The sequence below is a fragment of the Paraburkholderia nodosa genome (genome assembly GCF_001718195.1).
GTDB classification, from domain to species: Bacteria; Pseudomonadota; Gammaproteobacteria; order Burkholderiales; family Burkholderiaceae; genus Paraburkholderia; species Paraburkholderia nodosa_A.
The window spans coordinates 56,300-113,203 of record NZ_MCNV01000009.1 but is presented as its reverse complement, the minus strand read 5'-3'; the positions used below and the strand labels follow the sequence as shown (position 1 = coordinate 113,203).

Annotated in this window: 47 protein-coding genes and 8 tRNA genes (1 of these 55 running past the window's edge); 17 read left to right on the top strand and 38 right to left on the bottom strand. The window is 64.9% G+C overall.

What is annotated here, in order from left to right:
• Positions 1–192 precede the first annotated feature (192 nt).
• Positions 193–1,500, top strand: a complete 1,308-nt coding sequence (aceA, locus tag BFD71_RS17630; protein ID WP_069265594.1) for an isocitrate lyase — start codon at positions 193–195, stop codon at positions 1,498–1,500.
• 244 nt (positions 1,501–1,744) lie between these two features.
• Here aceA and BFD71_RS17625 read toward each other — a convergent pair whose 3' ends face one another.
• Together BFD71_RS17625 and BFD71_RS17620 are read right to left on the bottom strand one after the other, a co-directional pair.
• Complete coding sequence (locus BFD71_RS17625) at positions 1,745–2,179, bottom strand: universal stress protein (RefSeq protein WP_069265593.1); 435 nt, start codon at positions 2,177–2,179, stop codon at positions 1,745–1,747.
• 192 nt (positions 2,180–2,371) lie between these two features.
• Positions 2,372–3,274, bottom strand: a complete 903-nt coding sequence (locus BFD71_RS17620; RefSeq protein WP_069265592.1) for a LysR family transcriptional regulator — start codon at positions 3,272–3,274, stop codon at positions 2,372–2,374.
• A 165-nt stretch (positions 3,275–3,439) separates the two neighbouring features.
• Here BFD71_RS17620 and BFD71_RS17615 point away from each other — a divergent pair, with 165 nt between their 5' ends.
• Together BFD71_RS17615 and aceB are read left to right on the top strand one after the other, a co-directional pair.
• The gene (locus tag BFD71_RS17615; RefSeq protein WP_069265591.1) at positions 3,440–4,213 is read left to right on the top strand and encodes a haloacid dehalogenase type II; all 774 of its coding nucleotides are present in this window, start codon (positions 3,440–3,442) and stop codon (positions 4,211–4,213) included.
• 68 nt (positions 4,214–4,281) lie between these two features.
• Complete coding sequence (aceB, locus tag BFD71_RS17610; protein WP_069265590.1) at positions 4,282–5,874, top strand: malate synthase A; 1,593 nt, start codon at positions 4,282–4,284, stop codon at positions 5,872–5,874.
• 94 nt (positions 5,875–5,968) lie between these two features.
• On the opposite strand, the gene BFD71_RS17605 is transcribed toward aceB, so the two are convergent.
• Positions 5,969–6,376 (bottom strand): gamma-glutamylcyclotransferase family protein, encoded by a 408-nt coding sequence (locus BFD71_RS17605; RefSeq protein WP_069265589.1) that lies wholly within the window; start codon positions 6,374–6,376, stop codon positions 5,969–5,971.
• A gap of 153 nt (positions 6,377–6,529) precedes the next feature.
• Between BFD71_RS17605 and BFD71_RS17600 the strand changes: the two genes are divergently transcribed.
• Positions 6,530–7,423 (top strand): AraC family transcriptional regulator, encoded by an 894-nt coding sequence (locus tag BFD71_RS17600; RefSeq protein WP_069265588.1) that lies wholly within the window; start codon positions 6,530–6,532, stop codon positions 7,421–7,423.
• A gap of 18 nt (positions 7,424–7,441) precedes the next feature.
• On the opposite strand, the gene BFD71_RS17595 is transcribed toward BFD71_RS17600, so the two are convergent.
• The 9 genes from BFD71_RS17595 to gltX form a co-directional block, all read right to left on the bottom strand.
• Entirely contained in the window at positions 7,442–7,906 is a 465-nt protein-coding gene (locus tag BFD71_RS17595) for a GNAT family N-acetyltransferase (RefSeq protein WP_028204095.1), read from the bottom strand.
• A 166-nt stretch (positions 7,907–8,072) separates the two neighbouring features.
• Positions 8,073–8,149 (bottom strand) — tRNA-Asp (locus tag BFD71_RS17590).
• 80 nt (positions 8,150–8,229) lie between these two features.
• A tRNA-Glu gene (locus tag BFD71_RS17585) sits at positions 8,230–8,305 on the bottom strand.
• A gap of 82 nt (positions 8,306–8,387) precedes the next feature.
• Positions 8,388–8,464: transfer RNA gene (locus tag BFD71_RS17580), tRNA-Asp, on the bottom strand.
• Positions 8,465–8,563: 99 nt separating this feature from the next.
• Positions 8,564–8,639: transfer RNA gene (locus BFD71_RS17575), tRNA-Glu, on the bottom strand.
• A 71-nt stretch (positions 8,640–8,710) separates the two neighbouring features.
• Positions 8,711–8,787, bottom strand: a tRNA-Asp gene (locus tag BFD71_RS17570).
• A 75-nt stretch (positions 8,788–8,862) separates the two neighbouring features.
• A tRNA-Glu gene (locus BFD71_RS17565) sits at positions 8,863–8,938 on the bottom strand.
• A gap of 55 nt (positions 8,939–8,993) precedes the next feature.
• Positions 8,994–9,069 (bottom strand) — tRNA-Ala (locus tag BFD71_RS17560).
• A gap of 245 nt (positions 9,070–9,314) precedes the next feature.
• The gene (gene gltX / locus BFD71_RS17555) at positions 9,315–10,736 is read right to left on the bottom strand and encodes a glutamate--tRNA ligase (RefSeq protein ID WP_069265587.1); all 1,422 of its coding nucleotides are present in this window, start codon (positions 10,734–10,736) and stop codon (positions 9,315–9,317) included.
• 477 nt (positions 10,737–11,213) lie between these two features.
• Between gltX and BFD71_RS17550 the strand changes: the two genes are divergently transcribed.
• Complete coding sequence (locus tag BFD71_RS17550; RefSeq protein ID WP_069265586.1) at positions 11,214–12,158, top strand: patatin-like phospholipase family protein; 945 nt, start codon at positions 11,214–11,216, stop codon at positions 12,156–12,158.
• A gap of 100 nt (positions 12,159–12,258) precedes the next feature.
• On the opposite strand, the gene BFD71_RS17545 is transcribed toward BFD71_RS17550, so the two are convergent.
• From BFD71_RS17545 to BFD71_RS17525, 5 genes are all read right to left on the bottom strand, one after another.
• The gene (locus BFD71_RS17545; RefSeq protein ID WP_069265585.1) at positions 12,259–12,969 is read right to left on the bottom strand and encodes a C40 family peptidase; all 711 of its coding nucleotides are present in this window, start codon (positions 12,967–12,969) and stop codon (positions 12,259–12,261) included.
• A 160-nt stretch (positions 12,970–13,129) separates the two neighbouring features.
• Positions 13,130–14,749, bottom strand: a complete 1,620-nt coding sequence (locus BFD71_RS17540; protein ID WP_069265584.1) for an ABC transporter ATP-binding protein — start codon at positions 14,747–14,749, stop codon at positions 13,130–13,132.
• Positions 14,746–15,852 carry an ABC transporter permease gene (locus tag BFD71_RS17535; protein ID WP_069265583.1) on the bottom strand — a complete coding sequence of 369 codons (1,107 nt, stop codon included), beginning with the start codon at positions 15,850–15,852 and terminating at the stop codon, positions 14,746–14,748. Before BFD71_RS17535 ends, BFD71_RS17540 begins: the two co-directional genes overlap by 4 nt.
• 1 nt (position 15,853) lies before the next feature.
• Positions 15,854–16,891: a microcin C ABC transporter permease YejB gene (locus BFD71_RS17530; RefSeq protein ID WP_028204101.1), complete on the bottom strand. Its 1,038-nt coding sequence runs from the start codon at positions 16,889–16,891 to the stop codon at positions 15,854–15,856.
• A 29-nt stretch (positions 16,892–16,920) separates the two neighbouring features.
• The gene (locus BFD71_RS17525) at positions 16,921–18,843 is read right to left on the bottom strand and encodes an extracellular solute-binding protein (protein ID WP_069265582.1); all 1,923 of its coding nucleotides are present in this window, start codon (positions 18,841–18,843) and stop codon (positions 16,921–16,923) included.
• 107 nt (positions 18,844–18,950) lie between these two features.
• Between BFD71_RS17525 and fabI the strand changes: the two genes are divergently transcribed.
• Positions 18,951–19,739, top strand: a complete 789-nt coding sequence (fabI, locus tag BFD71_RS17520) for an enoyl-ACP reductase FabI (protein ID WP_069265581.1) — start codon at positions 18,951–18,953, stop codon at positions 19,737–19,739.
• 147 nt (positions 19,740–19,886) lie between these two features.
• Here fabI and BFD71_RS17515 read toward each other — a convergent pair whose 3' ends face one another.
• The 7 genes from BFD71_RS17515 to cysS form a co-directional block, all read right to left on the bottom strand.
• Entirely contained in the window at positions 19,887–20,249 is a 363-nt protein-coding gene (locus tag BFD71_RS17515; protein ID WP_069265580.1) for a hypothetical protein, read from the bottom strand.
• A 414-nt stretch (positions 20,250–20,663) separates the two neighbouring features.
• Positions 20,664–20,757, bottom strand: a tRNA-Ser gene (locus BFD71_RS17510).
• Between the two features lie 224 nt (positions 20,758–20,981).
• Positions 20,982–22,232 carry an aspartate kinase gene (locus tag BFD71_RS17505; RefSeq protein ID WP_069265579.1) on the bottom strand — a complete coding sequence of 417 codons (1,251 nt, stop codon included), beginning with the start codon at positions 22,230–22,232 and terminating at the stop codon, positions 20,982–20,984.
• Positions 22,233–22,668: 436 nt separating this feature from the next.
• Positions 22,669–24,099: a tRNA lysidine(34) synthetase TilS gene (gene tilS / locus BFD71_RS17500; RefSeq protein ID WP_069265578.1), complete on the bottom strand. Its 1,431-nt coding sequence runs from the start codon at positions 24,097–24,099 to the stop codon at positions 22,669–22,671.
• A gap of 41 nt (positions 24,100–24,140) precedes the next feature.
• A complete protein-coding gene (locus BFD71_RS17495) occupies positions 24,141–25,112 on the bottom strand; it encodes an acetyl-CoA carboxylase carboxyltransferase subunit alpha (RefSeq protein WP_028204107.1) in 972 nt (323 codons plus the stop codon).
• 128 nt (positions 25,113–25,240) lie between these two features.
• A complete protein-coding gene (locus BFD71_RS17490) occupies positions 25,241–26,125 on the bottom strand; it encodes a DNA-3-methyladenine glycosylase family protein (protein ID WP_069265577.1) in 885 nt (294 codons plus the stop codon).
• Positions 26,126–26,172: 47 nt separating this feature from the next.
• Complete coding sequence (gene cysS / locus BFD71_RS17485; RefSeq protein ID WP_069265576.1) at positions 26,173–27,570, bottom strand: cysteine--tRNA ligase; 1,398 nt, start codon at positions 27,568–27,570, stop codon at positions 26,173–26,175.
• Positions 27,571–27,844: 274 nt separating this feature from the next.
• Between cysS and BFD71_RS17480 the strand changes: the two genes are divergently transcribed.
• From BFD71_RS17480 to BFD71_RS17465, 4 genes are all read left to right on the top strand, one after another.
• On the top strand, positions 27,845–28,555 hold the full coding sequence (locus BFD71_RS17480) for a tetratricopeptide repeat protein (RefSeq protein ID WP_069265575.1): 711 nt from the start codon (positions 27,845–27,847) through the stop codon (positions 28,553–28,555).
• 58 nt (positions 28,556–28,613) lie between these two features.
• The gene (locus BFD71_RS17475) at positions 28,614–29,198 is read left to right on the top strand and encodes a peptidylprolyl isomerase (protein ID WP_069265574.1); all 585 of its coding nucleotides are present in this window, start codon (positions 28,614–28,616) and stop codon (positions 29,196–29,198) included.
• Between the two features lie 160 nt (positions 29,199–29,358).
• On the top strand, positions 29,359–29,853 hold the full coding sequence (locus BFD71_RS17470) for a peptidylprolyl isomerase (RefSeq protein ID WP_069265573.1): 495 nt from the start codon (positions 29,359–29,361) through the stop codon (positions 29,851–29,853).
• Positions 29,854–29,886: 33 nt separating this feature from the next.
• Entirely contained in the window at positions 29,887–30,684 is a 798-nt protein-coding gene (locus tag BFD71_RS17465) for a UDP-2,3-diacylglucosamine diphosphatase (protein WP_069265572.1), read from the top strand.
• Between the two features lie 55 nt (positions 30,685–30,739).
• Here BFD71_RS17465 and cysE read toward each other — a convergent pair whose 3' ends face one another.
• Both cysE and BFD71_RS17455 read right to left on the bottom strand, forming a co-directional pair.
• Positions 30,740–31,564: a serine O-acetyltransferase gene (gene cysE / locus BFD71_RS17460; RefSeq protein ID WP_069265571.1), complete on the bottom strand. Its 825-nt coding sequence runs from the start codon at positions 31,562–31,564 to the stop codon at positions 30,740–30,742.
• A 218-nt stretch (positions 31,565–31,782) separates the two neighbouring features.
• Positions 31,783–32,667, bottom strand: coding sequence for an RNA methyltransferase (locus BFD71_RS17455; protein WP_069265570.1), 885 nt, complete (start codon positions 32,665–32,667; stop codon positions 31,783–31,785).
• Between the two features lie 404 nt (positions 32,668–33,071).
• Here BFD71_RS17455 and BFD71_RS17450 point away from each other — a divergent pair, with 404 nt between their 5' ends.
• The 4 genes from BFD71_RS17450 to BFD71_RS17435 all read left to right on the top strand — a co-directional run bounded on the left by BFD71_RS17450 (position 33,072) and on the right by BFD71_RS17435 (position 39,557).
• Complete coding sequence (locus tag BFD71_RS17450; protein WP_069265569.1) at positions 33,072–33,872, top strand: inositol monophosphatase family protein; 801 nt, start codon at positions 33,072–33,074, stop codon at positions 33,870–33,872.
• Between the two features lie 155 nt (positions 33,873–34,027).
• Positions 34,028–35,326, top strand: coding sequence for a lysophospholipid transporter LplT (gene lplT / locus BFD71_RS17445; RefSeq protein WP_069265568.1), 1,299 nt, complete (start codon positions 34,028–34,030; stop codon positions 35,324–35,326).
• A 96-nt stretch (positions 35,327–35,422) separates the two neighbouring features.
• Positions 35,423–38,107: a DNA mismatch repair protein MutS gene (gene mutS / locus BFD71_RS17440; protein ID WP_069265567.1), complete on the top strand. Its 2,685-nt coding sequence runs from the start codon at positions 35,423–35,425 to the stop codon at positions 38,105–38,107.
• Between the two features lie 76 nt (positions 38,108–38,183).
• Positions 38,184–39,557, top strand: coding sequence for a hypothetical protein (locus BFD71_RS17435; protein ID WP_141710707.1), 1,374 nt, complete (start codon positions 38,184–38,186; stop codon positions 39,555–39,557).
• A gap of 7 nt (positions 39,558–39,564) precedes the next feature.
• On the opposite strand, the gene BFD71_RS17430 is transcribed toward BFD71_RS17435, so the two are convergent.
• A complete protein-coding gene (locus BFD71_RS17430) occupies positions 39,565–40,110 on the bottom strand; it encodes an FKBP-type peptidyl-prolyl cis-trans isomerase (RefSeq protein WP_069265565.1) in 546 nt (181 codons plus the stop codon).
• A gap of 32 nt (positions 40,111–40,142) precedes the next feature.
• On the opposite strand from BFD71_RS17430, the gene BFD71_RS17425 reads away from it, so the two are divergent.
• Positions 40,143–41,375, top strand: a complete 1,233-nt coding sequence (locus tag BFD71_RS17425; RefSeq protein WP_069265564.1) for a ribosomal protein uL16 3-hydroxylase — start codon at positions 40,143–40,145, stop codon at positions 41,373–41,375.
• A gap of 232 nt (positions 41,376–41,607) precedes the next feature.
• Positions 41,608–41,883 carry a hypothetical protein gene (locus tag BFD71_RS39175; RefSeq protein ID WP_081771656.1) on the top strand — a complete coding sequence of 92 codons (276 nt, stop codon included), beginning with the start codon at positions 41,608–41,610 and terminating at the stop codon, positions 41,881–41,883.
• A 166-nt stretch (positions 41,884–42,049) separates the two neighbouring features.
• Here the strand turns inward: BFD71_RS39175 and BFD71_RS17420 are convergent, their stop codons facing one another.
• The 3 genes from BFD71_RS17420 to BFD71_RS17410 form a co-directional block, all read right to left on the bottom strand.
• Entirely contained in the window at positions 42,050–44,320 is a 2,271-nt protein-coding gene (locus BFD71_RS17420; RefSeq protein ID WP_069265563.1) for an ATP-dependent DNA helicase, read from the bottom strand.
• A 76-nt stretch (positions 44,321–44,396) separates the two neighbouring features.
• Complete coding sequence (locus tag BFD71_RS17415) at positions 44,397–44,630, bottom strand: DUF465 domain-containing protein (protein WP_028204122.1); 234 nt, start codon at positions 44,628–44,630, stop codon at positions 44,397–44,399.
• An 87-nt stretch (positions 44,631–44,717) separates the two neighbouring features.
• On the bottom strand, positions 44,718–45,641 hold the full coding sequence (locus tag BFD71_RS17410; protein WP_069265562.1) for a colicin transporter: 924 nt from the start codon (positions 45,639–45,641) through the stop codon (positions 44,718–44,720).
• Between the two features lie 279 nt (positions 45,642–45,920).
• Between BFD71_RS17410 and BFD71_RS17405 the strand changes: the two genes are divergently transcribed.
• Positions 45,921–48,272, top strand: coding sequence for a Tex family protein (locus tag BFD71_RS17405; RefSeq protein ID WP_069265561.1), 2,352 nt, complete (start codon positions 45,921–45,923; stop codon positions 48,270–48,272).
• Positions 48,273–48,369: 97 nt separating this feature from the next.
• Here the strand turns inward: BFD71_RS17405 and BFD71_RS17400 are convergent, their stop codons facing one another.
• The 8 genes from BFD71_RS17400 to hflX form a co-directional block, all read right to left on the bottom strand.
• Entirely contained in the window at positions 48,370–50,256 is a 1,887-nt protein-coding gene (locus BFD71_RS17400) for a potassium transporter Kup (RefSeq protein ID WP_069265560.1), read from the bottom strand.
• 261 nt (positions 50,257–50,517) lie between these two features.
• Positions 50,518–51,087: a phosphoribosyltransferase gene (locus BFD71_RS17395; protein ID WP_028204126.1), complete on the bottom strand. Its 570-nt coding sequence runs from the start codon at positions 51,085–51,087 to the stop codon at positions 50,518–50,520.
• A gap of 23 nt (positions 51,088–51,110) precedes the next feature.
• Complete coding sequence (locus BFD71_RS17390) at positions 51,111–52,457, bottom strand: adenylosuccinate synthase (protein ID WP_069265559.1); 1,347 nt, start codon at positions 52,455–52,457, stop codon at positions 51,111–51,113.
• Between the two features lie 180 nt (positions 52,458–52,637).
• Complete coding sequence (locus BFD71_RS17385) at positions 52,638–53,789, bottom strand: ATP phosphoribosyltransferase regulatory subunit (RefSeq protein WP_069265558.1); 1,152 nt, start codon at positions 53,787–53,789, stop codon at positions 52,638–52,640.
• Between the two features lie 121 nt (positions 53,790–53,910).
• Positions 53,911–54,102: a DUF2065 domain-containing protein gene (locus BFD71_RS17380; protein ID WP_028210024.1), complete on the bottom strand. Its 192-nt coding sequence runs from the start codon at positions 54,100–54,102 to the stop codon at positions 53,911–53,913.
• 47 nt (positions 54,103–54,149) lie between these two features.
• Positions 54,150–55,064 carry a protease modulator HflC gene (gene hflC, locus BFD71_RS17375; protein WP_069265735.1) on the bottom strand — a complete coding sequence of 305 codons (915 nt, stop codon included), beginning with the start codon at positions 55,062–55,064 and terminating at the stop codon, positions 54,150–54,152.
• A 13-nt stretch (positions 55,065–55,077) separates the two neighbouring features.
• Positions 55,078–56,553, bottom strand: coding sequence for an FtsH protease activity modulator HflK (gene hflK, locus BFD71_RS17370; protein ID WP_069265557.1), 1,476 nt, complete (start codon positions 56,551–56,553; stop codon positions 55,078–55,080).
• A 98-nt stretch (positions 56,554–56,651) separates the two neighbouring features.
• Positions 56,652–56,904, bottom strand: partial view of a GTPase HflX gene (hflX, locus tag BFD71_RS17365; protein WP_083245311.1) — the 3' portion only. The gene runs 932 nt beyond the window's last position; only the last 253 of its 1,185 coding nucleotides appear in the window; its start codon lies beyond the right edge, outside the window; its stop codon occupies positions 56,652–56,654.

Genomic DNA, 56,904 nt, shown 5'->3' with positions numbered 1-56,904 from the left:
TGATTTTGTTTAAATAAAAAACCTTCAAAAAGCCCATTTGCCCGCCTGTTGCCCGTCGAACGATTTGCCTAGACTCTTATATAAGAGTTCGCGAGACGAAACACCAGAACACCGGCGCTTGCGTTCCGCGATTCAGCGGTTCAGCAGTTTCGTTTCAGCGATCCCCTTATCAGGCAAACGAAGGAGCCCACCATGTCGACTCGTCAACAGCAAGCTCAGCAACTCCAACAGCAATGGGAAACCGATCCGCGCTGGAAGGGCATCAAGCGCAACTACACGGCGGAAGACGTGGTGCGCCTGCGCGGCTCGCTCCAGCCGGAGCACACGCTCGCGAAGCACGGCGCCGAAAAGCTCTGGAAAGGCGTGAACACCGAGCCGTTCATCAACGCACTGGGCGCGCTCACGGGCAACCAGGCCATGCAGCAAGTGAAGGCCGGTCTCAAGGCGATCTATCTCTCGGGCTGGCAGGTCGCGGGCGACGCCAACCTCGCCGGCGAAATGTACCCGGACCAGTCGCTCTACCCGGCCAACTCGGTGCCGCAGGTGGTCGAGCGCATCAACAACACGCTCACGCGCGCCGACCAGATCCAGTGGTCCGAAGGCAAGAACCCCGGCGACGAAGGCTACGTGGATTACTTCCAGCCGATCGTGGCCGACGCAGAAGCCGGCTTCGGCGGCGTGCTCAACGCGTTCGAACTGATGAAGGCGATGATCGAAGCGGGCGCCGCGGGCGTGCACTTCGAAGACCAGCTCGCCTCGGTGAAGAAGTGCGGCCACATGGGCGGCAAGGTGCTCGTGCCGACGCGCGAGAACGTCGCGAAGCTCACGGCCGCGCGTCTGGCCGCCGACGTCTGCGGCGTGCCGACCGTGCTGCTCGCCCGCACCGACGCGGAAGCCGCCGACCTCGTGACCTCGGACATCGACGATAACGACCGCCCGTTCCTCACCGGCGAGCGCACCGTCGAAGGCTTCTTCCGCACGAAGAACGGCCTCGAGCAGGCCATCTCGCGCGGTCTCGCCTACGCGCCGTACGCCGACATGATCTGGTGCGAAACGGGCAAGCCGGATCTGGAGTTCGCGAAGAAGTTCGCGGAAGCGATCCACAAGCAGTTCCCGGGCAAGCTGCTCTCGTACAACTGCTCGCCGTCGTTCAACTGGAAGAAGAACCTCGACGACGCGACGATCGCCCGCTTCCAGCGCGAGCTGGGCGCCATGGGCTACAAATTCCAGTTCATCACGCTCGCGGGCTTCCACTCGCTCAACTACTCGATGTTCAACCTCGCGCACGGCTACGCACGCCAGAACATGAGCGCGTTCGTGGAACTCCAGCAGGCGGAGTTCGCCGCCGCCGAGAAGGGCTTCACCGCCGTGAAGCATCAGCGCGAAGTGGGCACCGGCTACTTCGACGCCGTGACGCAGACGGTCGAGCGCGAAGCGTCGACCACGGCGCTGCACGGCTCGACGGAAGACGAACAGTTCTTCGACAAGAAGGTGGCGTAAGACCACCGGCAGCAACGGCGGCGCCAGCCGCCGCGCTCGAACAGGCGGCCGGCACGCGTACCTTGGCGGGGCGCGCCGGCCGCCTGGCGACGCGGCACGAGCGCATGCCGCAGGGCGTTCAGGGAGGAAGCGGTAGAGGACACCGGCCGCGCGTGCTGGACAGAATCCGGCCCGTGGCTCGCTCAGCCAACGCAGCGGGCGAGCATGGCCTCGTGCTTCATCGCGAAACCTGGAAAAGCGCCAGCTAGCGATAAACGATCACCGGAATCTTCGTATGCGTAAGCACGCGCTGCGTCTCGCTGCCGATCAGCAGGCTGCCCAGCCCGCGACGCCCGTGCGAGGCCATGAAGATGACATCGCAGCCGCCCGCTTCGGCGGCTTCGATGATGCCGAGATACGGCGAGGGATGCACGCTCGTGCGGCTGTCGCAGACCACGCCCGCGCTACGCGCCGCCGCCTCGATTTCGTCCAGATGCACGCGCGCCTCTCGCTCACTGCGCGTCTGGAAGTCCCCGGGCGGTTCGATCACCACGTCGGCGTAAGGCGAGTACGGATATTGCGGCAGGCATGCGTAGGCCGTGACGCGCGCGCCCACTGTGCGCGCGAGATCGATCGCGCCGTTGATCGCTTTCTTCGACAGTTCCGAGCCGTCCGTCGGAACGAGGATGTGCTTGAACATGGCGCCCTCCGTGGTCTATCGGATTACGGGCAAGACTAGAATCAAAGTCAAGGTTCGAAACGGGGGGCAAAGACTCAGCAGGCGTCTCGCGCGGGCGAGCGCCAGGGCCCTCAGGGTCGATTGTAGTGCGCGATAAATCGCTGCGAGCCATGCGTGCGGGTCATCCCGGATATCGGAAACGCGCACTGCGCCCTATCCCCAGTAACCGGGTTGACCGTAGGTATGCTTGAGATAGTCGAGAAAGAGGCGCACGCGCAGCGGCAGATGGCGGCGCTGCGGAAACACGGCGTGAATGCCGATGGGCGGCGCGGCGAATGCGTCGAGCACGCTCACGAGCCGGCCCGCCGCGATGTCCTCGCCGACTTCCCACCACGAGCGCCACGCCAGACCGTGGCCCGCGAGACACCACTCATGCAGCACGGCACCGTCCGAGCATTCCATCGTGCCCGCCACGCGGATCGACACCACTTTGCCGTCCTGCTGGAACGCCCAGCCGCGCTGCTGGTTCAGGCTCGCGCCGAAAGCGAGACAGTTATGGCGCGCGAGGTCGGCGGGCGTTTCGGGCTCGCCGCGGCGCGACAGATACGCGGGCGCCGCCACGCACACGCGGCGGTTCTCGCCGAGCTTGAGCGACACGAGAGACGAATCGGGCAATTCGCCCAGGCGCACGGCGCAGTCGAAGCCTTCGTTGACGAGATCGACGAGCCGGTCCGAAAGATCGAGCGCGATGCTCACGTCCGGATGCGCAACCGTGAAATCGGGCACGAGCGGCGCGACATGGCGACGCCCAAAACCAGCCGGCGCGGACACGCGCAGGTGCCCGCTCGCCTTCACGCCGCCCTCGGACACACTCGCCTCGGCGTTCTGCATGTCGTGAATGATGCGCTGGCAGTCCTCGAGAAACGCCGATCCTTCGAACGTGAGCGTAATGCGCCGCGTGGTGCGCACGAGCAGTTTCACGCCGAGGCGCTCTTCCAGCGCATCGATGCGCCGGCCGATGATGGCGGGCGCCACGCCCTCGGCCTGGGCGGCGGCGGACAGGCTACCCTTGGCGGCCACGGTGACGAAAGTCTCGATCTGTTTGAAGCGGTCCATCGGTGGATGCTGCGCGCACTGGGCGACAGAAACAGTGGAAAAGAGAACGCAGGTCGACAGATTAGGTGGGTAAAAGTAAAAGATCAAGTGATCAATCCCGCCTTTTTCAGTGATACGACTCATGAATACAATAGACCTCGACCTCTGAAGATGGAGTGCAAGGCTATGTCGGCCACAACGACACCCTCAACGACACGATTTCCCAAGGCAGTTGTTTTCGACGCGTACGGCACGCTTTTCGACGTGCATTCGGTCGTCGCTGCCGCCGAGCAGATGTTCCCCGGCCAAGGCGAGGCGCTCTCGCAGCTGTGGCGCCTGAAGCAGATCGAGTACACGCAGTTGCGCACGCTCTCCGACCCGGCCGGCGCGCGCTATCGCCCGTTCTGGGACATCACGCTCGACGCCCTGCGCTACGCCGCGCGCCGCCTGAACCTGTCGCTCACGGGCGCGGGCGAAAAGCGCCTCATGGACGAATACGCCTGCCTGTCGGCTTTCCCCGACGTGCTGCCCGTGCTGCGCCGCCTGCGTGAGCCACGCGAAGACGGCACGCGCATGGGCCTGGCGATCCTCTCGAATGGCAACCCGCAGATGCTCGACATCGCGGTGAAGAGCGCCGGCATGAGCGGCCTCTTCGACCACGTGCTGTCGGTCGATGCCGTGCGCGCCTACAAGCCGGCCGCCGCCGCGTATTCGCTCGGCTCGGCCGCCTTCGACGCCGCGCCACGCGACCTCGTGTTCGTGTCGTCGAACGGCTGGGACGCCGCGGGCGCCGGCTGGTTCGGCTACACCACGTTCTGGATCAATCGCCAGCGCTTGCCCGCCGAAGAGCTCGGCGTGGCGCCGCATGGCACCGGCAGCGGCATGACAGAACTCGCCGCCTTTCTCGAAACCGCTGCGCCCGAGCGGCAAAGCCGCCCTCGCCCCAGCCCGGGCGCGTGACAGACACGCCGCTCGCCGCAGCCACAACAACCACACATTCACAATCTGACCGACCAAGGAGCAAGCAAATGGCGAACACGTTGCAACTGCCGCAAGGCATGCAGATCACGGCTGACATCCGGCCCGGCTTCGAAACGATCCTCACGCCCGAAGCGCTCGAACTCGTCGCGAAGCTGCACCGCGCATTCGAGCCGCGCCGCCAGGAACTGCTGAAGGCACGCGTCGAGCGCACCAAGCGCCTCGACGCCGGCGAGCGCCCCGACTTTCTTGCCGACACGAAATCGATCCGCGAAGGCGACTGGAAGATCGCGGCGCTGCCGAAGGATCTCGAATGCCGCCGCGTGGAAATCACGGGCCCGGTCGAACGCAAGATGATCATCAACGCGCTGAACTCGGGCGCGGACTCGTACATGACTGACTTCGAGGACTCGAACGCGCCGAACTGGGAAAACCAGATCGTCGGCCAGCTCAACCTGAAGGACGCAGTGCGCCGCACGATTTCGCTCGAACAGAACGGCAAGACCTACCAGCTCAACGACAAGACCGCCACGCTGATCGTGCGTCCGCGCGGCTGGCACCTCGACGAGAAGCACGTGACGGTGGACGGTCAGCGTGTGTCGGGCGGCATCTTCGACTTCGCGCTCTATCTCTTCCACAACGCGAAGGAACTGATTTCGCGCGGCAGCGGCCCGTACTTCTATCTGCCGAAGATGGAAAGCCACCTCGAAGCGCGCCTGTGGAACGACGTCTTCGTCGCGGCGCAGGAAGGTGTGGGCATCCCGCGCGGCACGATCCGCGCGACGGTGCTGGTCGAGACGATCCTCGCCGCGTTCGAGATGGACGAAATCCTCTATGAACTGCGCGAGCACAGCTCGGGCCTGAACGCCGGCCGCTGGGACTACATCTTCTCGGCGATCAAGAAGTTCAAGAACGACAAGGACTTCTGTCTTGCCGACCGCGCGCAGATCACGATGACCGTGCCGTTCATGCGCGCCTACGCGCTCGAACTGCTCAAGACCTGCCATAAGCGCAACGCACCGGCGATCGGCGGCATGAGCGCACTCATCCCGATCAAGAACGACGCAGCCGCCAACGACAAGGCCATGGGCGGCGTGCGTTCGGACAAGGCGCGTGACGCGACCGATGGCTACGACGGCGGCTGGGTTGCGCACCCGGGCCTCGTGCCCATCGCGATGGAAGAGTTCGTGAAGGTGCTCGGCGACAAGCCGAACCAGATCGGCAAGCAGCGCGCGGACGTGAACGTCACGGGCAAGGATCTGCTCGACTTCCGTCCGGAAGCGCCGATCACCGAGACGGGCCTGCGCAACAACATCAACGTGGGCATCCACTACCTCGGCTCGTGGCTCGCGGGCAATGGCTGCGTGCCGATCCACAACCTGATGGAAGACGCCGCGACCGCCGAAATCTCGCGCTCGCAGGTGTGGCAGTGGATCCGCTCGCCCAAGGGCAAGCTCGAAGACGGCCGCAAGGTCACGGCCGAACTCGTGCGCGAACTGATCCCGCAGGAGCTGGACAAGGTGAAGGCGTCGGTCGGCGGCGACACGAAGCCGTACGAGCGCGCAGCGCAGATCTTCGAACAGATGTCGACGTCGGAAAACTTCGTCGAGTTCCTGACGCTGCCGCTGTACGAAGAGATCTAATCGTTCGGTACGTCTAACGAATCGCCGACGAATAAGGCCCGGCGGGTGTGAGCCCGCCGGGCCTTGGTGTTTTCACGCGCCGCGTCTTGAGTTGTCAGCGCCCGCGCCGATGCGCGACCCAGTCGCCGCCTGCGATCTCGGGGCGTCCGGCAATGGCGGCCGACGCGACCGGATAGTAGAGGCAAGCGATGCGTTCGCCCTGCACCTCGATATCCACTTCCTGCGAAACGAACAGGTTGTCGACGCCCGGATACACCTGCTCGATTTCGTCGAGCACGGCGAGGAGCGCGTCGTCGATCTCGTAGACGTCGCCGACGACCGTCGATTGCGCATTCGCCGATCCGGCCACCATCCCGGGATAACTGCCGAAGTCGAAGAGCCGGCCGGCGAGCGTGGCGAGACCGAGGTGACGCGGGCGCGCGATCGCGTTGCGATCGGCCGCGAGGTTGATGTCGTTGATCTCGCCCGCGCGCAGCGTGCCGTAGACGAACACGTATTTCATGGCTTTTCTCTCCTTCAGGGCGGCTCGCGCCACACGAGCACGCTGTCGATTCGCCCACATTATGCCCGGCCATAGATGGCGTGCGGTCAAGGCCCTCGAGCGCGAGACGTCTACAATGGGCGCACAGTTGCCAAACCCGTCGCCCTGCCCGTCATGCCCGAGGATCTGCCCCGCTTCGCATCCAGCGATGCACGCAACGATGCGCTGCCGCGCGCCGAACTCGTCGATATCCCGCCCGAGTTCGCGCCGACGCCCACGCATCCGATCCGCGTACGCTCGCGTCCCATGCCGTCGGGTGTGTGCATCGCGCAGCACACGCATGCGTGGGCGCAGCTTGCCTACTCCTCGCGCGGCGTGCTGCGTATGGCGACGCCCGGCACGACGTGGATGGTGCCGCCCTCGCGCGCGATCTGGGTGCCGCCTCACATCACACACGAAGTGGCGATCGTCGAGGACGCGTTCCTGCGCACGCTCTACGTAGACGAATCGGTGATTCCGCCCGGCCTCGACGCGTGTCGCGTGGTCGAAGTCTCAGGCCTGCTGCGCGAGACGATCGCAGCACTCGACGAGCGCGGCATTCCCACCGCGCGTGAGCGCCTGCTCGGCGCGCTGGCGCTCGACGAGATCACGCGCTCGGCGCCGCTGCCGCTCGCCGTGCCGATGCCCGAGGAAAAGCGCCTGCGCGCGTTATGCGAAGCGCTGATCGCCGATCCGGCGGGACCCGGCTCGCTCGAATACTGGGCCGCACACGTGGGCGCGAGCACGCGCACGATCGCGCGGCTCTTCCGGCAGGAACTGGGGGTGAGCTTTTCGCAGTGGCGCCAGCAGGCGATTCTCGCGCGCGCGATCCCGCTGCTCAATCAGGGACGCCCGATGGCCGTCGTGGCGCAGGAACTCGGCTACCGGAGCCAGAGTGCGTTTTCGGCGATGTTTCGCCGTGCCTTCGGCGAGAGCCCGCGCGCCTTCATCGCGCGCGGCACGGGTGACCGCGATGCGGACGAACCGGAAGATTCCGTGGCCGCCGGGCGCGACGACGACACGCGTTAAGTGGGAAAGCGGCCAGGCTCAGACGAGCCGCGTCATATGGCGAATCGAGCCCAGGCGCGCAAGCCTCGGACCCGCCACGCGATAACCCATGCGCAAGTAAAGTCGCGCGGCCGGATTGTCGACGAACACGCGCAGTTGCAGCTCGCGCAGGCCGCGCTCGCGGGCCCACTGGTGCGAGATATCGAGCAGGAACGTGCCGGCGCCATTGCCGCGATACCCCTGGGCGATCTGCACATCGCGAATGTGCAGCGAGTCGCCCTCCTGCGTCACGCGCAGCACGCCAATCGCCTCGCCATCGAGTTCGAGAATGAAGTTCTCCGACTCGCGATAGCTCGCCAGAAAGAGATCGCCGCGCCAGACGAGGTGATGCCGCAGATAGTAGCCACCCATGTTATTGCGCGTGAGCGTCTCCGCGAACTCGAAATCGTCCATGGTGGCGCGGCGCAGCTGAAACGGCGACGGGATGTCGTTCGGTGCGAACATGTCGGCAAGCGAGGAAACCAGGTTTCGACAACGCTACGATAACGCGCGGCCGCCGGCAATCGCAGATTGTCCGTACGGCAAACGAAATGAAGGATGGGGATGGAAGCGTGAGAAACGTCTGTGGAAAAAGAAAAAGCCCGTTGGACGTATCCAACGGGCTTCGTTCTGGCGGAGCGGACGGGACTCGAACCCGCGACCCCCGGCGTGACAGGCCGGTATTCTAACCGACTGAACTACCGCTCCAGCTTGCTGCTCACCGGCGGGCGTCGGTCGATTCCCGCTGGCGGCGTCGCCGCATGACTCTTTGGCGCCGCATTTTGATTTGGCGTCCCCTAGGGGATTCGAACCCCTGTACTCACCGTGAAAGGGTGATGTCCTAGGCCTCTAGACGAAGGGGACAACACGGGTATAAGCGCAGGCTTACACCTTTGAACTGCAGCGGTTCGCCATTGCCGAAGCAACGACGGAACAGCTTTGAAACTGGCGGAGCGGACGGGACTCGAACCCGCGACCCCCGGCGTGACAGGCCGGTATTCTAACCGACTGAACTACCGCTCCAGCTTACTGCTCACACCGGCGGGCGTCGGTCGATTCCCGCTGGCGGCGTCGCCACACTGCTCGCTCGCAGTGCTACTTCTTTGGCGCCGCATTTTGATTTGGCGTCCCCTAGGGGATTCGAACCCCTGTACTCACCGTGAAAGGGTGATGTCCTAGGCCTCTAGACGAAGGGGACAACACGGGCTTTCGCCTGTAATCGTCACTTTAACTAAAAAGCCCGCTCACAGTTTCTGAACGGGCTCGATCTGGCGGAGCGGACGGGACTCGAACCCGCGACCCCCGGCGTGACAGGCCGGTATTCTAACCGACTGAACTACCGCTCCAGTTCGACACAGTCAGATGGATGTCGGTTGATTTCCACCTGATGCTACGCCAATCTCATTGACGACGCCCATGTCTGGCGTCCCCTAGGGGATTCGAACCCCTGTACTCACCGTGAAAGGGTGATGTCCTAGGCCTCTAGACGAAGGGGACATGATCTTTTCAGATAATGCCTTTACCGCACTCTACTGCTTACTGCATGTTCTGTTGGTGGAGGTAAGCGGGATCGAACCGCTGACCTCTTGCATGCCATGCAAGCGCTCTCCCAGCTGAGCTATACCCCCTTGCAGAACAGAAGCGAGATTTTAAACATCAATTTCGCTTTCGTCAAGAGCTTTTGAATCGTTTTTTGAAGCGCTTCGAGGTTTCCTTGAAACATCGTTGCCCGATTCTGCGGCTCTTTGCGTGAGATTTGCTGCTTATTTGCCGCTTGTTTGCGACTCCCTCGCGCTCCGTATTCAACGGAGCCCGAATACTACAAGAACTGCCGCCCGGGCGCTAGGGTCCGGGCGAATATTCTTCAAAGTTTTTACTTTGCAGCCGAAATGCCCTTCTCGAGGCGGCTCACCACCGCATCGCGGCCGAACAGCACGAGCACCGCATCGACCGAAGGCGTATGCGTCGTCCCTGCCACGAGCAGGCGGGCCGGCATCGCGAGCTGGGGCATCTTGAGCTTGTGTGTGGCGAGCGTCGCCTTCAGCGCTGCCGAGACGCCCTCCTTCGTCCACTCCGCGCCCTTGAGCGCGACGACGAGATCGGCGAGCGCGGGGCGTACGGCTTCCGTGATGTGCTGTGCGAGCGCTTCGGCTTCCGGCTGCGGCTCGCGGTAGAACATCATCGCGCTCTCGGCGATCTCCTTGATCGTGTTCGCACGGTCCTTGAAAAGCGCGACCACGCCTTCGAGCGACGGCCCCTTGGTGAGCGCCGCCTCGTCCACGCCGAGGGCAGCGAAGAACGGCTTCGAGAGCTCGGCGAGGCGCGCGTTGTCCACTTCCTTCAGGTAGTGGTTGTTGAGCCAGTTGAGCTTGTTGTGGTCGTATTGCGCGGGCGACTTGCCGAGATGCTCGAGATCGAACCACTCCACGAACTGCTCGCACGTGAACACTTCGGCGTCGCCGTGCGACCAACCCAGACGTGCGAGATAGTTGAGGACCGCTTCCGGCAGATAGCCCGCATCGCGATAACCCATCACGCTCATCGCGCCGTGGCGCTTGCTCATCTTTTCGCCCTGCTCGTTAAGCACGGTAGGCAGGTGCGCGTAGACCGGCGGCTCGCCGCCGAGCGCGCGCAGGATGTTGATCTGGCGCGGCGTGTTATTCACGTGATCGTCGCCGCGAATCACGTGCGTGATCTTCATGTCGAGATCGTCCACGACCACGCAGAAGTTGTAGGTCGGCGTGCCGTCCGGGCGCGCGATCACGAGGTCGTCGAGCTCTTCGTTCGAGATCTCCACGCGGCCCTTGACGGCGTCGTCCCATGCCACCACGCCCGTGAGCGGGTTGCGAAAGCGCAGCACCGGCTGCACCCCCGCCGGCGGCGTGGGCAGCACCTTGCCCGGCTCCGGGCGCCACGTGCCGTCGTAGCGCGGCTTCTCGCCGGCCGCGCGCTGACGCTCGCGCAGCGCGTCGAGCTCTTCGGTCGACATGTAGCACGGATACACGAGGCCCTGCTCCTGCATCTGCCTGAGCACTTCGCGATAACGGTCCATGCGCTGCATCTGGTAGAACGGACCTTCGTCGAAATTCAGGCCGAGCCATTCCATGCCTTCGAGGATCGCGTCGACCGATTCCGACGTCGAACGCTCGAGGTCGGTATCTTCGATCCGCAGCACGAAGACGCCCTTGTTGTGGCGCGCGAACGCCCACGGGTAGAGCGCGGAACGGATATTGCCGAGATGGATGAAGCCGGTCGGGCTCGGCGCGAAGCGGGTACGGACGACAGAGGTAGTCATGGGCGATTACTCGAAGACGATGCCATCCGGAGCGCGGCGCTGGCAACAAAAGCAGCGACGGCGGCGGACGGCCGGGGTTCGCGGCGCGTTCGGCCCGCGCGGCTAGCGCGGGAGCGCCGGGGGCGCGCGCAGCCTCGCGCACACGAACGGGAATCCGGAAAATTAGAGACGGGATTATACCCGCCATGCACCGCTTCGGCCTGGGGGGCGAGGCCCGGGGTGCGCGTGCGGGCGCCCGTTTCTCTCATGCAAACGTGTATGCGCTCGCAAACCGTCGAGCGCGTTGTCATCTGGCGTCACATCGCGTTACATGCACGCCTGCTAAACCGGCCGCGCTTTGCCTTATGATGTCGGCGCGCCGCCACCACGATGCGGCGTCGCGCGAGCAAACACAGATACTCGGCCGCCCGCGCGAGCAGACCGGGGTACCGCGTCGTTCCTTGCCGGACACGCACGCGGACCGCATGGAGAACCTTCTTGAAGCAGTCATCGCCCTCATTGAGCCGCCGGCACTTTTCGCTTGCGGCCGCCTCCTCCGTCCTGGCCGCCTGCACGACCGCGGGCACGCAAACCGCCAGTGTCCCGCCGCCCGTCACCACCGCGCCCCCGCCGCCCGTCGCCAGGCCGCAGCGCCCGGTTCGCGTGGGCCTCGCGCTCGGCGGCGGCGCGGCGCGTGGCTTTGCGCATATCGGCGTGATCAAGGCGCTCGAGGCGCGCAACGTGCAAGTCGACTTCGTGGTCGGCACGAGCGCGGGCTCAGTCGTCGCGGCGCTCTACGCCTCGGGCATGAACGGTTTCGCGCTCAACAAGCTCGCCCTGACGATGGACGAAGCCTCGATCAGCGACTGGGCGATGCCGTTTCGCACGCGCGGTCTCCTGCAGGGCGTGGCGCTCCAGAACTATCTGAACACCACGCTGCACGACCGGCCCATCGAGAAGATGGCGAAGCCGCTCGGCGTCGTCTCGACCGACCTGCGCACGGGCCAGCCTATCCTGTTCCAGCGCGGCAACACGGGCATTGCCGTGCGCGCATCGTGCAGCATTCCGTCGATTTTCGAGCCGGTGAAGATTGCGGGCCACGAATACGTGGACGGCGGCCTCGTGAGCCCGGTGCCGGCCTCGTTCGCACGCAAGATGGGCGCCGACTTCGTGATCGCCGTGGACATCTCGGCGCGCCCTGAAACGGCCTCGACGCTGAGCCAGTTCGACGTGCTGATGCAGACCTTCACGATCATGGGCCAGACGATCAAGTCCTACGAACTCGACAAGTACGCCGACGTCGTGATCCGCCCGAATCTCAACGCGATGTCGTCCAGCGACTTCACTCAGCGCAACGCGGCGATTCTCGCGGGCGAGGAAGCCGCGGCGCGCATCATGCCGGAACTCGAGCGCAAGCTCGCTGCAGCGCGCCTGACGGCCTGATCGCTTGATCTGAGCGCCCCTTCAGCGGGCGCACGGGTGCAAAAAACGCAAAAAGCCTGCTTCGCAAGAAGCAGGCTTATTGTTCGCTACAAAACCCCGATCAGTTGCCGCCGTTGCCCTCGAACTGTGCGCTCACGCGCTTGAGGTTTTGCTGCTGATCCGCCGTGAACGACGTTTCGATGCGGCGTGCACCGGTGAAGCGCTTTTCCCAGTATCCGTCGTCGAGGTCGTCAACGCGGATCGTGCTGCCGGTAGACGGCGAATGCACGAACTTGTTGTCGCCGATGTAGATGCCGACGTGGGAGAACGTGCGGCGCATCGTGTTGAAGAACACGAGGTCGCCCGGCTTCAGGTTGCTCATGCTGACCTTCTCGCCCACGCGGCTCATTTCCTCGGCGCGGCGCGGCAGCGACATGCCGAGCGTGTCCTGGAACACGTAGCGCACGAAGCCGCTGCAGTCGAGGCCGGAGTCGGGCGTGTTGCCGCCCCAGCGGTAACGCACACCAATCATGTTGAGTGCGCCGACAACGACGTCGCCGGCTTTGCCGGCCATGCCGGACAGGAACGCCTTGGCGCCGCCTTCGGTCGGGGCCGGAGCCGCCGCCGGGGTCGCCTGGTTGGCATTCTGGAGGGCGTTCTGAAGTGCTGGGATGGACTGCGGATTCGCCGAATTGCTCGGCGAAAATGAGGCATTCTGGCTAAAGCTGCTTACTTCGTCGGCGAACGCGCCGGGAGCTGCGGCCATCAGTACGCCGATGAACATCCCGGCGACGACGCGCGTGCAAGCCTGGGTCAAGTATCGGTGCTGCATTGGTCGGTAGAAATTGCCCGTAAATCAGGGAGTTAGTGGAAAAGTTTGGACGATACTAGCCAGTAAGTATTTGTGTGTCAAAACAAATAGAAAAATTCAATCGCGACATTCACCTCATTGGTGAATTTCACCGAAATTCGCTCTAAAGTTCCGCCAAAGCCTAGCGATCGAATGCAGCTTTCAACAATTTTCGGGTGTAAGGATGGGCGGGTCTGTCGAAGATATTCGCGACCTCTCCCGACTCGACGATCGCCCCGTCCTGCATCACCACTACCCGGTGCGCCATTGCGCCGATCACCGCCAGGTCGTGGCTGATGAACACGTAGCCCAGGTTGTACTTGCGTTGCAAATCCGTCAACAATCTCAACACCTGTTGCTGGATTGACACGTCGAGCGCGCTGGTCGGTTCGTCGAGCACGATCACGCGAGGCTCCAGCACCAGCGTGCGCGCAATGGCGATACGCTGGCGCTGGCCACCCGAAAACTCGTGCGGGTATCGGTGCAAAGCGGTGCGATCGAGGCCCACTTCGCGCAGCACGCCGACAACGCGCTTGCGCCGCTCCTCGATAGAAAGATCGGGCCGATGCAGCGCGAGCCCCTCCCCCACGATGCGCTCGATGGTTTGACGCGGAGAAAGCGAACTGAACGGGTCCTGAAAGACAACCTGCAGATGCAAGCGCAACGACAGCCTGTCGCGGCCCGTGTAGCTCGCGATGGGCCGCCCCTGGAACTCGACGATACCGCCCGCCGTTCGCTGCAGCCCCAACATCGCCATCGCAAGCGTCGTTTTTCCCGATCCGGACTCGCCGACGATGCCAAGCGTCTCACCCTGGCGCACCGCAAGGTTCGCGTCGTTCACGGCGCGATAACGCCCCTTTTGCCACCAGCCGCGAAAACCCGGCAACTTCGTTGCGAAGTCGACGATCACGTCCTTCGCCTGCAGGAGAACCGGCGCGATCGGCAGGACGGGCAGCACGTGGCGCTCGGGACGGCTCGCGATGAGCCGTTGCGTGTACGGATGTTGCGGCGCCTCGAAAATCTGCTCGACGCTGCCCGACTCCACGACCCTGCCCTTCTCCATCACGGCCACGCGCTGCGCGAAGCGGCGCACGAGGTTCAGGTCGTGCGTGATGAGCAAGACCGACATGCCGCGCCGTGCCGCCTCCTCGCGCTGCAGCTCGAGCAGCAGATCGACGATCTGGCCGCGGATCGTCACGTCGAGCGCCGTGGTCGGCTCGTCGGCGAGCAACAGACGCGGACGGCACGCGAGCGCCATCGCGATCATCACGCGCTGGCGCTGGCCGCCCGAGAGCTGATGCGGATAACTCGACACGCGCCGCCGCGCCTCGGTAATGCCCGTGCGCTCGAGCAGCCCCACCGCCTGCTCGTAGGCCGCTTTCTTCGAGACGCCGTCGTGCAGCACGATGGTCTCCGCGATCTGTTCGCCGATCGTGTAGAGCGGATTGAGCGCCGTCATCGGTTCCTGGAAGATCATCGCGACGTCGTTGCCGCGCAGACCGCGCATCGCGCGTTCGCTCTTCGCGAGCAGATCGTCGCCGTCGAGGCGGATGCTTCCACTGATCTGCGCGTCCTGCAGCAGGCGCAGTACCGCGAGCGCGGTGACGGTCTTGCCCGAGCCCGACTCGCCGACGAGCGCCACGCGCTCGCCGCGCCCGATCGCGAGCGTGACATCATCGACGGCGAGCGTCTCGTCGAAGCGCACGCTCAGGTGCTCGATCGAGAGGAGCGGCGCGGCGGCGTCCTGTGGCACGGCGCTCACTGGTTGCCTCCGGCCTTCATGGCGTCGGAAATACGCGTATCGAGCGCGTTGCGTAGCGCGTCGCCGATGAACGTGAGCAGCAGCAGCGTCGCCACGAGCACACCGAAAGTCGAGAGCGCGATCCACCATGCGTCGAGATTGCGCTTGCCCTGTGCGAGCAACTCGCCGAGGCTCGGCGTGGGTGCGGGCACGCCAAGGCCCAGGAAGTCGAGACTCGTGAGTGCGAGAATCGCGCCGCTCATGCGAAACGGCAGGAACGTGATGACCGGCGTGAGGCTGTTGGGCAGCACGTGATGCCAGATGATCTGCCAGTTCGACAGGCCCATTGCGCGCGCGGCGAGCACATAGTCCTGGTTGCGATTGCGCAGGAATTCCGCGCGCACATAGTCGGACAAACCGATCCAGCCGAACAGCGAAAGCAGCACGATCAGCAGCACGAAGCCCGGCTCGAAGATCGCCGCGAAAATGATCAGCAGATAAAGCTCGGGTAGCGAACTCCAGATCTCGATGAGACGCTGTCCGAAGATATCGACCTTGCCGCCGAAGTACCCTTGCACCGCGCCCGCCAGCACGCCGAGCAGCGTGCCGATGGCAGTCAGCACGAGCGCGAACTCAACCGACACGCGAAAGCCGTACAGCAAGCGGGCGAACAGGTCGCGGCCGCTCTCGTCGGTGCCGAGCCAGTTCTGGCGCGACGGCGGCGCGGGGTTCGGCACTTTCGCGAAGTAGTTGAGTGTGTCGTAGTAGTACGGATTCGGCGGATAGATCGCGAAGTTGCCCGGCGCGTCGAAGCGGTGGCGAATGTACGGATCGAGGTAGTCGGCAGGCGTCGGGAAATCGCCGCCGAACGCGGTTTCCGGATAGTCCTTGAACAGCGGGAAATACAGGTGCCCGTCGTAGCGCACGACAAGCGGCTTGTCGTTGCACCAGAGCGGACCCGCGAGACTCGCCGCAAACGCGACAAGAAACACGATCAGGCTCCAGTAGCCCAGGCGCTGCTGCTTGAAGCGCAGCCACACGCGACGGGCGGGCGTGGGCGACTTGAGGGCGCGCACGCTCTCGGTACGCAGTTCGGGTTCAGCGCCAGCGCGGACTCGGTTCAACTCAGCGCTCCAGTTGTTCGAATTGGATGCGGGGATCGACCCACACGTAGCACAGATCGGAAATCAGTTTGGTTAGCAGTCCGATCAACGTGAAGAGGTACAGCGTGCCGAGCACGACCGGATAGTCGCGCCGCACGACGGATTCGTACGAAAGCAGGCCGAGCCCGTCGAGCGAGAAAAGCGTTTCGATCAGCAGGCTGCCGGTGAAGAACGCGCCGATGAACGCCGCCGGGAACCCCACCACGAGCGGCAGAAGCGCGTTGCGAAAGACGTGCTTCCAGAGCACGGTGCGCTCCGAGAGCCCTTTCGCGCGCGCGGTCAGCACGTATTGGCGGCGAATCTCTTCGAGAAAGGCGTTCTTGGTCAGCATGGTCGTGACGGCGAAACTGCCCACGACCGACGCCGTCACGGGCAGCGTGATGTGCCAGAGATAGTCGAGAATCTTGCCACCGAGTGAGAGAGTGTCCCAGTTGTCAGACGTGAGATTGCGCAGCGGGAAAAGCTGCAGGAACGAGCCGCCGCCGAACAGCACGAGCAGCAGCACGCCCAGCACGAAGCCCGGAATGGCGTAACCGACGAGCACGACGAGACTCGTCACGAGGTCGAACCGCGAGCCGTTGCGCACCGCCTTCGCGATGCCCAACGGCACCGATATCAGATAAGTGAGAAAGAAGGTCCAGAGGCCGATGCTGATCGACACCGGCAGCTTGGAAATGATCAGCGACCACACGCTCTGGTGATGGAAATAGCTCTGTCCGAGATCGAAGCGCGCAAAGCGCCCGAGCATCAGGAAATAGCGTTGCAGCGGCGGCTTGTCGAAGCCGTAAAGCTGCTTGAGCTGCGCGATCTGCTGCGCGTCCACGCCCGAATGCGCGCGCATGCCGAACGGCATGCCCTGCTCCGCGCCCCGCCGCAATTCGCGCACCGCCTGTTCGACGGGACCGCCCGGCACGAACTGGATCACGCCGAAGGTCAGCGTAAGCACGCCGAGCAGCGTCGGGATCATCAGCAGCAGGCGTTTGACGATGTAGCTCCACATGATTTCGATGCTTTCCGTCGTGTCCGTCGTTAATGACCCGTCGCCTGTGGCGCGGACTGCGGCTTGAACCACCACGTCGAGATGATCCAGTCGTTCGCGCCATAGTACAGCGGCAACTTCGCCGGATAGGCCAGCGTGTTCTTGAACGCCACCCGGTGCGTCGCGCTGTACCACTGCGGCACCACATAGTAGCCGTGCATCAGCACCCGGTCGAGCGCATGCGTGGCGTCGAGCAGTTGCTGGAGCGTCTGCGCCCGCGTGAGCGCCTTGAGGATCGCGTCGACGGCCGGCGACTTCAGGCCCAGCAGATTGCCCGAGCCCGGCTCGTCGGCGGCCTTGCTGCCGAAGCGATCGACCTGCTCCGCGCCCGGCACCTGGACGTCGGGGAACTTGATGGTCGTCATGTCGAAGTCGAAGGCGTCGAGCCGCTTCTGGTAGAGCGCGAAATCGACCGAGCGATAGTTCACCTGGATGCCAAGGCGCCTGAGCGCCTGCGTGTACTGCGCCATGATCGGCGCCCACTGCGCCGAAGCGCTCGTGTCGTCGAGCACCTCGAACGTGAACGGCTCGCCCTTCGCGTTGCGCAGCGCGCCGTCGCGATAGGTCCAGCCGGCTTCGGCGAGCAGCGCACGCGCCTTGAGCAGATTTGCTCGCAGCGAGCCCGGCGGGGTCGTATCGGGCTGCGAGGGCGGCGGCCCGAACACGGCGGGATCGAGCGACTTGCGCCACGGCTCGAGCAAGGCAAGTTCGCCAGGCGATGGCAGCCCCTTTGCCTGCAGCTGCGTGTTCGCGAACCAACTGTCGATGCGACGGTACTGGCTATAGAACAGCATGCGGTTGAGCCACGGGAAGTCGAGCGCGAGATCGAGGGCGCGGCGCACGCGCACGTCCTGGAACACGGGCCTGCGCAGATTCATGACGAAGCCCTGCATGCCGGTGCCGTTGTGCTGCGGGAACTCGCGCTTGATGAGCTCGCCGCTGTCGAAGCGCTTGCCGACATCGCGCCGCACCCAGTTGCGCGCGACGTATTCGACGAGCGCGTCGTACTCGCCCGCCTTGAAGGCCTCGAGGCGTGCCACGTCATCCGAATAGAGCTTGTAGGTAACACGCTCGAAGTTGTTGGTGCCCACGCGCACCGGCAGGTCCTTGCCCCAGTAGTTGGGGTCGAGCTTGTAGGTGATCGTGCGACCGTTCGAGTAGCGGTCGATCACATACGGGCCGCTGCCGATCGGCTGCTCGAACGCGAGCTGATCGAAGGCGACGCGGCTGCCGTCCGGGCGCAAGCCCCACTTGTGCGAGAACACCGGCATGCCGCCCGCGATGAGCGGCAGCTCGCGGTTGTTACTGCGGAACTCGAAGCGGATCGTCGCGGGATCGACCACCACCGCGCGCGTGATCTCGCTGAAATACGCCTGCATGGAGGGCGCGGCCTGGCGGCTCTTGAGCGTGTCGAGCGAGAACTTCACGTCTTCGGCAGTCACCGGGTCGCCGTTCGAGAAGCGCGCCTTCGGGTTGATGTGGAAGGTCACCGAAAGCGCGTCGGGCGCGATGCGGATGTCGTCGGCGAGCAAACCATAGGCCGAGGCCACTTCGTCGAGGCTCCCCGTCGTGAGGCTCTCCAACAGCATGCCGAGCCCCGGGGCCGCGTTGCCGCGTAGCGTGAACGGGTTGAACTTGTCGAAGCTCGTGAGGCGGTCGGGATTGGCGAGGACGAGCGTGCCGCCCTTGGGCGCATCCGGATTCACGTAGTCGAAGTGCGCGAATCCTTGCGGATATTTGGGCTCGCCATACTGCGCAATGGCGTAGACCGCGTGCGCGCTCGGCATGGCCAGCAGCCCGAATCCGAGCGCAAGACACATCGCCGCCAGCCTTTTGGCAAGTGCGAACCGAACCGCAGGAACGGTTGCCCCAAGCGCGCCGAGCGCCGTCCTGCCTCGCGTTCCTGTCGTCATAGATCGGTAATTGTCCGGGCTGCCTTGTCAGTTGTGAGAGAATTCTACCCAAACCACGCGGCGCCGCCCCACAGGCGCTGGCGCATTGACCTGATTTAGGAGAATTCATGGGCTTCCTCGCTGGCAAACGTATCCTGTTGACCGGCCTGCTGTCGAACCGTTCGATCGCGTACGGCATCGCGCAGGCATGCAAGCGCGAAGGCGCGGAACTGGCGTTCACGTACGTCGGCGACCGCTTCAAGGACCGTATCACCGAGTTCGCACAGGAATTTGGCAGCAACCTGGTGTTCCCTTGCGATGTGGCCGACGACGCGCAAATCGAAGCGCTCTTCACGGACCTCAAGCAACACTGGGATACGCTCGACGGCCTCGTCCACTCGATCGGCTTCGCGCCGCGCGAGGCGATCGCGGGTGACTTCCTCGACGGCATGACGCGCGAGAACTTCCGCATTGCGCACGACATTTCGGCATACAGCTTCCCCGCGCTTGCCAAGGCCGCCAAGCCGATGCTCGCCCAGAACGCTTCGCTGCTGACGCTGACCTATCTCGGCGCAGAGCGCGCGATCCCGAACTACAACACCATGGGCGTCGCGAAAGCCGCACTCGAAGCGAGCGTGCGTTATCTCGCGGTGGCGCTCGGTGCGCAAGGCGTGCGCGTGAACGGCATCTCCGCCGGCCCGATCAAGACGCTCGCGGCAAGCGGTATCAAGGGCTTCGGCAAGATCCTCGACTTCGTCGCACAGAACGCCCCGCTGCAGCGTAACGTGACCATCGAGCAGGTCGGCAATTCCGCCGCGTTCCTGCTCTCCGATCTGGCAGCCGGCGTGACCGCCGAGATCATGCACGTCGACTCCGGCTTCAACGCGGTGGTTGGCGGCATGGCCGGCCTCGAGTAAGCCTCTCTTCGCGTTGCGCGCGCATCGTTGCGCGCGCAACGGCAAGAATGCAAAAGCCGCCCAGTGGGCGGCTTTTCTTTTGGCGTGGCGTTCGATGTGCCATGCGCGCCGTGTCACGCGCACCACGCCGGCAACGAGCCTCGCGGCTTAGTGCCAGTGTCCCGGAGGACCGCCGTGGTCGCGGTCGTAGTGGTCGCGGTCGTAGTGGCCGCGGCCCGGGCCGTCATAGCCGCCGTGGTGGCGATACCAGTCGTCGCGCCCCCAGTAGCGGCGGCCATCCCAGTAACGGTCACCGTGCCAGCCGATGACGATGGCCGGCGGCGCGGCATAAACAGGAGCCGGCTGATAGACGACCGGCGGCGGAGGCGGCGCGTAGACCGGTTGCGGAGCGACATAAACCGGGGCCGGAATACCGATGTTGACACCAACGCTCACGCCAGCCATAGCAACGCTCGATGCGCCGATAGCCACGCCCCCGAGCAGCATTGCAACAACACGTGGGAACTTCATGGACTCACCTTTCGGGTTTGATGTTTTGTTCAAGCCAATATAACGCACGGCTTTCGCCCGCGTATTTCAAACTTGTAATAACTGATGCACGAACCTGGCCTGCGTTCGATGTCGTTACGTCTCGTTACACTGGGCGGCGGATGGCCAACAGCGCCGGGCAGAATAGCATCGCTTGCGCCGGTGTGCAGGAGACTTCGCACGACTCGCGAACCCCAGTCCATTTATCGGCGCCTCAATGCAAAACCTTTGCGCTCCGGTGCGCCACCGCAATTTGCCTGGCATTCCTGACGATTCTCGCAGTGCTTCTTCCCTGCCTTCGAGCGACGACTTATTGCCTCCTCACATCGAGTAATTTGCGACCCAAAAAACAAAAACCCCGCAAGCCGAGACTTGCGGGGTTTCCACCGCCATTACTGGCGGAGACGGAGGGATTCGAACCCTCGATCCAGGTTTTGGCCCAGATGCTCCCTTAGCAGGGGAGTGCCTTCGACCTCTCGGCCACGTCTCCCAAAAACTTCGTTCGCGCCAGGGAGGCAGCGCAACGAAGCCAAGATAATAGCGGGTTAGCGCCTTCCGGTCAATTCATACGACGCTTTTTTGCAAAGTTTTTTCTGCAAGCGCACAACGAACCTCGGGCGCGGCATCGTGCATCGGAATCGAGCGGAAAAACCGCGTCACATCCTCGTCACACAACACAAACGCGGCGCAATGGCCGCGCAAACACGGCACGGTTTACGCGTGCTCGAGGTCGAACGCCTTGTGCAGCGCGCGCACTGCCAGCTCCATGTACTTCTCGTCGATCAGTACCGAAATCTTGATTTCCGAGGTCGAGATCATCTGGATGTTGATGCCCTCTTCCGAAAGCGTGCGGAACATCTTGCTCGCCACGCCCACGTGCGAACGCATGCCCACGCCGACCACCGAAACCTTCGACACCTTCGCGTCGCCGAGCACCTGCTCCGCGCTCACGTGACCCTTCACCTGGTTGTTCAGCACGTCGATGGCGCGCTGATAGTCGCCGCGCGGCACCGTGAACGTGAAGTCGGTCTTGCCGGCCACGCTCTGGTTCTGGATGATCATGTCGACGTCGATGTTAGCGTCCGCCACCGGGCCGAGGATCTGATACGCGATACCGGGCTTGTCGGGCACGCCCATCACGATGATGCGGGCCTCGTCGCGCTGGAACGCGATACCCGAGATGACTGCTTTTTCCATGGTCTCGTCTTCTTCAAAAGTAATCAGGGTGCCCGAGGACATCTCCTCGTCGAGGTTCATCATCGGGTCGGTCAGGCTCGAGAGCACACGCGTCTTCACCTGATACTTGCCCGCGAATTCCACCGAGCGGATCTGCAGCACTTTCGAGCCGAGGCTGGCCATTTCCAGCATCTCTTCGAACGTAATGCGGTCGAGACGGCGTGCGTCGTCGACCACACGCGGGTCGGTCGTGTAGACGCCGTCGACGTCCGTATAGATCAGGCATTCGTCGGCCTTCAGCGCCGCTGCGACTGCAACTGCCGACGTGTCCGAGCCGCCGCGCCCGAGCGTGGTGATGTGGCCTTCCGGGTCGATGCCCTGGAAGCCCGTGATCACGACCACCTTGCCTTCGTCGAGATCGGCCAGCACGCGCTCGCCGTCGATGTCGTTGATGCGGGCCTTGGTGAACGAGCTGTCGGTTTTGACCGGCACTTGCCAGCCGGTGTAGCTGATGGCGTCGACGCCTGCTTCCTGCAGGGCGATCGACAAAAGACCGACGCTCACCTGCTCACCGGTCGACGCAATCATGTCGAGCTCGCGCGGGCTGGGCTGCGGCGAAATTTCTTTCGCGAGACCGAGCAGACGATTGGTTTCGCCGGACATCGCCGAAGGCACGACGACCATCTTGTGGCCGGCCTTGTGCCATTTGGCGACGCGCTTGGCGACGTTCTTGATGCGCTCGACCGAGCCCATCGAGGTGCCGCCGTATTTGTGTACGATGAGTGCCATTGTCGTTCTGAACTGGAGATGTTACCGCGCTGGCGCACTGAAGAACCGGGCCGCCCGGACGCCCTGGGGCCACGGCGGCGGCTTCAGCGCGTGCAGCACGCGCGGGGTTTTGCCTCAGGGGCGCGAAGGCCGGCGCATCGTGTCGACGCGCGCTGGTGCCTTGCACTCGCGCCCTGCCCGCATGCCGCTACGACGTCCCTGCAACCGTCGGATACCGCTCGAAGGAAAAATCGCGCCTTCACGAGACACGCCGCTTTTGACGGCGTCCGTGAACGCGAAAAAGCGGGCTGGACAAACGACTTACACTACCCGATTGACGCCAAAATTACAAGACAGAACACGCTCGCAGAGGCCGAAAAAGGCTTGTGTGGCAAGGATTTGCGGGGGAACGATCGCGATACCAGTCGGCGAATTGATCGATGACGGCGACGCGACTTCAGGCGATCAGCACATCCTTGCGCCATTCGATGCGTCGCCAGGCCGCGTCAGGCTCGCCGGGCGTCGCGCCGAACGCCGACCGGTTCACGCCGATACGGGGCACGAACAGCAGCGTCTCGCCCACATAGAGCAACGGCACGTCGCGCTCCCATGCCGGCACGCCGCGCGTCTGGAACAGGTTCTTGAGCGTGCGGCTCACGTGCGCGGCTTCGTCGCGCAAGCGCTCGCCGCCGCTGCGCTCGCGCGCGACGAGCGGCGCGCTCGCGAGCACGTGCTCGGGAACGGCGTCGGCATCGTCGGGAGCGGCGGGCGCGAAAACGTAGGTCCCGCGCCATGACGGCAGCCGCCAGACTTCCTCGCCGCGCCAGTTCAACGACACGGGCGCGCGTGCATGAGCGGCGCCCTCGCCTGCGCGTTCGTCGCGCGCCCGCATGGCTTCCCACGAAACGATGCCGCGATACGCGCGCAAGCGATGTCCGGCGTGATCGACGCGCAACGCATGACCATTCGGGTCATCGCGCGCAACCTCGCGCAACTGCCGCAACAGATCCGCAAGCCGCGCGGTCGATGCCGCCGGCAGGCCAAGCGAGCGCATCCAGTAACGCAGCACATTGAGGGCGCGTGTATCGTCGAGCGCGAGCAGCGCGGCATGTGAAAGCGCGCGGTCGCCCTCGCGCCCGACGTCGCGCAAATCGATGCGCGCGAGATCGTCGAGCAGACGCTGCGAAGCAGCTGCATGCGCCGCCGTGCGCGCGAACGCATCGCGATAGCCAGGAAAATGAGCCGAGAGCGCCGGCATCACGTCGTGACGCAAGGCGTTGCGCGCGTAGCGCGTGTCGTCGTTCGATTCGTCGTCGATCCAGTGCAGGCCGTGCGCGCGCGCATAGCGCTCCAGTTGCATGCGCAACAGCGCGAGCAGTGGCCGCATGCGCGCCACGCCATTCGCGCTCGCACGTGCCGGCGCCATCGCCGCGAGCCCCGCGAGCCCGGCGCCGCGCAGCAACTGCAGCAGCACCGTCTCCGCCTGATCGTCCGCATGCTGCGCGAGCCAGAGCGCCTGCACGCCGTGCGCCGCGCACATCGCGTCGAGCGCGCGGTAGCGCGCGTCGCGGGCAGCCGCCTCGACGCCGGCCGCGTCGTCGCGCGCCAACTCTACGCGCCTCGCGTCGAACGTCACGCCGTACGCGCGCGCGGTTACCTCGCAATGGGCAAGCCATGCGTCGGCGTTCGGGCTCAGGCCGTGATGCACATGCAGTGCGACGAGACGCTGTGCGCCCGCCGCCCGCACCGCGGCGTCCAGCAGCACGGACGAGTCGAGCCCGCCGCTATACGCGATCGCGATGCGTGCGTCGTCGGCAAGCGTGGAAAGCACAACGCCGAGCGCATCGAGAACGATGCGCCCGGCGTCGGATTCGGGATGGTCGGTCACAGCACGACCGCAGACGTCGAGGAACGTTGACGTCGCGCGCCTTAGGCGCCCGGCGTCGTTTCCTTGAACTTGCCGTAGGCCATCAGGCGCTCGAAACGGCGCTGCTTCAGATCGGCGATGCTCATACCCTGGAACTGGCGCAGCGAGTCGGCGAGCGCGCGGCGCAGCAGCGCGGCCATGCCCTTCGGGTCGCGATGCGCGCCGCCGAGCGGCTCGTTCACGATCTTGTCGATGAGGCCCAGCGCCTTGAGACGGTGCGCCGTGAGGCCCAGCGCTTCCGCAGCTTCCGGCGCCTTCGCGGCACTCTTCCAGAGAATCGACGCGCAGCCTTCCGGCGAAATCACCGAGTAGGTCGAGAATTGCAGCATCATGACGGTATCGGCCACGGCCACAGCGAGCGCGCCGCCCGAACCGCCTTCGCCGATGATCGTCGTGATGATCGGCGTCTTGAGTTCGGCCATCACATAGAGATTGCGGCCAATGGCTTCCGACTGGCCGCGCTCTTCCGCGCCGATGCCCGGGTACGCGCCCGGCGTGTCGACGAACGTGAAGATGGGCAGGCCGAATTTTTCGGCGAGACGCATCAGGCGTTCGGCCTTGCGATAGCCTTCCGGGCGCGGCATGCCGAAGTTGCGCGCGGCGCGCTCCTTCGTGTCACGGCCCTTCTGGTGGCCGATCACCATGCAGGCCTGGCCATTGAAGCGCGCGAGGCCGCCGACGACGGAAAGGTCGTCCGCGAACGAGCGGTCGCCATGGAGTTCGTGAAAATCGGTAAAAAGCTCGTGCACGTAATCGAGCGTGTACGGACGCTGCGGATGACGCGCGATCTGCGAAACCTGCCACGGGCTCAGGTTCGCATAGAGGTCCTTCGTGAGTTGCTGGCTCTTCTTCGACAGCCGCTCGATTTCTTCCGAAATATCGACGGCCGAATCGTCCTGAACGAAGCGCAGTTCTTCGATCTTCGCTTCCAGTTCAGCGATCGGCTGTTCGAAATCCAGAAACGTGGTCTTCATGTGTGGGAATCCTTCACTTTGCGGCAGCGCGTATTCTAACCGCGCCAGCCCGCGCCGAAATCGGCTCAGAACTATCGATTTCTTCGATCGATAGCATTTTTCTCAGACGCTGACGACAGCCCCGGGCCTCACGACGGCTCGAGGCTGCGCCACATATACCAGGTCGCGACGGTACGCCACGGCTCCCAGTTGGCCGCGACTTCGCGCGCTTCGCTGCGCGTGACCGGCTCGCCACTGAAATAGTTGACGCTGATCGCGCGGATCAGGCCCAGATCGTCGAGCGGCAGCACATTCGGGCGTGCGAGATTGAAGATCAGGAACATCTCGGCGGTCCAGCGGCCAATGCCGCGAATCGCCGTGAGCTCGGCGATCACGTCTTCGTCGTCCATCGACGTCCACTTGCCGACGTGCAGCGCACCCGAGACGAAATGCTGCGCGAGATCGAGGATGTATTCCGTCTTGCGTTTCGAGAGGCCACACGCGGCGAGCTTCTCGTGACCGAGTTTCAGGAACTGCTGCGGCATGAGCTTCGGGCATGCGGCTTCCACACGCTGCCACAGCGCCTGCGCCGCCGCCGTCGAAATCTGCTGGCCGACCACCGAGCGTGCGAGCGTGACGAACGGATCGTCGCGGCTCAACAAATGCACGGGACCGAACTTCGGGATCAGCTTCTTGAGAATGCGGTCGCGCTTGACGAGGTCCGCGCACGCCTTGTCCCAATAGTCGGGACGCTGCACTTCGAATTCGAGATCGCCCAGCGCGTTCGCCGCGGGCTCCACGGCTTCGAGTGCCGCCGGACCATTGGAGAGCGCAGCCTCGATTGCCGCGCCGTCGAGCACTTCGTGCGAGCCGGACGCGCCGTTGGTTTTCCCGCGCGCCGTCTTCGCAGCCGGCCTTGTCGCTGCCTTGCCGCCCGCTCCATTGAGCGCACGCTTTGCACCTGCGGGTGCGCCCGCAGTTCCGCCCGTTAGCGACGCAGACCGCCTGGTCTGCGTCTTCGTGGCCGTTGCCATCCTGCCTCCTGCCTCGCGAATCGATCAGTGGAAACTGGACAGCCCGCTTACACGCGGCGCCACTCGGTCAACCCGCCCGGTTTGTCTTCGAGCGCGACACCGGCTTCGAGCAGTTCGGCCCGAATCCGGTCCGCCTCCGCATATTGCTTCGCCTGCTTGGCCGCCGTGCGCGCCGCGATCTTCGCTTCGATCGCTGCCACGTCGAGCGCGCCTGCATCTTGTGCGCCCGCGGCCTGTTGCAGGAACACGCGCGGCTCGCGCACGAGCAGCCCGATCACACGTGCGAGACGCTGCAACTGACGCGCGAGCATGGCGTCGCGCGTACGGTTCACCTCGCTCGCGAGTTCGAACAGCACGGCGATCGCCACCGGCGTGTTGAAATCGTCGTTCATTGCCGCACGAAAACGTTGCGCGTACGGCTCGTTCCAGTCAAGCTCGCCCGCGTCCGGCGTCACGTCTTTCAACGCCGTGTAAAGACGGGTGAGCGCGTTGCGCGCGTCGTCGAGATGCGCGTCGCTGTGATTCAGCGGCGAGCGGTAATGCGCGCGCGCCATGAAGAAGCGCACCACTTCGGCATCGTACTTCGCCAGCACTTCGCGGATCGTGAAGAAGTTGCCGAGCGACTTCGACATCTTCTCGTTGTCGATATTCACGAAGCCGTTATGCATCCACGTATTGACGAACGTCTTGCCGGTCGCGCCTTCGCTCTGCGCAATCTCGTTCTCATGGTGCGGAAACTGCAGGTCCTGACCGCCGCCGTGAATGTCGAAGTGCTCGCCGAGCAACGTGCAGCCCATCGCCGAGCATTCGATATGCCAGCCCGGACGCCCGCGTCCATATTTCGAATCCCAGCTCGTGTCGGCCGGCTCTTGCGGTTTTGCCTGTTTCCAGAGCACGAAGTCAAGCGGATCCTGCTTGGCATCGTTCGTCGCCACACGTTCGCCCGCGCGCAGGTCTTCGATCGACTTGCCGGAGAGCGCGCCATAGTTCGCGAACTTGCGCACCGCGTAGTTCACGTCGCCGTCCGCGCCCTGGTACGCGTAGCCGTTGCGCTCGAGCTTGCCGATCATGTCGAGCATCTGCGGAATGTACTGCGTCGCGCGCGGCTCGTGATCGGGACGCTCGATGCCGAGCGCGTCCGCGTCTTCGTGCAGCGCTGCGATGAAACGGTCGGTGAGCTGCTTGATCGTCTCGCCGTTTTCTACCGCACGACGAATGATCTTGTCGTCGATATCGGTAATGTTGCGCACATAGGTCACGTTGTAGCCGAGCGCGCGCAGCCAGCGTTGCACGATATCGAACACCACCATCACACGCGCATGCCCGACATGACAATAGTCGTACACCGTCATCCCGCAGACGTACATACGCACGACGCCGGGCTCGAGTGGCACGAAATTTTGCTTGTCACGCGCGAGCGTGTTGTAGATGCGCAGTGATTCCATAAAGGCGATGGATACGTGGGTCGAAAGAATTCCGCGGCGGCGCCGACCGCAGCCAGCGGGTGATGCCCGCATTGCTCAGGCTGCTGTCTGTCGGCGACCGGACTGCAACCAGGTTGCTATCGGGGCGGAGACGACCACGAGTGGCGTTGGAAAGCCCGGCGACTCGCGCAGCGCGCCCGGAATACGAATGAAACGGGCGAGGGACAAAGCGCGCGACGAAACGCACAGACCTTTTGTTAGAATGGCTCGGAGTATAACACCGCGACCTCACCCTATGAAACCTTCCAGCGGCCGCGCGCCCCGTGCTGCGACCCTTGCCGCGTCGGCTCTCTCGAGCGTCGCGATCGTGCTGTGCAGTGTCAGCATCGCGCATGCCGCGCCTCCGGCGACCTCCGACGCCACGCCCGGCGCCGACGCCGCGATCAGCCAGCACGACTGGGCTGGCGCGCTCAGCCAGCTCGACGCGCGCATCAAGACGAACCCGCGCGACGTGCAGGCGAAGTTCAAGCGCGCGACCATTCTCGCGCGCCTGAACCGCGACGACGACGCGATCGAGGCGTTCACCGAACTCACGCAGCTCTACCCCGAATTGCCCGAGCCTTACAACAATCTCGCGGCGCTTTACGCGAAGCATGGCCGCTACGACGAGGCGCGCGTCGCGCTCGAAACCGCGGTGAAGGCAAACCCGTCGTACGGACTCGCGTGGGAAAATCTCGGCGACCTTTACCTGCGTCTGGCCGACGCGTCATACCGCCGCGCGCAAACGCTTGGCCATGCAAGCGGCACCACGCAGCAGCGCCAGGCCGACATCGCGAAGATCATCTCGCCGCCGCCCGCGCAAAAGAAGTCGGCCGCGGCAGCGGCAGAAAGCGCATCGGCAGCGAGCCCGTCGGCCATCGTGCCCGCGCTCAGCAACCCGGCGTACCAGTTCGGCGGCTCGACGGGATCGCTCGCGATGCCGCCTTTCGTGGCGCCGTCGAACTAACATCTGGCGCGCAGCGTGCGCGCCGCGACACGTTTTTCCCGCACTTCCGAGGATACTCATGAAATGGTTGATGTTGGCGCTCGGCAGCGCCGCCCTGATCGCGAACGCACCCGCCTTTGCACAAAACGGCCAGCCGGCCGCCGCGCATCCGCAAGTGCTCTTCAAGACCAGTGAAGGCGACATTCGCGTCGAGCTCTATCCGGAGAAGGCGCCGAAGACCGTCGACAATTTCCTGCAGTACGTGAAGGCTGGCCAGTACAACGGCACGATCTTTCATCGCGTAATTCGCGGCTTCATGATCCAGGGCGGCGGCTATACGCAAAGCTTCGTCGAGAAGCCCACGCGCGCGCCGATCGCGCTCGAAAGCAGGAATGGCCTGAAGAACCTCACGGGCACGATCGCGATGGCGCGTACGAGCGACCCGAATTCGGCCACCGCTCAGTTCTTCATCAACACGGTGGATAACGCCGGCCTCGACTATCCGAACCCGGACGGCAACGGCTATGCCGTGTTCGGCAAGGTCACGCAAGGCATGGACGTCGTGAAGAAGATCGAAGCGGCGCCCACCACCTCGCGCGGCCCGATGTCCGATGTGCCGCAAAAGGAAATCGTGATCGAGTCGGCGACCGTCGTCGGCAAGTAAGCACGCCGGCAACACGCCAGTTAATCATCGACTAACCGGGCGGCAGCGCCGCCCTCACCCGTCGCACGTCGCGGCGCCGGCACACGCGTTGGGCAACACGCCCCGCCTCTTGCCGATGCAGCGACGTTCATTCCCCCCGCCACAGGCAAAGGATTCCATCATGGTCGAACTGCACACGAACCACGGCGTCATCAAGCTCGAACTGAACGCCGAGAAGGCCCCGAAGACGGTCGCCAACTTCCTCAACTATGTGAAGAGCGGCCACTATGACGGCACGGTGTTTCACCGCGTCATCGACGGGTTCATGATCCAGGGCGGCGGCTTCGACGCCGGCATGAAGCAAAAGCCGACCGAAGCGCCGATCGAAAACGAAGCGAACAACGGCCTGAAGAACGAGCGCGGCTCCATCGCCATGGCGCGCACCAACGACCCGCACTCGGCGTCGGCGCAGTTCTTCATCAACGTCGCCGACAACGACTTCCTGAACCACTCGTCGCCGACGCCGCAAGGCTGGGGCTACGCCGTATTCGGCAAGGTCGTGGAAGGCCTCGAAGTGGTCGACAAGATCAAGAAGGTCAAGACGGGCTCGAAGGGCTTCCATCAGGACGTGCCGGTCGACGACGTCGTGATCGAGAAGGCTGTCGTCGTCGAATAAGCTTCGTACCACTCTCACGCACACCCTTCATCGATGCTGCAGGAAAAGGCTTTACGACACGCTGCCGCGGGCGTGCCCGGCGAGGGCAAGCGCCCCCACGCGGCTCGTCCGTTTCTGTTCATTTCCGATGTGCATCTGAATGAAGGGATTCCGCGTACGGTCGCCGCGTTCGAGCGCTTCATCCGGGTCACGGCCGATCAGGCCGACTCGGTATTCATACTCGGCGACCTCTTCGAATACTGGATCGGTGACGACATGCTCACCGATCCGTTCCCCGCGCGCATGGCTGCGCTGATGCATACGCTCTCCGAGCGCGGCATCGCGCTCTACATCATGCACGGCAACCGCGACTTTCTGATGGGCAAGCGCTTCATGAAAGCCGCGGGCGCGATCTGGCTGCCCGACCCCATCGCGATCACCGCGTTCGGCACGCGCCTCGCACTCGCGCACGGCGACGCGATGTGCACCGACGATCACGGCTATCAGGTCTTCCGCAAGCTCGCGCGCAACCGGCTCGTGCAGCTGCTGTTTCTTGCCTGGCCGTTTCGCTGGCGGCGAGCGATCGCCGAGCGCGCGCGTCGCGCGAGCGAAAGCAAACGCAGCGGCCCGCGCCTGCCGAAGTACGACGTCACGGTCAAAGGCGTTGCGGCGCTCTTCAAGCGTGCGCGCGCGAACACCATCGTGCACGGCCACACGCACCGGCCGGCGCGCCACCAGGAGCCCGGCGGCACACGTTGGGTCTTGCCCGACTGGGATCTCGATCACGGCAAGCCGCGTGGCGGCTATCTGCGCGTGGATGCCGAAGGCTTCAGGGTCTTGCCGCTGGACTGAGGTGCGCCGCCTTTACTTTTAGCGCTTGCTCTTAGCGCCCTCCTGGCGCCACGTCTCAAACGCGCGCAGGCGCCTTCTCCTCTTCGCGGCTCGACGCTTCGGTTTGCGGGCCGACGCATTCGAGCCCCTCGGATAGACGCCGCAATTCGGCGAGCGCCGCATCGGCGCCATGGAGCGCCTCGAGTCGCGCGCCGAGACGCTCGAGCGCGACGACGATCGCATCGACGCGCTGCGTCTGCGTAGCCGCGTGGTCGATCAGGCCGTGAATCGCGAGCGAAACCGGGTCGTCGGCATTGGGCGTGATGCCATAGGCGCAAAAGCCCTCTCGCGCCGAGGCCGGTTTGGCCTGCACCGGCGCGGTCTTCGCGGGCGCGACGACGCGTGCGGGGTTGCCTACCGCCGTAGCCCCTTCCGGCACCGGCTTCACGACCACGGCGTTCGAGCCGATTTTCGCCCCGGCGCCCACCGTGAAGCCGCCGAGCACCTTTGCGCCCGCACCGACGATCACGCCCGGCCCCAGCGTCGGGTGGCGCTTCGCGCCGCGCGTGAGCGACGTGCCGCCGAGCGTCACGCCCTGGTAGATCGTGCAGTCGTCGCCGACCTCGGCCGTCTCGCCGATCACCACGCCCATGCCGTGATCGATGAACACGCGCCTGCCGACGGTCGCGCCCGGATGGATCTCGATGCCCGTCAGAAAACGCGCGATCTGCGAAATGTAGCGCGCGAGCCAGCGGCGCCTGGCGAGCCAGCACGCATGCGCGAAGCGATGCAGCACGAGCGCGTGCAGACCCGGATAACAGGTCAGGACCTCCCACGCGCTGCGGGCGGCGGGATCGCGCTCGCGGATCGTGGCAATGTCTTCGCGAAGTCTCTTGAACATGGCTGTCACGCTAAAAACGGATGAAACATGGGAATGGCGGCCGCGCGACGCCGCAGCGTGCGTGCAAGCGACGCAACGGCTATTGCAGCCGCGCGCATTTGCTTATGAATTTTTCGCCGGTTTTCAGCCGATTGTAGGCGCAAAGCCGATTCGAGGTCGGAAGCCCCCGTCGGCGGCAAGGTTTGCGCCGGCGCGCGCAGCTGCGCCGACACAGAGGATCAGCGGATCTCGCCCTTGCCGTCGCCTTTGCCCTTGAGCAGGAGGATGTGCTTGGCGATGCCTCGCACGATATTGACCTCCTCGCGCTCGAGCCCCGAGCGGGCGAAGAGCCGCCGCAGCCGCGACATCAGCTTCTTCGGATTGGCGGGGTCGAGAAACTCGAGCGCGATGAGCGCGTTCTCGAGGTGCACGTACATGCGCTCGATGTCGTCGCTCGTCGCGAGCGGCGACCCGGCCGGAAGCGGGGCGGCGCCGCCCGCACCGCCAGCCGCCGGCAGCGCGGCGGCGGGTGCGCTCTCCCCGAGGTACGCGAGGCGCAGCTCGTAGGCGAGCACCTGAACCGCCTGGGCCAGATTGAGCGAGCTATAGGCGGGATTGGCCGGAATATGCGCAAGCGCGCTGCAGCGCTCGACGTCGTCGTTCGACAGGCCCGTGCGTTCGTTGCCGAACACGAGCGCGATGTCGCCGCCGTGCACCGCCTGGCGGCAGGCGTCCTGCACCGCCTCGCGCGGCGCTGCGGGCGGCGGCCCGTACTCGCGCGTGCGCGCTGTGAGCGCGAGCGACCATTGCACGCCCGCCAGCGCATCGGCAAGCGTCGGCACGATGTGGGCGGCCGCGAGCACGTCGTCGGCGCCGCTCGCCATGGCAATGGCTTCCGGGTCGCAGTGGACCTGCGGCACGCGCGGCGCCACCAGCACGAGGCGCGAGAATCCCATGGTCTTCAGCGCGCGCGCGGCCGCGCCGACGTTGCCGGGGTGGCTCGGCTCGACGAGCACGAAGCGGGTAGACGTGAAGCCGCCGCGCAGCGGCTCGTGGGCGTCGCCGCAAGCCGGCGCCGCAGCGTGGGAAGTTGCGTGGGAATCGGGTGAATCGGGGTGCGCCAAGATGGTTCTCTAACCGCGAAAAGGAGATTGAAATGTCTATGTTAGCGCGCCCGGCGCCGCGGCGATGTGTGCTCATGCGCTTCCTGCCGCGAACGTCATATCCATAGAAATCCCGATATCCCGCCCGAGAGAAGCCATGGAATCGCCGATACTCGGGTAAAATGGCGGTTTCGCGCGCGTCGGGCGAATCGTGCAGCCGTGTTGCTGACCGCCAGGCGCCCGGCAAGTCGCTGGCCAACAGCGCCGCCGCGCCCCGCTCTTATCCAATTCGTCTCCGTTGACGGGACAGGTTCCGCAGGTCCATTCGAGGCCCGCGCCCTGTCCAATCGTTAGACGCTTTTATCTTTTGCACCACCGGCGCGCGTCCCGCCTTCGCGAGCGCCGGACAACAAGGATCCTGGCTCATGCATCCCATGCTCAACATCGCTGTCAAGGCCGCGCGCCGCGCCGGACAGATCATCAACCGTGCGTCGCTCGACCTCGACCTCGTGCAGGTCGCGAAGAAGCAGCACAACGATTTCGTCACGGAAGTCGACAAGGCGGCTGAAGCCGCCATCATCGAAACGCTCAAGACCGCCTACCCCGACCACGCCGTCCTCGCCGAGGAATCGGGCCAGTCGGAGAACGAGTCCGAATACCAGTGGATCATCGATCCGCTCGACGGCACCACCAACTTCATCCACGGCTTCCAGTACTACTGCGTCTCGATCGCGCTCGCACACAAGGGCCTCGTCACGCAGGCCGTGGTCTATGACCCGACGCGCAACGATCTCTTCACCGCATCGCGCGGCCGCGGCGCGTTCCTGAACGACCGCCGCATCCGCGTGGGCCGCCGCGACCGTCTCGCCGACGGCCTGATCGGCACCGGCTTCCCGTTCCGCGAAAAGGACGGCCTCGACAGCTACTGCGAACTGTTCGCCGAAATGACCAACGCCTGCGCGGGCCTGCGCCGCCCGGGCGCGGCCGCGCTCGATCTGGCCAACGTCGCCGCCGGCCGCATGGACGGCTTCTTCGAGCAGGGCCTCAACCCGTGGGATGTCGCCGCAGGCGGCCTGCTCGTGACGGAAGCCGGCGGCCTGATCGGCAACTACACGGGCGACTCGGACTTCCTGCACATGGGCGAAGTCGTCGCGGGCAACCCGAAGATCTACGCGCAGATGGTGCCGATCCTCTCGAAGTACACGCGCGTGCCCAAGGCGGCATAAGCGCCCGTGCGCGTCGCGGTGCACGCCTGGCTCCCCCGCGATGCGTGCAAAGCGCACGCCAGGTCACGCCTGACCCACGCATGCGCATCGAGCGGCTTCGGCCGCTTTTTTGTTTCGTCCGCCGCCCTGCTGCAAGAGGACCACGCACGCATCCGATGAAAAAAGGCTTCTACACGATCATCGCCGCGCAGTTCGTGTCGTCGCTCGCCGACAACGCGCTCCTCATCGCGGCGATTGCGCTGCTCACGGTGATTGCTTCGCCCGCCTGGGTGACGCCACTGCTGCAGATCTTTTTCACGATCTCGTACGTACTGCTCGCGCCTTTCGTGGGCGCGTTTGCCGACGCCCTGCAAAAGCGCCACGTCATGTTCGTCTCGAACGCGCTCAAGGCGTGCGGCTGTCTGCTGATGATCGCGGGCGTGCATCCGATGATCGCGTATGGCGTGGTCGGCTTCGGCGCGGCGGCTTACTCACCTGCAAAGTACGGAATCCTGACGGAATTGCTGCCGGCCGAAAAGCTCATCGCAGCCAATGCGTGGCTCGAATCGGCCACGGTGCTTTCCACCATCGTCGGCACGATGATGGGCGGCGCACTCGTTTCCACTTACGCCGACCGTTTCGTCACGCGCCATCCGTGGCCGGCGATCCATTCGGCCGCCGACCTCGCGATGCTCGCCGTCATGGTCACGTATGTGATCGCCGCGATCATCAACATCGGCATTCCCGACACGGGCGCGCGATACGAGAACCGGCTCAGGGAACCGGCTCGTCTCATGGGCGATTTCACGCATAGCTTCAATGTGCTCTGGACCGACAAGCTCGCGCAGATCGCACTCTGGGTCACGACCCTGATGTGGGGCGCGGCGGTCACGCTGCAACTGCTCGTGCTCAAGTGGGCCGACGTGAATCTCGGACTCTCGCTCTCGAAAGCCGCCGTGATGCAGGGCGTGACCGGACTCGGCATCGCGCTCGGCGCGGGCGCGGCAGCCGCATGGGTGTCGCTGCGCGCCTCGTTGCGCGTGCTGCCCGTAGGCGTACTGTGCGGCGCGGTGGCGATCGGCATGGCGTTCTACAGCAAAGGCCTCTTTCCGCAAGGCGTTGGCGTGCGCTTCGGCACGTTCATCGTGCCCTTCTACCTGCTTTTCGCCTACCCGCTGATGGTGCTGCTCGGCGTGCTCGCCGGTTTCTTCATCGTGCCGATGAACGCCCTGCTCCAGCATCGCGGCGCGACGCTGCTTTCGGCGGGCCACTCGATCGCGGTGCAGAATTTCAACCAGAATCTCGCGGTGCTGCTCATGCTCGGCGCGTATGCGCTGCTGCTCACCGCGAAGGTTCCCGTGCAGTGGATCATCGTCGTGTTCGGCCTGTTCGTTTCCACGATGATCTGGCTCGCCATGCGGCACAGTGCGGCAAACGCGCGCACCGTGGACATGCAGGCGCAGGTCGACGAATGACGGGAGCCGCTGTGACGGCGTTAGCCGAAAGGCTGGCTTTACATGCAATCGGCGCGCGTTAAACTCACGCCCTGAACCCCTAGCAAGACACCGAGGATGGCTACACACACCGCAGGCGCAGCCGACATCGCGCAACATACCCCCATGATGCAGCAGTATCTGCGCATCAAGGCCGACCATCCGGGCACGCTCGTGTTCTACCGCATGGGCGACTTCTACGAGCTCTTCTTCGAAGACGCCGAGAAGGCCGCGCGCCTGCTCGACCTCACGCTCACGCAGCGCGGGGCATCTGCGGGCAATCCGATCAAGATGGCGGGCGTGCCGCATCACGCGGTCGAGCAATATCTCGCGAAGCTCGTGAAGCTGGGCGAGTCGGTGGCGATCTGCGAACAGATCGGCGACCCCGCCACCTCCAAGGGTCCGGTCGAGCGCAAGGTCGTGCGCGTGGTGACGCCCGGCACGCTGACCGACGCCGCCCTCCTTTCCGACAAGAACGACGTCTACCTGATGGCCGTGTGCCCCGGCCACAACCGGCGCGGCGTGACCGTCAACGTGGGCCTCGCGTGGCTCAATCTCGCCAGCGGCGCCTTGCGTCTCGCGGAAGTCGCGCCGGAACAGGTCGCCACGGCGTTCGAGCGCATTCGGCCTGCCGAAATCCTCGTCGCGGAAATGCCGGCGGAAACCGCTGCCTGGGCGCCGCCCGCCGGTTCGGGCGCGCTCACACGCGTGCCGGCCTGGCACTTCGACGTCGGCTCGGGCAAGCAACGCCTGTGCGACCAGCTCGACGTGGCAAGCCTCGACGGCTTCGGCGCGCAAACGCTCACGAGCGCATGCGGCGCGGCGGGCGCGCTGCTGCTCTACGCGGCGGCCACACAAGGCCAGCAACTGCGCCACGTGCGCAGCCTGAAGGTCGAAGCCGAATCGGAATACATCGGACTCGATCCGGCCACGCGCCGCAACCTCGAACTCACGGAAACGCTGCGCGGCACCGAATCGCCCACGCTCTGCTCGCTGCTCGACACGTGCAGCACGGCCATGGGCAGCCGCTTGCTGCGTCACTGGCTGCATCACCCGCCGCGCGAAGCCGCGATTGCGCAAATGCGCCAGCAGGCCATCGGCGCCTTGCTCGAGGCGCCGCCGCACGCGAGCGTCGATACCTTGCGCAGCGTCTTGCGCCAGATCGCCGACGTCGAGCGCATTACCGGGCGCCTTGCGCTGCTTTCCGCGCGCCCGCGCGATCTGTCCAGCCTGCGCGACACCTTTGCCGCACTGCCCGCGCTGCGCGAACAGGTCGCAGCCGCAAGCGGCGCGGCCACGTCGCTCGCGCATATTGCCGAGGCGCTCGAACCGCCCGCCGAGTGCGCGGCGCTCCTGCAGCGCGCGGTCGCGCCGGAACCGGCGGCGATGGTGCGCGACGGCGGCGTGATCGCACGCGGCTACGATGCGGATCTCGACGAACTGCGCGACATCTCCGAGAACTGCGGTCAGTTCCTGCTCGACCTCGAAACGCGCGAGCGTACGCGCACCGGCATCGGCAATCTGCGCGTCGAGTACAACAAGGTGCACGGCTTCTATATCGAAGTCACACGCGGCCAGACCGACAAGGTTCCCGACGACTATCGCCGTCGCCAGACGCTCAAGAACGCAGAGCGCTATATCACGCCGGAACTGAAGACGTTCGAAGACAAGGCGCTGTCGGCGCAGGAACGCGCGCTTTCGCGCGAAAAGGCGCTCTACGACGCGCTGCTGCAGTCGCTGCTGCCATTCATTCCCGATTGCCAGCGGGTGGCTGCCGCACTCGCGGAACTCGACCTGCTTGCTGCATTCGCGGAACGCGCCCGCGCGCTGGACTGGAATGCGCCCACGTTTGCGCAGGCGCCCGGCATCGAGATCGAGCAAGGCCGCCATCCCGTGGTCGAAGCGCAGGTCGAGCAGTTCATCGCCAACGACTGCCTGCTTTCGGCCGAGCGCAAGCTGCTGCTCATCACCGGCCCGAACATGGGCGGTAAATCGACTTTCATGCGACAGACCGCGCTCATCGCCCTGCTCGCTTACGTGGGCAGCTACGTGCCGGCAAAGCGCGCGAGCTTCGGGCCGATCGACCGCATCTTCACGCGTATCGGCGCCGCCGACGACCTCGCGGGCGGCCGCTCGACCTTCATGGTCGAGATGACCGAAGCCGCGGCCATTCTCAACGACGCCACGCCGCAAAGCCTCGTGCTCATGGACGAGATCGGGCGCGGCACATCGACGTTCGACGGCCTCGCGCTCGCGTGGGCCATCGCGCGGCATCTGCTCGCGCACAACGGTTGCCACACGCTCTTCGCCACGCACTACTTCGAGCTCACGCAACTGCCGGCGGAATTTGCGCAGGCGGCGAACGTGCATCTTTCGGCAGTCGAGCATGGCCACGGCATCGTGTTCCTGCACGCGGTGCAGGAAGGCCCGGCGAACCAGAGCTACGGCCTGCAGGTCGCACAGCTCGCGGGGGTGCCTGCCGCCGTGATCCGAGCTGCGCGCAAACATCTCGTGCATCTCGAGCAGCAATCGGCGGGGCAGCCCACGCCGCAACTCGACCTGTTCGCCGCCCCCGCCGCCGAATACGACGACGAGGCGCCCTTCGTGGAGGATCGCGCCGTGCCGGTCGAAGAGGATCGTGGCGCGTCGCTCGTCGCTCAGCGGCTGCGCGAACTCGATCCGAACGAACTGCGCCCGCGTGACGCGCTCGACCTGTTGTACGAACTGCATGAGCTGGCCACAGCGCCGGACGCCAAGCGCTAAGCGTCGCCTCGCGACGCTGCCGCGGCCGCCGCAACCGGCGGGCCGCGGCAGTTCCCGCTCGTGCTATCTGAAAATCATGCGCCGTGCGTCGTGCACGTTGATGCTGGCTGCGTCGCTGGGTTCATCGCTCGCGGCGTTCGCGCAAGCACCGCGCTATGCCTTCGCGGTCGTGGCGAACGCGCTCACCTCGCAGTCCGAGGAAGCGTCGGCGCAGCGGCTCATCGACGCCATCGGACGCGATCCGCAAATCGCGTTCACGGTCTACGACGGCAATCTCAAAGGCGCACGCGAAACCTGTGCTGACCATCTTTACGAGCAGCGTCACGACCTGCTCGATGCGTCACGTGCGCCGCTCGTGTTCGTACCCGGCGAACGCGACTGGGTCACCTGCGGCATGAACGGCTCGGGCGCCTACGATCCCGCTGAGCGGCTCGACTTCCTGCGCCAGAACTTCTTCTCCGATCCCAACGCGCTCGGCCAAACTCCCTTGACGCTCACGCGCGAGAGCGAAGTCTCGCGCTTCCGGCCGTACCGGGAAAACGTGCGCTGGCAGCTCGGCGACACCGTGTTCATCGGGTTGAACGTGCCGGACGGCAACAATCACTATCTCAATGCGGGTGGACGCAACGGCGAGTTCGAAGATCGCGTGATCGCCAACGGCTTCTGGCTCGAACATGCAGCCGAGTATGCGAAGCGCCGCAACGCGCGCGCGATCGTCATCTTCATGCAAGGCAACGCGATGCCCGAGCATTACGAGCGTCCCGACCGCTTCGCGTGGCTGCGCTTTCACCGCGCACCGCGCGACGGCTATCTCGAGCTGCGCCGCAGCCTCGTGAAGCTCGCCGAGATTTTCCGCGGCCAGATCATCGTCGTGAATACCGACGACTCGAAGCTCGCACATGGCTTCACGATCGATCAGCCGCTGCGCAACGACAAGGGCGCAAAGATAGAAAACGTCACGCGCATCGCGTTCTCACTGCGCGATCCGCTTACGCAATGGCTGCAGGTGGACGCCGACATGGCGCGCCGCACGCCGCTGCGGGTGAGCGTGCACGATGTGCCGAAGCATCTACCGCTGTTGCCCGTGCAGCCGTCGCCGTTCACGCCAGGCGCGGGTTCGTCGCCCGCGATGCCGGAAATGCCTGAAGTGTCGTCAATGCCGGATGTGACCGAGATTCCCGGCATGCCGCAGTCGCCTGACGTCGCGCCCGCGACGCCTGGCGCATCGGGAACTGCCGTGCCTCCCGCCTTGCCGCCGTCCGGAAACGGCATGCTCGTGCCGGCGTGGCCCACGCAGGGTGGCCAGAGTGGCTTAAACGGTCGGAATGATGCGAATGGCCAGAACGGCCTGGGTGGTGCAAACAGCGGTGAAAACAGCAGCGGCAATGGCCTGCCGCCAGTCCAGCTGCAGCCGCCCGGCGCACCGGCGTCAGGCGGCTTCGCGCATTGAGCGGCGCTTAGTGCAGGGTGGGTTTCGAGGCGCCTTCGTCGCCGTCGTCTTCTTCGTCTTCGTCGATGATTTCGAGGCCGTCCGCGCCATGCGCGTGCTCATGCTCGATTTCGTCTTCGGTGGCGGTGCGCACTTCCTTGACCGTCAGCGCGAAACGCAGCGCCATGCCCGCTAGCGGATGGTTGCCGTCGAGCACGACCTTGTCTTCGGCAACATCCGTGACCGTATAGATGAGCGTGTCGAGATCTTCGTCGCCTTCTTCGGGCGTACCTTCGAACTGCATGCCGACTTCGAGTGGCTCGGGGAAGCGGTTGCGCGGCTCGATCTTCACGAGCTCGGGATCGTATTCCCCGAAAGCGTCCTGCGGATCAAGCTGGATCTGGGTCTCGAAGCCCGGCTCCTGCCCGTCCAGCACTTCCTCGATCTTGGGGAACGTGCCATCATAGCCGCCGTGCAGATAGACCATCGGCTCGTCGCTTTCCTCGATCAGATTGCCCTGCGCATCCGATAGCTTGTAAGCGACCGACACGACGGTGTCCTTTGCAATTTTCATTCGATCCTCCAGATTACAGACCACATTATACGATGCCGAAGCGGTCCCCAGACCACCCGGTGGACGCGCGCAAGCGGCGCGCCTCCCTCCCCCCGGCATGCCCCGCGCCCGATGTTGCCACGCCGCTTCTGGGCGGCCTGACACCGGCGCAGTTCATGCGCAAATACTGGCAGAAAAAGCCACTGTTGATCCGCCAGGCGATTCCCGACATCGAAGCGCCGCTCTCGCGCGAAGCCCTCTTCGCGCTGGCAGACAACGACGATGTCGAATCGCGTCTCATCTCACATTTTCGTCGCCGCTGGGCGCTCGAACACGGCCCGTTCTCGCCGGACGAACTGCCTTCGCCGAAGACCCGCCAGTGGACGCTCCTCGTGCAGGGCGCCGACCTGCACGACGACCGCGCGCGTGCCCTCCTCGAGCGCTTTCGCTTCGCGCCCGACGCGCGGCTCGACGACCTCATGATCTCGTACGCATCGGACGGCGGCGGTGTCGGCCCGCACTTCGATTCGTATGACGTCTTCCTGCTGCAGGTGCATGGCAAGCGCCGCTGGCGCATTGGCGCACAGCGCGACCTCTCGCTGCAGGAAGGCCTGCCGCTAAAGATTCTCGCGAACTTCCAGCCTGAAGAGGAGTGGGTGCTGGAGCCGGGCGACATGCTCTACCTGCCGCCGCACATCGCGCACGACGGCATCGCCGAAGGCGAATGCATGACCTGCTCGATCGGCTTTCGTTCTCCTTCCACGAACGAATTGACGAGCCAGTTTCTTTACTGGCTTGCCGAGCGCGGCGCCGATAACGGCAACGGCAAGGACACGCTGTACCGCGACCCCGACCAGCCGGCCGTGGCGCACCCGGCGCAGCTTCCTGCGGCACTCGTAGAGCGAGTTGGCGGCGTGCTTGCTAAAGTGCGCTGGAGCGACGCCGACGTCTCCTCGTTCGTGGGCTCGTGGCTGTCGGAACCGAAAGCCAATGTAGTATTCGACACCCCCGAAAAACCGCTCGACGAAGCCCGTTTCGTTGCGCAAGCGGCAAAAAACGGGATAACACTCGACCGCAGGACAATCCTGCTTTACGATTCGCGGTCGTATTACCTGAATGGGGAACAGTACTTGCTCAAAGAGGCGAGAAAGTGGCTGCCGGCACTGGCCGACAGGCGCTCTATGGACGGGAAACGCTTTGTAACACTCTCACACGATTCGTGTGTGACAGCGTTGCTACACGAGTGGTATCGTGCGGGCTGGATTCGGACCGGGGTGCTTGCCTAAGCGCTTCGGACTGTTATACCGTACTAAAATAGTGCTTGTATGAGAAAGACAACGTATTGTCCCCGGATTTGTCGACGGTCGATACGAAAGTGCCTATAATTTCCGGCCAGGCCGTAGGGAAGATTCACGCTCTTGCAGTGCGTCTCCACCAGCGGCTCAGGTCGGTGTTGGGGCACATTTACCGGTATTATTTTGCGCTGTTGCTTACCTTTAACCATAAAAGGACGTGATCATGAAGAAATCCCTCCTCGTAGCATCCCTGCTGGCAGCTGTTGCACTCGCTGCGTGCAACAAGAGCAGCGACCAAGCTGCTGCGCCGGCTAGCGATGCTGCTGCTGCTTCGGCACCGGCTGCTGCTGCTTCGGATTCGGCAGCTGCTGCTTCGGGCGCTGCTGCTGCTGCGAGCGACGCTGCTGCTTCGGCTACCGCCGCTGCTTCGGACGCTGGCGCTGCTGCTTCGGATGCAGGCGCTTCGGCTCCGGCTGCTGCTTCGGGCGCAAGCCAGTAAGTTGCGTTCGCGCGACGCTCACCCGGGACCTCGGTCCCAGTGGGCACCGCAGCGAATCGCCGTACGGTCTGCTGCTTGCGTCAAACGCGCTTCAGACATACGGCGGGCAAGCAAAAAAGCCACGAACTCACGTTCGTGGCTTTTTGTTATGCGGCGCGCATGAAGCTCAATGCGCTTCGCCAGGCTCCCCGGCCTGCTCGTTCTTCTCTTCGAAGAACGCCTGCACGACTTCGATCTCCCGGGTCCGCTTGAACGGCGGCAGACTTTGCCAGATACGTCGCCCATACGGCTTGTCGACGAGACGGGTGTCGCAAATCATCAACACACCGCGGTCAGTTTCCGCGCGAATCAGTCGCCCCGCACCCTGCTTGAGCGTGATCACCGCCTGCGGGAGCTGGTGGACCGCGAACGGGCTCAGACCTTTCTTCGCCAGCGCGTCAAGGCGCGCCGCCAGCACCGGATCGTCGGGCGGCGCGAACGGCAGCTTGTCGATGACCACGAGCGAGAGAGCGTCGCCGCGCACGTCCACCCCTTCCCAGAAGCTCTGGCTGCCCACGAGGATCGCATTGCCATAGGCGCGGAAGCGCTCGAGCAGCTCCGTGCGGCTCGCGTCGCCCTGCACGAGCAGCGGCGTATTCCATCCACGCGCCTCGATCGTGTCGCGCAGCTTCTGGGCAATACGGTCGACGGCACGCAACGTCGTGCATAGCATGAAGACACCGCCGCCCGACGCCTCGATCGCAGGCAACGCCGCCTCGAACACGGCGTCGGTGAACTGCGGCGACGACGGCTGCGGCATGTTGCGCGGCACGTAAAGCAGCCCTTGCGTGGGATAGTCGAACGGGCTCGGCAGCGTCATCGAACGGCGCGAACTCAGGCCCATTTGCGCCGCGTAGTGCGTAAAGTCGCCACGCACCGAAAGCGTGGCCGACGTGAAGACCCACGTGCGCGGCACACCGGCGCGCTGCTTCGCGAAGATCGGCGCCACGGAGAGCGGGGTTTCGTGCAACTGCACCGTGTGCGAGAACACCTCGACCCAGCGGACCTTCTCGTCCGCGTCGTCGGTCGCGTGAGCGTTATCGCCTTGTCCGTCCGCGTCGGCCTCGTGCGTTTCGCGCGCTGGCGGGACGCCCTGCGGCGCGGTCCAGCCCGCGAGGATGCCCTGCAGCTCCCGCGCGCGGCGCAGGCAGGCACCAATCGATTCGGCGCGCTCGGCCTGCCCGGCGAGTGCCGTGGCAAGCGTGCCCAGTTCGGTCTGCAGCGCGTCGAGCGCATCGAAGAGCGGGTGATCCTCGGGCAACTGCGTAATCGACAGGCGCAGCGAGTCTTCCTTGAACGCGAGCCGCACGTCGCGCGCAGCACGCTCCAGCGCCGCGCCGAGCTTGACCCACTCCACCGCGTCGCGCGCGTGGCTCAGGCCTTCGGCTACGCAATCGCGCGCGAGCTCGAGGAACTGCGCCGTCGAGAGCGTTTCGCCGAAAAAGAGCGTCGCCGTTTCGGGCAGCTGGTGCGCTTCGTCGAAGATGATCGTATTCGCGCTCGGCAGCAGTTCGGCCATGCCGGTGTCACGCAGCATGATGTCGGCGAAGAACAGATGGTGATTGACCACCACGATATCGGCCTGCTGCGCCTCGCGGCGCGCCTGCATCACGAAGCAGTCCTTGTAATGCGGGCACTCCTGGCCAAGACAGTTATCGCGCGTCGATGTGACCATCGACCAGACGGCCGCCGTCTCGGGCACGCTCGCGAGCTCGGCCTTGTCGCCCGAGCGCGTGATCTTCGCGAAGCGCACGATTTCCTGCAGATACGCGGTTTCCTGGCGCGACGGCAGCCGGCCGTTGTCGGCCGTGCGCTGCAGATAGTAGTGGCACAGATAGTTGGCGCGGCCCTTGAGCATCGCCACGCTCACGGGCACCGCGAGGGCGTCGCGCACCGTGGGGATGTCGCGCGCGAAGAGCTGGTCCTGCAAATGCTTCGTGCCCGTCGAGACGACCACCTTGCCGCCCCACAGCATGGCCGGCACGAGGTACGCATAGGTCTTGCCCGTGCCCGTGCCCGCCTCGACGATCAGCGTGTTGTCGCCGTTTTCGGCTGTGGCGCGCGCCGCTTCCCCGGCGGCGGGCTGCGCCGGCGCACCACGTTCGACCCGGCGCGCCGGGCGCGACTGAAGTTCGAACGCCGCAGGATCGGGCAGGGATTGCGCGGCGGCTTCCATTGCGGCCGCGACCGCGCGCGCCATTTCGATCTGCGCAGCGCGTGGGCGATAGCCGTCGATCTCGCGGGCGAGCAAGCCGTCGGCCGCGAAGAGCTCCTCGAGCTCGGCGGCGCGGCGTGCGCTCAACATGGGTGCAGCGGCGGTTTGCGCCGCGCGCGCGTCGGCCTCCGGCGCGCCGCCTTCGCGCGCGGGCCGGGAACGGGAAACGGTCGTTGAATTCAAGGCAAGCGGTTCCTGCTCGGTCCGGAACGGCGCAACGCGCCGACTGCCGCGCCCCGGCGCCTGCCAGGACCCGGAATCAGGCGTGCCCGTCCGAAGTCTTCGTTGAATCGGGGTCCAGCTGCAGTTGCAGCAGGAGGATGTTGTCCTTGACCTTGAGCTTGCGCTTCTTCAGCCTCTGCAGTTCGAGATCGTCATAGTCCGGGGTGTCGGACATCCTGTCTATCAGGCGGTCCAGATCGCCATGTTCCGATTCCAGTTGCAGAATGCGGTCACGAAGGACCTCGGTCTTGACTTCACGATGCTCGCGCATGCTCGCCTCCTCGACATTTGCGGCGCGCGCTTGCGAAGGACGACGCGCCTGAGGTTGCAGTCCGGCTGAAAAAGCGTGCTACTCGTGCTACTGGTCCTGCTGTTCTTCCTGCTGCTGTTTTTCCTGCTGCTTCTGCTGTTCTTCTTGTTGCTGCTTTTGCTGCGCCTTCTCGGCCGCCTGTTTCTGACGCTCGGCGACATCGGCCTTGTGCTTCGCCGCGTCTTCCTGCTTCTGCTGGTAGCGCTGGGCCTTGTCGGCGCGCTCCTGAGCCTTTTGTTCGCCCTGGCGGCGCGCTTCGTCGAGCTGGTTCTGGTAGTTCGCCTGCTTCTGGTCGTACGCCGCCTGGTTCGCGTTGCGCTGCGATTGCTCGCCCTGACGCTGTGCCTGGGCCAGCGCATGCTGCCGCTGCTTTTCCTGATACGCCTGCTCGTTCGCCGCACGCTGCGGCGCTTCGGCCTGGCGCTGCGCCTGATCGAGCGCGTGTTGCTGCTGCTTCTGTTCGTACGCCTGCGCGCTGGCCGCTTCGTTGGCGGCGCGCTGCGGCGCATTGGCTGCGTCCTGCGCGCGCTGCAAGGCGGCCTGCTGGTCGCGCTGCTGCGCATGCGCGGCACGCTTTTCGTCGTCGAGCGCCAGTTGCTCGCGGCGGATATCGGCCTGCACGACACGCATCTTGTCGCGCGCCTTGCCGATGCAATGATTCACAAAGAACGTGCTGTAGCAGTTGTGCTGCGCGACTGCGAACTGATAGTCGTTCTCCGCGGCACGACGGTCCAGCACCTGCTGCCGCGCGTCGAAGTCGCTCTGCTGCGACTGTTGCACGCCGGCGGCCGCAGCCGCGTCGGACGCTGCGAGCGGCGCGTCGCCCGAAGGCGCCGGCTGCACCGGCGCCGTTGCCGCACCTTGCTGCTGCAGCGGCCCTGTCACCCCGACCGCCTGCGCGAGGGCCGGAACGCTCGCACCGAGGCTCAACGCGACGGCACAAATTGCCCCAAGAGCGGGGAACCGCCGCATGACGCCATGAGGCGTGCGAAACCGGGCAAGGGGCAAATCAGGGGAGAAGCGGGAGGTCGTCAACGTCTTCTGTGGGCAGCGGAACATGGGGGAAATTCTAACACCCCCCGGGTTGAGCGCTCGGCCATTTATGGCAAAATGCCCCGCTCCACCGGCCGGCGCAGGCACCCGGCGACGTGCCTTTTCGCACACCGGGCGCCTCGGGCGCTCGAGCCCGCACCGGCCGCCGGACCGCAAACCCGGACCGCAATCCGATCCTCGCAGGAATATCCAGACCCTATGACGGAAACCGTAGCACTCAAGATCGTCCAGCGTATCGCCACTGAACTGAGCGTGCAGCCGCGCCAGGTCGCAGCCGCCGTGCAGCTTCTCGACGAAGGCTCGACCGTTCCGTTCATCGCCCGTTACCGCAAGGAAGTCACGGGCAATCTCGACGATACGCAACTGCGTACGCTCGAAGAGCGCCTGCTTTATCTGCGCGAACTCGAAGACCGCCGCGCGGCGATCCTCGCGAGCATCGAGGAACAAGGCAAGCTCACCGACGAATTGCGCAGCGCCATCGAAGCGGCCGACAGCAAGCAGGTGCTCGAAGACCTCTATCTGCCCTACAAGCCCAAACGCCGCACGCGCGCGCAGATCGCGCGCGAAGCCGGCCTGCAGCCGCTCGCCGACGCGCTGCTCGCGAACCCGCTGCTCGACCCGCAAACGGAAGCCGCACAGTACGTCGACGCCGAAAAGGGTGTCGCCGACGTCAAGGCTGCGCTCGACGGCGCGCGCGACATCCTCTCCGAGCAGTTCGGCGAAACGGCCGAGCTGCTGGGCAAGCTGCGTGACTGGCTGCACAACCAGGGCGTGGTGATGTCGAGCGTGGTCGAGGGCAAGGAAAACGAGGAAGGCGAGAAGTTCCGCGACTACTACGACTACTCCGAGACCATCAAGACCGTGCCGTCGCACCGCGCGCTCGCGCTGTTCCGCGGCCGTAACGCCGGCGTGCTGATGGTCAAGCTCGGCCTTGGCGGCGAGCTGGATGCGCAGGTACCGCATCCGGGCGAAGCGATCATCGCGCGCCACTTCGGCATCGCGAACCAGAATCGCCCGGCCGACAAATGGCTATCCGATGTCTGCCGCTGGTGCTGGCGCGTGAAGGTGCAGCCGCATATCGAAAACGAGCTGCTCACCCACCTGCGCGAGCAGGCGGAAAACGAAGCGATTCGCGTGTTCGCGCGCAATCTCAAGGATCTGCTGCTTGCCGCGCCGGCCGGCCCCAAGGCCGTGATCGGCCTCGATCCGGGCTTGCGCACGGGCGTGAAGGTCGCAGTGGTCGACCGCACGGGCAAGCTGCTCGCCACCGATACGATCTACCCGCACGAGCCGCGCCGCGACTGGGACGGCTCGCTCGCTAAGCTCGCGCGCATCGCCGCGCAGACGCAAGCGGAACTCATCAGCATCGGCAACGGCACGGCCTCGCGTGAAACCGACAAGCTCGCGAGCGAGCTGATTTCGAAGCATCCCGAACTGAAGCTGCAGAAGATCGTGGTTTCCGAAGCCGGTGCTTCGGTTTATTCGGCATCCGAACTGGCTGCAAAGGAATTCCCCGAGCTCGACGTGTCGCTGCGCGGGGCGGTTTCCATCGCGCGCCGTCTGCAGGACCCGCTCGCCGAACTCGTGAAGATCGAGCCGAAAGCGATTGGCGTGGGGCAGTACCAGCACGACGTGAACCAGCGCGAACTCGCACGCTCACTCGACGCCGTGGTCGAGGACTGCGTGAACGCTGTGGGCGTCGACGCGAACACGGCCTCCGTCGCCCTGCTCGCGCGCGTGTCGGGCCTGAACTCGACGCTCGCGCGCAATATCGTCGATTACCGCGATGCGAACGGCCCGTTCCCCTCGCGCGAGCATCTGAAGAAGGTGCCGCGTCTGGGCGACAAGACCTTCGAGCAGGCCGCCGGTTTCCTGCGCATCAACGGCGGCGACAATCCGCTCGATCGCTCGTCGGTGCACCCGGAAGCGTACCCCGTCGTCGAACGCATGCTCGCGAAGATCAAGCGTACGATCGGCGACGTGCTCGGCAGCCGCGAAGCGCTTTCGGGCCTCGCGCCCACCGAGTTCGTGGATGAACGTTTCGGTCTGCCGACGGTGCGCGACATCCTGAGCGAGCTGGAAAAGCCGGGCCGCGATCCGCGCCCCGAGTTCAAGACGGCGACGTTCCGCGACGGCGTCGAAAAGGTGTCCGACCTCGTGCCGGGCATGCTGCTCGAAGGCGTCGTGACGAATGTGGCCGCGTTCGGCGCATTCATCGACGTAGGCGTGCATCAGGACGGGCTCGTGCACGTCTCGGCCATGTCGACGAAGTTCATCAAGGACCCGCACGAAGTCGTCAAGGCCGGCCAGGTCGTGAAGGTGAAGGTGCTCGACGTCGACGTGAAGCGTCAGCGTATCGCGCTCACGATGCGTCTGGACGACGACCCCGCGAGCGCCGGCGCGTCGCGCAGCGGCGGCAGCGCGGGCCAGTCGGGCAACCGCGACAATCGCGGCGGCGGCAATCGCGATAACCGCGGCGGCCAGCGTTCGCGCGATGCGGAACCGGCAGGCGCGATGGCGGCGGCATTCGCGAAGCTCAAGCAACGCTGATGTCCGCATGACGCAACGTGGGCCGCAACGGCTCACGTTGCGTGCGCAACAAAAAAAGGCACCCCGGGTGCCTTTTTTACTGGTCGAATCGACGCGGTCAGATTTCGATCTTCGTCCCGAGTTCGACCACGCGGTTCGCAGGAATACTGAAGAAGTCGGTGGGCTTCGCGGCATTCTGATGCATCCACGCGAAGACACGCTCGCGGAAAATCGACATGCCCGGAAGCTGCGTCGGCACGACCGTCTCGCGTGCGAGGAAGAACGACGTGTCCATCATCTCGAACATCATGTTGTGCGTGCGCGAAATTTCGTCGAGCACGGCCTGCACGTCCGGCGTTTCGTTGAAGCCGTAATCGGCCTTCACGAGATAGAGCCCGCCGCCGATATCCTTGACCGTCACGCGCTCTGCGTCGCCCACATACGGAATGTCGCGAATCACGAACGTGAGGAAGATCGTGCGTTCGTGAAGGACCTTGTTGTGCTTGAGATTGTGCAGCAGGCTCACCGGCACGAGCGATTCGCTGCCAGTGAGATAGATCGCCGTGCCCGAAACGCGATGCGGCGGATGCGCGAGCAGCCCCTGCAGGAAAGGCATGAGCGGAATGCCGTCGGCGGCCGTGCGATCCTTCACGATCATGCGGCCCTTGAACCAGGTCATCAGCAGGAAGAACAGCAGCGCGCCGATGCCGAGCGGCAGCCAGCCGCCCTCCTCGACCTTCAGCAGGTTCGCGCCGAAGAAGCCCAGATCGACGGCCAGCAGCACCGTGATGATGCAGGTGACGAGCGCCTTGTTCCACTTCCACACTTTCGTCATCACGACGGCAACGAGCACCGTGGTGATCACCATCGTCGCGGTCACGGCGATACCGTATGCGGCCGCCAGATTGTCCGAACTCTTGAAGGCGACCACGATGCACAGAATGATGAAGAGCAGCATCCAGTTCACGACCGGCACGTAGATCTGGCCGATGGCGAGGTCCGACGTGTGCAGCACTTTCATGCGCGGCACGTAGCCAAGCAGAATGGCCTGGCTCGTCAGGGAATACGCGCCGGAGATCACGGCCTGCGAAGCGATCACGGTCGCCACCGTGGAAAGCACGACGAGCGGCAGCAAGGCCCATTGCGGCGCGAGCAGGAAGAATGGATTCGCGATCGCGCGATGGTCCTGCATCAGCAGCGCGCCCTGCCCAAAGTAGTTGACCACGAGCGAGGGCATCACGAGCGCGTACCAGGCAAAGCGAATCGGCTTCGCGCCGAAGTGGCCCATGTCGGCGTAGAGCGCTTCCGCGCCGGTCAGCACCAGTACGACCGAGCCGAGCACCACGTAGGCCTGCAGCATGTGCGCGCCCATGAAACTGACCGCGTAATAAGGGCTGAGCGCCGCGATGACGCCAGGCGCCTGGACGATGCGCGAGACGCCGAGCACACCGATGGTGATGAACCAGAGCACCATGATCGGGCCGAACAGGCGGCCCACCAGCGCAGTGCCGTGCCGCTGGATCCAGAACAGCAGGATCAGGATCACCATCGTGAACGGCAGCACCAGATGCGAGAGCTTGGGCGCGGCGATTTCCAGGCCTTCCACCGCCGACATGACCGAGATCGCCGGCGTGATGACGGCGTCGCCGTAGAACATGCACGCGCCGAAGATCCCCAAGGCCGTGAGCAGCGCAGCGGACCTGCTCTTGCGGCTGAACGAGCGCATGGCGAGCGCCATGAGCGCGAGCACGCCGCCCTCGCCGTTGTTGTCGGCGCGCATCACAAAAAGGACATATTTGACGCTCACGACGATCACGATCGCCCAGAACAGCAGGGAAATGACGCCGAGAATGGAAGTGTCGTTGAGCGGAATGCCGTGCGATGGGCTGAACGCCTCTTTCAGCGAATACAGCGGGCTCGTGCCGATGTCGCCGAACACCACGCCGATGGCCGCTACGGCGAGAGTAGGTAGCGGCTGCTTGGCCACGTGTGTGCTAGTTGTCATATACGCGGTAATCCGTTGCGAGGCGGAAAAAACGAGCGCTATTCTAAACCGGGCTGCGGCGGAAACCGAGCGGTCGTCGCGGCACTGCGACATCCCCCGATCCCCGCGCAGTTTAGCACCGGCCCCAGATGCCGTCTGCCCGCCTGCGCCGCCGCAGGCGAATCGGTGGGCGACGCACAAAAAAAACGGAGCCATGAAGGCTCCGTCGTTGGATCTGGCCGCCGCGGGTATGGGAACCCTGGCGGCGGCACAACCCCTGCTTTACTTCTGCGCGTCTTGCGCTCGCTGCAGACCACGCTTGATCCACGCACTGAGATTGTGCGGGCGCACCGTATCCCATTCCTCGAACGGCTGGTGGATCCACGGATTGGTCGGCAGATGCTGGACGAAATAGTCCGGCGTCACCTTCGAGCAGCCCTTGTACCAGAGCACCGCCGAGCGCACGCCGGTCACAGCCGGGTAGCGCTCCTTGAGGTGCTCCTGCACGCGTGCGAGCGTGACACCCGAGTCGACGAGATCGTCGACGAGCAGCACGTTGCCTTCCAGGTGGCCGCGCGTCATCGTGATGTACTGCGCGATGTCGAGCTCGCCCTGCTCCGTGCCGGCGGCTTCGCGGTACGAGCTGGTCGCGAGGATTGCCAGCGGCAGGTCATAGATGCGCGAGAGCTGGTCGCCCACGCGCAGACCGCCGCGCGCGAGACACAGGATCTGGTCGAACTTCCAGCGCGACTCGTGCACCTTGAGCGCGAGCAGTTCGATCAGCCGGTGATACTCGTCCCAGCCGACCCACAGGTTCTTTTCGTCGTTGCGCGGGTCCATCATTTGAATCATTTTTGCTTCTGCCTTCTTACCACTTAGACCTTGAACGGATGACGCAGCAGGATCGTTTCGTCGCGATCCGGGCCGGTCGAAACCATGTCGATCGGCACACCGGCGACTTCCTGCACGCGAGTGAGATACGCCTGCGCGCTCTTCGGCAGCGCGTCGAACTGCGTGATGCCGATGGTGCTTTCGTTCCAGCCTTCAAACGTTTCGTAGACCGGCTCGCACGCGGCCACTTGCGAGGCGCCGCGCGGGAGAATGTCCACGTCCTGGCCAGCCACCTTGTAGCCGACGCAGAGCTTCACTTCGTCGAGACCGTCGAGCACGTCGAGCTTCGTGATGCACAGACCCGTCACGCCGTTGATCTGGATCGAGCGGCGCAGCGCGGCGGCGTCGAGCCAGCCGGTGCGGCGCGGACGGCCGGTGACCGAACCGAATTCCTTGCCGACCTTCGCGAGCGTGAGGCCCACTTCTTCCTGGCGATCGGCGTTGTCGGCGTCGTACAGTTCGCTCGGGAACGGGCCCGAACCGACGCGCGTGCAGTACGCCTTGGTGATGCCGAGCACGTAGTTGAGCTTTTGCGGACCCACGCCCGCGCCAGCGGACGCCGCACCCGCGACGCAGTTGCTCGACGTGACGAACGGATAGGTGCCGTGGTCGATGTCGAGCAGCGTGCCTTGCGCGCCTTCGAACAGGAGGTTGCCGCCTTCGTGGTTCACGTCATACAGACGACGCGAAACGTCCGTGACCATCGGCTTCAGACGATCGGCGTACGAGAGCATCGTGTCGAGCGTTTGCTGATAGTCGACGGCCGGCGCGCCCAGGTACTGCGTAAGCACGAAGTTGTGGTAGTCGAGGTTCTCGCGCAGGCGCTCGGCGAAGGTTTCCGGCTCGAACAGGTCCTGCACGCGCAGACCGCGGCGTGCCACCTTGTCTTCGTAGGCCGGACCGATGCCGCGACCCGTCGTACCGATCTTCGCGGCGCCGCGCCTGGCTTCGCGCGCCTGGTCGATGGCGATGTGGTACGGCAGGATGAGCGTGGTGGCTTCGGAGATGAACAGACGCTTCTGGACGTCGATGCCCGCATCTTCGAGCTCGCCGATTTCCTTGAAGAGCGCTTCGGGCGAAAGCACCACGCCGTTGCCGATGTAGCAGGCGACGCCGGCGCGCATGATGCCCGACGGGATCAGCCGGAGAATGGTCTTCTTGCCGCCGATGATGAGCGTATGGCCGGCGTTGTGACCGCCCTGGAAACGCACCACGCCTTGCGCGTGATCCGTCAGCCAGTCGACGATCTTGCCCTTGCCCTCATCGCCCCATTGGGTGCCCACGACGACGACATTGCGCCCCGGGGTTACATTCACTGCGCTGGCAGACATGGTGTTTCGTTAGCTGGTTAAAAACGTATTCTACCTGGGTTCAGCGGCAAGGCCGCCTTTTTTTCCCGAAATTCGCGGAATTTCCTTTTGCACTCAACGGCATGCGCGATGCGAAGCGTGCTTTGGCGCGCTCGCGCGCAGGCTTGCCGGGCGGCGCGAACGGCCGCCCCGAGTGCGGTATCAGGCGTGCCTTTCGACGACCCAGACGCCGTCGCGCTCGACGAGCACGCGGTCGCAGGCGAACTCGTCCATGTCGTGCTCGTGACCCGGCAGCGCCTGGATCACGACCTCGCCTGCATCGCGCAGCGCGGCGACCGCGCTGCGCAGCGCCTCGTCATGGCGCCACGGCGCGAGGATCGCGCTGCTGCGCGCCTCGACCGGTGAAATACGCGCCACTTCGCGCAAATCAAGTGAGAAGCCGGTTGCCGCGCGGGCACGCCCATACACTTCGCCCACCTTGTCGTAACGGCCGCCGCGGGCGACGGCGTTCGGCACGCCGTCCACGTAGGCCGAGAACATCACGCCGCTGTGGTACGCGTAGCCGCCGAGATCCGCAAGGTCGATCATCAGCTCCGCACCCTCGATCTCGCGCACGAGGAACGCGAGGTCGTCGAGCGCACGAGCAATGCCCGGCAGCGCCGGCAGACGCGTGCGCGCCTCGTCGATCACGCTCTCGTCGCCGTAAAGCGACGGCAGCGCTCGCAAGGCGTCGCGCGTGGCAGCGCCGAGGTTTTGCGTGAGTTCCGCGAGACGCGGCACGTCCTTGCCAGCGAGCGCTTCATACAAAGCATCGCCAAGCGCGGCCGCAGCGGGATCCGCTTCGAAGATCGCCGCGAGCACACCTGCGTGCGAAAGGTCGAGGCGCACCTTCGCGAGGCCCGCGAGGCGCAGCGCATCGAGCATCAGCTGCTGGATTTCGAGGTCCGCTTCGAGGCCCGCGTGGCCGTAGATTTCCGCGCCGGTCTGGATCTGTTCGCGCGTGGCGTGCAGACCGCGCGGCAGCGTATGCAGCACGTTGCCGGCGTAGCACAGGCGCGTCACGCCCTGGCGGTTCAGGAGGTGCGCGTCGATGCGCGCGACCTGCGGCGTCATGTCGGCGCGCAGGCCGAGCGTGCGGCCCGAGAGCTGATCGACGAGCTTGAACGTGCGCAGGTTCAGGTCGCGCCCGCTGCCCACGAGCAGCGACTCGAGATACTCGAGCAACGGCGGCATGACCATCTCGTAGCCATAGGCGCGGAAACGGTCCAGCAGGCGACGGCGCAGCTCTTCGATCTTGCGCGCTTCGGACGGCAGCACGTCCGCAATATTCTCGGGGAGTAACCAGGTCGACATCGGTTGAGTCCTACCACAATGAGGGCCGCGCGCGGCCAAACGCCACGCGGCCCGATATTTCGGAATCCGTCAAAAACGCCAATCGCACACCGCCTCTGAGGGCGACTGCGGCACGAGGCCGTCAGGTCGCCAGCATCAGCAGGACGAGGCCGAGCCCCATCACGATGAGCCCACCGATCCTGATGTGATGCGGCGGCCGCTCCGCGATTTTACGGAATGTGTCACGCCACGCCGTCGGAAAGACGAACGGGAACATGCCCTCGATAATCAGCATCAGCGCGATCGCGAGCAAGAGGGAGCCAGCTATGTCCATGCGAAGAAATACGCCGCGCAGTGCGCGGCGCGTGTGTCTCGTTTTGTCTAGTGTTTGCGCGGGGTGGCGGAAGCGGGAGCGTTATCCCCGCTATTCGCGCCGCCGTTCGGACCACGCATGAAGCGGAAGAAGTCGCTCGACGAATCGACCACGATGACGTCGCCGGGCCGGAAGCTCTCGCGGTACGCGAGCATGCTCTGATAGAACCGGTAGAAGTCCGGGTCGCGCCCGAACGCCTCCGCGGCAATCGCGGCGGCCCGGCCGTCACCTTCGCCCTTGATCGCTTGCGCCTGAGCGTAGGCATCGGCCAGCACGCCCTGCTGCTTGCGCTGCGCGTCGTCCTTGATCTGCTGCGCTTCGGCCGCGCCCTTCTCGCGAATCTCGGCAGCAGCCTGCTCGCGTGCGGCGCTCATGCGCTTGAAGACCGTCTGCGCCAGCTCCGGCGGGTAATCGACGCGCGTGAGTTCGATGGCGATCACGTCGATGCCGAGCGGCGCCGCGGTTTGCCTCAGCGCGTCGCGCGCGCCGCTGGCGATGGCTTCCTGCTGTGCGAGCGCCTCGGTGAGCGTGACTTTCGAAATCGCGTCGCCAAGCGCGTCGCGCGACAGCGAGGCGAGACGATCGGAAAGCGTCTGCGCATCGCCCCTGGTCGCCGCGAAGAGCTTGATTGGATCGGAAATGCGATAACGCACGACCGGGTTCACGAGCAGCTCGGTCTTGTCCGAGGTCGTGTAGCGGTCGGCGTCGGGCGCATCGAACGCCTGAATGCGCGTGTCGATGAACGTGACGGTCTGGAACGGCGGCGGCAGCTTCACATGCAGCCCCGGACCGGCGAGCGTGGCATTGGCCCCGCCCGACGAGGAAATGATGGCGACGTGGCGCGGATCGACCATGAAGACGGCCGACGACGCAACCAGCACGACAACCACGACGGCAACGACGAGCGCAATGATCTTGTTCATATTGGCGCGCCCCTTATTGCACGTCGCTTTCGCGGCCGCGCGAGCGGAACGCATCGCGTGAACGGAAGGCGTCGCTCGCGGCGGCTGCCGCGTCGCTGGCCGTAGTTGCGGGAGCCGCGCCCTGCTGCTGCGCGTCTTGCTGCTGGGCGCCCGGTTGAGGCCCTGCCTGTGCACCCTGCTGTGGCTCGCTGCCGGCTGCCGGCGCGGAAGCCGCATTGGCGTCCGAAGCCGCGCCTGCCGTTGCCGCACCGGCGCCCGAGGCCGCAGCCGCACCCGTTGCGCCCGCCGCCACGGCGGCGCGCTGACGCGTCGTATCGACGAGCTTGTCGAGCGGCAGATAAATCACGTTGTTGCCCGACTTGCTGTCGACGAACACCTTCGTCGCATTCGAATAGATGTGTTGCATCGTCTCGAGATACATGCGCTCGCGAATCACAGCCGGCGCCTTCGCATACTGTTCGTAGACCTGCGTGAAGCGTTGCGCGTCGCCCTGCGCCTGCGAAACCACGCGCTCGCTATAAGCCTTCGCGTCGTCGACGAGACGCGCCGCCTCGGCCTGCGCGCGCGGCAGGAGCTGGTCGGCATAGGCCTGCGCGTCGCGCTTCGCGCGGTCGCGGTCCTGGCGCGCCTTGGCTTCGTCGTCGAGCGCGGCCTGCACCTGATCGGGCGCCGAGACGCTCTGGATCGCGACGCCGGTCACGCCGAGGCCCGTCTTGTACTCGTCGAGCGAGTGCTGGATCGTATCGGCAAGCTGGGCGCGAATCGGCTCGCGGTCCGCGTACAGCATGTCGTTCGTGCTGCGCGCGCCAACCACGGTGCGCACCGCCGCCTGAGCAGCCTGCGTCACGGTGAGGTCGGGATCGACGCTGCGGAACAGATAGTCGGTCGGCTGCTTGACCTGGTACTGCACGGTCAGGCGCACGTTGAGAATGTCGCCGTCATGCGTGATGACTGCAGCGTCCTTCACGTTTGCCGGACGCACGAGGTTGCTGCGGCCGATCTCGACGGTGCGGATCTGCCCGACATTGACGATTTCGTGAGTCTGGAACGGATACGGCATACGCCAGTGGACGCCCTGGCCAACCGTGTGGCGATACTGGCCGAACTGCAGCACGACGCCGGCCTGGCCTTCCTGCACGACGAAGACGCCGCTGCCCAGGTAGATCGCAATGAGCACGCCGAGAACGATACCCACGCCGATGCGCGCGCCATGACCATTGTCCGGGCGCGGTCCGAAGCCGCCCGGGCCCTTGCCCTTGCGGCCGAAGAAAGCGGACACGCGGCGGTTGAAGTCGCGCCACATTTCGTCGAGATCCGGCGGACCGTCGCCCTTGTCGCCGTTGCCACCCTTGTTGCCGTTATTGCCCGGCGGGCGGCGCCCGTCGTCAGAACGCTGGCCATTGCCGTCGCCTCGACCCCAACGCGGGTCGTTCAACGAGAAAATGGCGCGCGCGCGCTGCCAGCCAGTCCGCTTGTTGTAATCGTTCACCTGTGTTCGTTCACCAGAGTAGACAGCGGGTCAATTGCGTGCGAATTCCGTCGGGGCCGCTGGGCCGGCCTTGCGTGCAAGACAGTGCCGGGCGCGCCTCAGCGCTCGTGTTCAGGTTCCCAGTGAGGTTCTTCCTGTACCGCGCTCCAGTCTGCGGCCAGGGACTGCGGCGCATCGGCAAGCGGCTCGGCAGTCGCGATTTCGGCGATGACGGAGCGCAGCGCATCCAGTCCGACACCTGTGCGGGCGCTCAAAAAGACGCGCGAAATATTACCATATTCATCACGCTCGACCGTTCCGCCGCGGGCCGCCAGTTCCGGCACGGCGTCGATCTTGTTGAAGACCAGCACC

Excerpts from the sequence above, each read along its gene's own strand:
- BFD71_RS17595 (WP_028204095.1), bottom strand. The coding sequence starts at position 7,906 with ATGTTCGCACCGAACGACATCCCGTCGCCGTTTCAGCTGCGCCGCGCC.
- BFD71_RS17600 (WP_069265588.1), top strand. The coding sequence starts at position 6,530 with ATGCCCGAGGATCTGCCCCGCTTCGCATCCAGCGATGCACGCAACGAT.
- gltX (WP_069265587.1), bottom strand. The coding sequence starts at position 10,736 with ATGACTACCTCTGTCGTCCGTACCCGCTTCGCGCCGAGCCCGACCGGC.
- BFD71_RS17545 (WP_069265585.1), bottom strand. The coding sequence starts at position 12,969 with ATGCAGCACCGATACTTGACCCAGGCTTGCACGCGCGTCGTCGCCGGG.
- BFD71_RS17390 (WP_069265559.1), bottom strand. The coding sequence starts at position 52,457 with ATGTCTGCCAGCGCAGTGAATGTAACCCCGGGGCGCAATGTCGTCGTC.
- BFD71_RS17385 (WP_069265558.1), bottom strand. The coding sequence starts at position 53,789 with ATGTCGACCTGGTTACTCCCCGAGAATATTGCGGACGTGCTGCCGTCC.
- BFD71_RS17410 (WP_069265562.1), bottom strand. The coding sequence starts at position 45,641 with ATGCGGCGGTTCCCCGCTCTTGGGGCAATTTGTGCCGTCGCGTTGAGC.
- BFD71_RS17465 (WP_069265572.1), top strand. The coding sequence starts at position 29,887 with ATGCTGCAGGAAAAGGCTTTACGACACGCTGCCGCGGGCGTGCCCGGC.
- aceB (WP_069265590.1), top strand. The coding sequence starts at position 4,282 with ATGGCGAACACGTTGCAACTGCCGCAAGGCATGCAGATCACGGCTGAC.
- BFD71_RS17475 (WP_069265574.1), top strand. The coding sequence starts at position 28,614 with ATGAAATGGTTGATGTTGGCGCTCGGCAGCGCCGCCCTGATCGCGAAC.
- BFD71_RS17530 (WP_028204101.1), bottom strand. The coding sequence starts at position 16,891 with ATGTGGAGCTACATCGTCAAACGCCTGCTGCTGATGATCCCGACGCTG.
- BFD71_RS17625 (WP_069265593.1), bottom strand. The coding sequence starts at position 2,179 with ATGTTCAAGCACATCCTCGTTCCGACGGACGGCTCGGAACTGTCGAAG.
- BFD71_RS17505 (WP_069265579.1), bottom strand. The coding sequence starts at position 22,232 with ATGGCACTCATCGTACACAAATACGGCGGCACCTCGATGGGCTCGGTC.
- BFD71_RS17395 (WP_028204126.1), bottom strand. The coding sequence starts at position 51,087 with ATGATTCAAATGATGGACCCGCGCAACGACGAAAAGAACCTGTGGGTC.
- cysE (WP_069265571.1), bottom strand. The coding sequence starts at position 31,564 with ATGTTCAAGAGACTTCGCGAAGACATTGCCACGATCCGCGAGCGCGAT.
- BFD71_RS17400 (WP_069265560.1), bottom strand. The coding sequence starts at position 50,256 with ATGACAACTAGCACACACGTGGCCAAGCAGCCGCTACCTACTCTCGCC.
- BFD71_RS17470 (WP_069265573.1), top strand. The coding sequence starts at position 29,359 with ATGGTCGAACTGCACACGAACCACGGCGTCATCAAGCTCGAACTGAAC.
- hflC (WP_069265735.1), bottom strand. The coding sequence starts at position 55,064 with ATGAACAAGATCATTGCGCTCGTCGTTGCCGTCGTGGTTGTCGTGCTG.
- BFD71_RS17435 (WP_141710707.1), top strand. The coding sequence starts at position 38,184 with ATGCGCCGTGCGTCGTGCACGTTGATGCTGGCTGCGTCGCTGGGTTCA.
- BFD71_RS17605 (WP_069265589.1), bottom strand. The coding sequence starts at position 6,376 with ATGAAATACGTGTTCGTCTACGGCACGCTGCGCGCGGGCGAGATCAAC.
- aceA (WP_069265594.1), top strand. The coding sequence starts at position 193 with ATGTCGACTCGTCAACAGCAAGCTCAGCAACTCCAACAGCAATGGGAA.
- BFD71_RS17495 (WP_028204107.1), bottom strand. The coding sequence starts at position 25,112 with ATGAAGACCACGTTTCTGGATTTCGAACAGCCGATCGCTGAACTGGAA.
- BFD71_RS17525 (WP_069265582.1), bottom strand. The coding sequence starts at position 18,843 with ATGACGACAGGAACGCGAGGCAGGACGGCGCTCGGCGCGCTTGGGGCA.
- cysS (WP_069265576.1), bottom strand. The coding sequence starts at position 27,570 with ATGGAATCACTGCGCATCTACAACACGCTCGCGCGTGACAAGCAAAAT.
- BFD71_RS17405 (WP_069265561.1), top strand. The coding sequence starts at position 45,921 with ATGACGGAAACCGTAGCACTCAAGATCGTCCAGCGTATCGCCACTGAA.
- BFD71_RS17450 (WP_069265569.1), top strand. The coding sequence starts at position 33,072 with ATGCATCCCATGCTCAACATCGCTGTCAAGGCCGCGCGCCGCGCCGGA.
- BFD71_RS17415 (WP_028204122.1), bottom strand. The coding sequence starts at position 44,630 with ATGCGCGAGCATCGTGAAGTCAAGACCGAGGTCCTTCGTGACCGCATT.
- BFD71_RS17515 (WP_069265580.1), bottom strand. The coding sequence starts at position 20,249 with ATGAAGTTCCCACGTGTTGTTGCAATGCTGCTCGGGGGCGTGGCTATC.
- BFD71_RS17425 (WP_069265564.1), top strand. The coding sequence starts at position 40,143 with ATGCCGAAGCGGTCCCCAGACCACCCGGTGGACGCGCGCAAGCGGCGC.
- BFD71_RS17615 (WP_069265591.1), top strand. The coding sequence starts at position 3,440 with ATGTCGGCCACAACGACACCCTCAACGACACGATTTCCCAAGGCAGTT.
- BFD71_RS39175 (WP_081771656.1), top strand. The coding sequence starts at position 41,608 with ATGAAGAAATCCCTCCTCGTAGCATCCCTGCTGGCAGCTGTTGCACTC.
- BFD71_RS17380 (WP_028210024.1), bottom strand. The coding sequence starts at position 54,102 with ATGGACATAGCTGGCTCCCTCTTGCTCGCGATCGCGCTGATGCTGATT.
- BFD71_RS17620 (WP_069265592.1), bottom strand. The coding sequence starts at position 3,274 with ATGGACCGCTTCAAACAGATCGAGACTTTCGTCACCGTGGCCGCCAAG.
- fabI (WP_069265581.1), top strand. The coding sequence starts at position 18,951 with ATGGGCTTCCTCGCTGGCAAACGTATCCTGTTGACCGGCCTGCTGTCG.
- BFD71_RS17480 (WP_069265575.1), top strand. The coding sequence starts at position 27,845 with ATGAAACCTTCCAGCGGCCGCGCGCCCCGTGCTGCGACCCTTGCCGCG.
- lplT (WP_069265568.1), top strand. The coding sequence starts at position 34,028 with ATGAAAAAAGGCTTCTACACGATCATCGCCGCGCAGTTCGTGTCGTCG.
- mutS (WP_069265567.1), top strand. The coding sequence starts at position 35,423 with ATGGCTACACACACCGCAGGCGCAGCCGACATCGCGCAACATACCCCC.
- BFD71_RS17490 (WP_069265577.1), bottom strand. The coding sequence starts at position 26,125 with ATGGCAACGGCCACGAAGACGCAGACCAGGCGGTCTGCGTCGCTAACG.
- BFD71_RS17430 (WP_069265565.1), bottom strand. The coding sequence starts at position 40,110 with ATGAAAATTGCAAAGGACACCGTCGTGTCGGTCGCTTACAAGCTATCG.